At 62.5% G+C, this 55,506-nt stretch carries 53 protein-coding genes and 1 pseudogene (2 of these 54 cut by a window edge); 28 read left to right on the forward strand and 26 right to left on the reverse strand.

Features of this window, described 5'->3' with window-relative positions:
* Positions 1-27 carry the 3' end of a DMT family transporter gene (locus QQL85_RS09515; RefSeq protein WP_284355632.1) on the forward strand. The gene continues 852 nt to the left of window position 1, outside the view, so the window shows 27 of its 879 coding nt (coding positions 853-879); its start codon lies beyond the left edge, outside the window; the stop codon is at positions 25-27.
* Positions 28-35: 8 nt separating this feature from the next.
* Here QQL85_RS09515 and QQL85_RS09520 read toward each other — a convergent pair whose 3' ends face one another.
* A complete protein-coding gene (locus QQL85_RS09520) occupies positions 36-938 on the reverse strand; it encodes a LysR family transcriptional regulator (protein ID WP_284355631.1) in 903 nt (300 codons plus the stop codon).
* Positions 939-1,323: 385 nt separating this feature from the next.
* On the opposite strand from QQL85_RS09520, the gene katG reads away from it, so the two are divergent.
* The 3 genes from katG to QQL85_RS09535 all read left to right on the forward strand — a co-directional run bounded on the left by katG (position 1,324) and on the right by QQL85_RS09535 (position 6,447).
* Positions 1,324-3,579, forward strand: a complete 2,256-nt coding sequence (katG, locus tag QQL85_RS09525; RefSeq protein WP_284355630.1) for a catalase/peroxidase HPI — start codon at positions 1,324-1,326, stop codon at positions 3,577-3,579.
* A 159-nt stretch (positions 3,580-3,738) separates the two neighbouring features.
* Entirely contained in the window at positions 3,739-4,950 is a 1,212-nt protein-coding gene (locus tag QQL85_RS09530; protein ID WP_284355629.1) for a M24 family metallopeptidase, read from the forward strand.
* A 162-nt stretch (positions 4,951-5,112) separates the two neighbouring features.
* Positions 5,113-6,447: an MFS transporter gene (locus tag QQL85_RS09535; protein ID WP_284355628.1), complete on the forward strand. Its 1,335-nt coding sequence runs from the start codon at positions 5,113-5,115 to the stop codon at positions 6,445-6,447.
* 68 nt (positions 6,448-6,515) lie between these two features.
* Here QQL85_RS09535 and QQL85_RS09540 read toward each other — a convergent pair whose 3' ends face one another.
* Positions 6,516-7,523, reverse strand: a complete 1,008-nt coding sequence (locus QQL85_RS09540; RefSeq protein ID WP_284355627.1) for a GlxA family transcriptional regulator — start codon at positions 7,521-7,523, stop codon at positions 6,516-6,518.
* A gap of 181 nt (positions 7,524-7,704) precedes the next feature.
* Here QQL85_RS09540 and pssA point away from each other — a divergent pair, with 181 nt between their 5' ends.
* Positions 7,705-9,033: a CDP-diacylglycerol--serine O-phosphatidyltransferase gene (pssA, locus tag QQL85_RS09545; RefSeq protein WP_284355626.1), complete on the forward strand. Its 1,329-nt coding sequence runs from the start codon at positions 7,705-7,707 to the stop codon at positions 9,031-9,033.
* A 55-nt stretch (positions 9,034-9,088) separates the two neighbouring features.
* Here pssA and QQL85_RS09550 read toward each other — a convergent pair whose 3' ends face one another.
* Positions 9,089-10,054 (reverse strand): DMT family transporter, encoded by a 966-nt coding sequence (locus QQL85_RS09550; RefSeq protein ID WP_284355625.1) that lies wholly within the window; start codon positions 10,052-10,054, stop codon positions 9,089-9,091.
* Positions 10,055-10,154: 100 nt separating this feature from the next.
* Between QQL85_RS09550 and QQL85_RS09555 the strand changes: the two genes are divergently transcribed.
* Both QQL85_RS09555 and QQL85_RS09560 read left to right on the forward strand, forming a co-directional pair.
* On the forward strand, positions 10,155-11,063 hold the full coding sequence (locus QQL85_RS09555; RefSeq protein WP_284355624.1) for a LysR substrate-binding domain-containing protein: 909 nt from the start codon (positions 10,155-10,157) through the stop codon (positions 11,061-11,063).
* 186 nt (positions 11,064-11,249) lie between these two features.
* Complete coding sequence (locus QQL85_RS09560) at positions 11,250-12,395, forward strand: GGDEF domain-containing protein (protein WP_284355623.1); 1,146 nt, start codon at positions 11,250-11,252, stop codon at positions 12,393-12,395.
* A 144-nt stretch (positions 12,396-12,539) separates the two neighbouring features.
* On the opposite strand, the gene ppnN is transcribed toward QQL85_RS09560, so the two are convergent.
* On the reverse strand, positions 12,540-13,913 hold the full coding sequence (gene ppnN, locus QQL85_RS09565; RefSeq protein ID WP_284355622.1) for a nucleotide 5'-monophosphate nucleosidase PpnN: 1,374 nt from the start codon (positions 13,911-13,913) through the stop codon (positions 12,540-12,542).
* 136 nt (positions 13,914-14,049) lie between these two features.
* Positions 14,050-15,111, reverse strand: a complete 1,062-nt coding sequence (locus QQL85_RS09570; protein ID WP_284355621.1) for a YeiH family protein — start codon at positions 15,109-15,111, stop codon at positions 14,050-14,052.
* A 111-nt stretch (positions 15,112-15,222) separates the two neighbouring features.
* Between QQL85_RS09570 and QQL85_RS09575 the strand changes: the two genes are divergently transcribed.
* Positions 15,223-16,110, forward strand: coding sequence for a LysR family transcriptional regulator (locus QQL85_RS09575; RefSeq protein WP_284355620.1), 888 nt, complete (start codon positions 15,223-15,225; stop codon positions 16,108-16,110).
* A 119-nt stretch (positions 16,111-16,229) separates the two neighbouring features.
* On the opposite strand, the pseudogene QQL85_RS09580 reads toward QQL85_RS09575, so the two are convergent.
* Positions 16,230-16,370, reverse strand: a pseudogene (locus QQL85_RS09580) (nicotinate phosphoribosyltransferase); the annotation flags it as partial.
* Positions 16,371-16,569: 199 nt separating this feature from the next.
* On the opposite strand from QQL85_RS09580, the gene QQL85_RS09585 reads away from it, so the two are divergent.
* Positions 16,570-17,562, forward strand: a complete 993-nt coding sequence (locus QQL85_RS09585) for an RHS repeat-associated core domain-containing protein (RefSeq protein ID WP_284355619.1) — start codon at positions 16,570-16,572, stop codon at positions 17,560-17,562.
* A gap of 133 nt (positions 17,563-17,695) precedes the next feature.
* Here QQL85_RS09585 and QQL85_RS09590 read toward each other — a convergent pair whose 3' ends face one another.
* Positions 17,696-18,625, reverse strand: coding sequence for a DMT family transporter (locus QQL85_RS09590; protein WP_284355618.1), 930 nt, complete (start codon positions 18,623-18,625; stop codon positions 17,696-17,698).
* 294 nt (positions 18,626-18,919) lie between these two features.
* On the reverse strand, positions 18,920-19,513 hold the full coding sequence (locus QQL85_RS09595) for a helix-turn-helix domain-containing protein (protein WP_284355617.1): 594 nt from the start codon (positions 19,511-19,513) through the stop codon (positions 18,920-18,922).
* 347 nt (positions 19,514-19,860) lie between these two features.
* Here QQL85_RS09595 and glnT point away from each other — a divergent pair, with 347 nt between their 5' ends.
* The 5 genes from glnT (at position 19,861) to QQL85_RS09620 (ending at position 25,570) form a co-directional block, all read left to right on the forward strand.
* Positions 19,861-21,195 (forward strand): type III glutamate--ammonia ligase, encoded by a 1,335-nt coding sequence (glnT, locus tag QQL85_RS09600; protein ID WP_284355616.1) that lies wholly within the window; start codon positions 19,861-19,863, stop codon positions 21,193-21,195.
* A 67-nt stretch (positions 21,196-21,262) separates the two neighbouring features.
* Positions 21,263-22,168 (forward strand): class II glutamine amidotransferase, encoded by a 906-nt coding sequence (locus QQL85_RS09605; RefSeq protein ID WP_284355615.1) that lies wholly within the window; start codon positions 21,263-21,265, stop codon positions 22,166-22,168.
* Between the two features lie 27 nt (positions 22,169-22,195).
* Positions 22,196-22,870, forward strand: a complete 675-nt coding sequence (locus QQL85_RS09610; protein ID WP_284355614.1) for a protein glxC — start codon at positions 22,196-22,198, stop codon at positions 22,868-22,870.
* 15 nt (positions 22,871-22,885) lie between these two features.
* Positions 22,886-24,211, forward strand: coding sequence for an FMN-binding glutamate synthase family protein (locus QQL85_RS09615; protein WP_016715698.1), 1,326 nt, complete (start codon positions 22,886-22,888; stop codon positions 24,209-24,211).
* A 57-nt stretch (positions 24,212-24,268) separates the two neighbouring features.
* On the forward strand, positions 24,269-25,570 hold the full coding sequence (locus QQL85_RS09620) for an ammonium transporter (RefSeq protein ID WP_284355613.1): 1,302 nt from the start codon (positions 24,269-24,271) through the stop codon (positions 25,568-25,570).
* A 56-nt stretch (positions 25,571-25,626) separates the two neighbouring features.
* Here QQL85_RS09620 and QQL85_RS09625 read toward each other — a convergent pair whose 3' ends face one another.
* Positions 25,627-27,039: a purine-cytosine permease family protein gene (locus QQL85_RS09625; protein ID WP_284355612.1), complete on the reverse strand. Its 1,413-nt coding sequence runs from the start codon at positions 27,037-27,039 to the stop codon at positions 25,627-25,629.
* Between the two features lie 352 nt (positions 27,040-27,391).
* A complete protein-coding gene (locus QQL85_RS09630) occupies positions 27,392-27,844 on the reverse strand; it encodes an Lrp/AsnC family transcriptional regulator (RefSeq protein WP_284355611.1) in 453 nt (150 codons plus the stop codon).
* Positions 27,845-27,956: 112 nt separating this feature from the next.
* Between QQL85_RS09630 and QQL85_RS09635 the strand changes: the two genes are divergently transcribed.
* Together QQL85_RS09635 and QQL85_RS09640 are read left to right on the forward strand one after the other, a co-directional pair.
* Positions 27,957-28,571 carry a LysE family translocator gene (locus QQL85_RS09635; RefSeq protein WP_284355610.1) on the forward strand — a complete coding sequence of 205 codons (615 nt, stop codon included), beginning with the start codon at positions 27,957-27,959 and terminating at the stop codon, positions 28,569-28,571.
* 66 nt (positions 28,572-28,637) lie between these two features.
* Complete coding sequence (locus QQL85_RS09640; RefSeq protein ID WP_284355609.1) at positions 28,638-29,270, forward strand: LysE family translocator; 633 nt, start codon at positions 28,638-28,640, stop codon at positions 29,268-29,270.
* Between the two features lie 106 nt (positions 29,271-29,376).
* On the opposite strand, the gene QQL85_RS09645 is transcribed toward QQL85_RS09640, so the two are convergent.
* From QQL85_RS09645 to QQL85_RS09685, 9 genes are all read right to left on the reverse strand, one after another.
* Positions 29,377-29,940, reverse strand: a complete 564-nt coding sequence (locus QQL85_RS09645) for an NUDIX hydrolase (RefSeq protein WP_284355608.1) — start codon at positions 29,938-29,940, stop codon at positions 29,377-29,379.
* Between the two features lie 2 nt (positions 29,941-29,942).
* Complete coding sequence (locus QQL85_RS09650) at positions 29,943-30,695, reverse strand: GntR family transcriptional regulator (protein WP_003256074.1); 753 nt, start codon at positions 30,693-30,695, stop codon at positions 29,943-29,945.
* Between the two features lie 88 nt (positions 30,696-30,783).
* Positions 30,784-31,173, reverse strand: a complete 390-nt coding sequence (locus QQL85_RS09655; RefSeq protein ID WP_016499260.1) for a carboxymuconolactone decarboxylase family protein — start codon at positions 31,171-31,173, stop codon at positions 30,784-30,786.
* A 110-nt stretch (positions 31,174-31,283) separates the two neighbouring features.
* Complete coding sequence (locus tag QQL85_RS09660; protein WP_284355607.1) at positions 31,284-31,769, reverse strand: flavin reductase family protein; 486 nt, start codon at positions 31,767-31,769, stop codon at positions 31,284-31,286.
* 12 nt (positions 31,770-31,781) lie between these two features.
* Positions 31,782-33,263 (reverse strand): aldehyde dehydrogenase, encoded by a 1,482-nt coding sequence (locus QQL85_RS09665; protein ID WP_284355606.1) that lies wholly within the window; start codon positions 33,261-33,263, stop codon positions 31,782-31,784.
* Positions 33,260-34,093, reverse strand: coding sequence for an alpha/beta fold hydrolase (locus tag QQL85_RS09670; RefSeq protein ID WP_284355605.1), 834 nt, complete (start codon positions 34,091-34,093; stop codon positions 33,260-33,262). Before QQL85_RS09670 ends, QQL85_RS09665 begins: the two co-directional genes overlap by 4 nt.
* Positions 34,094-34,161: 68 nt before the next feature.
* The gene (locus QQL85_RS09675) at positions 34,162-34,758 is read right to left on the reverse strand and encodes an amino acid synthesis family protein (protein ID WP_003256068.1); all 597 of its coding nucleotides are present in this window, start codon (positions 34,756-34,758) and stop codon (positions 34,162-34,164) included.
* Positions 34,759-34,981: 223 nt separating this feature from the next.
* A complete protein-coding gene (locus tag QQL85_RS09680) occupies positions 34,982-36,022 on the reverse strand; it encodes an LLM class flavin-dependent oxidoreductase (protein WP_284355604.1) in 1,041 nt (346 codons plus the stop codon).
* Between the two features lie 75 nt (positions 36,023-36,097).
* The gene (locus QQL85_RS09685; RefSeq protein WP_060497080.1) at positions 36,098-36,583 is read right to left on the reverse strand and encodes a flavin reductase family protein; all 486 of its coding nucleotides are present in this window, start codon (positions 36,581-36,583) and stop codon (positions 36,098-36,100) included.
* 317 nt (positions 36,584-36,900) lie between these two features.
* Here QQL85_RS09685 and QQL85_RS09690 point away from each other — a divergent pair, with 317 nt between their 5' ends.
* Positions 36,901-38,307, forward strand: coding sequence for a purine-cytosine permease family protein (locus tag QQL85_RS09690; RefSeq protein ID WP_284355603.1), 1,407 nt, complete (start codon positions 36,901-36,903; stop codon positions 38,305-38,307).
* Positions 38,308-38,359: 52 nt separating this feature from the next.
* On the opposite strand, the gene QQL85_RS09695 is transcribed toward QQL85_RS09690, so the two are convergent.
* Positions 38,360-39,985: a methyl-accepting chemotaxis protein gene (locus QQL85_RS09695; protein WP_284355602.1), complete on the reverse strand. Its 1,626-nt coding sequence runs from the start codon at positions 39,983-39,985 to the stop codon at positions 38,360-38,362.
* A 232-nt stretch (positions 39,986-40,217) separates the two neighbouring features.
* Positions 40,218-41,414 (reverse strand): NAD(P)/FAD-dependent oxidoreductase, encoded by a 1,197-nt coding sequence (locus QQL85_RS09700; protein WP_284355601.1) that lies wholly within the window; start codon positions 41,412-41,414, stop codon positions 40,218-40,220.
* 257 nt (positions 41,415-41,671) lie between these two features.
* Here QQL85_RS09700 and QQL85_RS09705 point away from each other — a divergent pair, with 257 nt between their 5' ends.
* Positions 41,672-42,211, forward strand: coding sequence for an RrF2 family transcriptional regulator (locus QQL85_RS09705; RefSeq protein ID WP_060497076.1), 540 nt, complete (start codon positions 41,672-41,674; stop codon positions 42,209-42,211).
* Between the two features lie 18 nt (positions 42,212-42,229).
* Here the strand turns inward: QQL85_RS09705 and QQL85_RS09710 are convergent, their stop codons facing one another.
* Positions 42,230-43,141: an AraC family transcriptional regulator gene (locus QQL85_RS09710; RefSeq protein WP_284355600.1), complete on the reverse strand. Its 912-nt coding sequence runs from the start codon at positions 43,139-43,141 to the stop codon at positions 42,230-42,232.
* A gap of 102 nt (positions 43,142-43,243) precedes the next feature.
* Between QQL85_RS09710 and QQL85_RS09715 the strand changes: the two genes are divergently transcribed.
* The 5 genes from QQL85_RS09715 to QQL85_RS09735 all read left to right on the forward strand — a co-directional run bounded on the left by QQL85_RS09715 (position 43,244) and on the right by QQL85_RS09735 (position 47,732).
* A complete protein-coding gene (locus tag QQL85_RS09715; RefSeq protein WP_284355599.1) occupies positions 43,244-43,804 on the forward strand; it encodes a carboxymuconolactone decarboxylase family protein in 561 nt (186 codons plus the stop codon).
* Between the two features lie 98 nt (positions 43,805-43,902).
* Positions 43,903-44,967, forward strand: a complete 1,065-nt coding sequence (locus QQL85_RS09720; RefSeq protein ID WP_284355598.1) for an acyl-CoA dehydrogenase family protein — start codon at positions 43,903-43,905, stop codon at positions 44,965-44,967.
* A complete protein-coding gene (locus QQL85_RS09725; protein WP_284355597.1) occupies positions 44,964-45,785 on the forward strand; it encodes an ABC transporter ATP-binding protein in 822 nt (273 codons plus the stop codon). The genes QQL85_RS09720 and QQL85_RS09725 overlap by 4 nt, the downstream gene beginning before the upstream one ends.
* Positions 45,772-46,977: an ABC transporter substrate-binding protein gene (locus tag QQL85_RS09730; protein WP_284355596.1), complete on the forward strand. Its 1,206-nt coding sequence runs from the start codon at positions 45,772-45,774 to the stop codon at positions 46,975-46,977. Before QQL85_RS09725 ends, QQL85_RS09730 begins: the two co-directional genes overlap by 14 nt.
* On the forward strand, positions 46,977-47,732 hold the full coding sequence (locus tag QQL85_RS09735; protein WP_284355595.1) for an ABC transporter permease: 756 nt from the start codon (positions 46,977-46,979) through the stop codon (positions 47,730-47,732). Before QQL85_RS09730 ends, QQL85_RS09735 begins: the two co-directional genes overlap by 1 nt.
* Positions 47,733-47,781: 49 nt before the next feature.
* Here the strand turns inward: QQL85_RS09735 and QQL85_RS09740 are convergent, their stop codons facing one another.
* Together QQL85_RS09740 and argC are read right to left on the reverse strand one after the other, a co-directional pair.
* Positions 47,782-48,468 (reverse strand): GNAT family N-acetyltransferase, encoded by a 687-nt coding sequence (locus QQL85_RS09740; protein WP_284355594.1) that lies wholly within the window; start codon positions 48,466-48,468, stop codon positions 47,782-47,784.
* A gap of 79 nt (positions 48,469-48,547) precedes the next feature.
* Positions 48,548-49,489 (reverse strand): N-acetyl-gamma-glutamyl-phosphate reductase, encoded by a 942-nt coding sequence (gene argC / locus QQL85_RS09745; RefSeq protein ID WP_284355593.1) that lies wholly within the window; start codon positions 49,487-49,489, stop codon positions 48,548-48,550.
* 116 nt (positions 49,490-49,605) lie between these two features.
* Between argC and QQL85_RS09750 the strand changes: the two genes are divergently transcribed.
* Both QQL85_RS09750 and QQL85_RS09755 read left to right on the forward strand, forming a co-directional pair.
* Positions 49,606-50,487, forward strand: coding sequence for a LysR family transcriptional regulator (locus QQL85_RS09750; protein WP_284355592.1), 882 nt, complete (start codon positions 49,606-49,608; stop codon positions 50,485-50,487).
* 146 nt (positions 50,488-50,633) lie between these two features.
* On the forward strand, positions 50,634-50,906 hold the full coding sequence (locus QQL85_RS09755; protein ID WP_284355591.1) for a hypothetical protein: 273 nt from the start codon (positions 50,634-50,636) through the stop codon (positions 50,904-50,906).
* Positions 50,907-50,971: 65 nt separating this feature from the next.
* Here QQL85_RS09755 and QQL85_RS09760 read toward each other — a convergent pair whose 3' ends face one another.
* A complete protein-coding gene (locus QQL85_RS09760) occupies positions 50,972-51,622 on the reverse strand; it encodes a TIGR04211 family SH3 domain-containing protein (RefSeq protein WP_284355590.1) in 651 nt (216 codons plus the stop codon).
* 270 nt (positions 51,623-51,892) lie between these two features.
* Between QQL85_RS09760 and QQL85_RS09765 the strand changes: the two genes are divergently transcribed.
* From QQL85_RS09765 to dddP, 3 genes are all read left to right on the forward strand, one after another.
* Positions 51,893-53,236 carry an OprD family porin gene (locus QQL85_RS09765; protein ID WP_284355589.1) on the forward strand — a complete coding sequence of 448 codons (1,344 nt, stop codon included), beginning with the start codon at positions 51,893-51,895 and terminating at the stop codon, positions 53,234-53,236.
* A 130-nt stretch (positions 53,237-53,366) separates the two neighbouring features.
* Positions 53,367-53,846, forward strand: coding sequence for a VOC family protein (locus tag QQL85_RS09770; protein ID WP_284355588.1), 480 nt, complete (start codon positions 53,367-53,369; stop codon positions 53,844-53,846).
* A 158-nt stretch (positions 53,847-54,004) separates the two neighbouring features.
* On the forward strand, positions 54,005-55,351 hold the full coding sequence (gene dddP, locus QQL85_RS09775; protein WP_284355587.1) for a dimethylsulfonioproprionate lyase DddP: 1,347 nt from the start codon (positions 54,005-54,007) through the stop codon (positions 55,349-55,351).
* Between the two features lie 40 nt (positions 55,352-55,391).
* On the opposite strand, the gene QQL85_RS09780 is transcribed toward dddP, so the two are convergent.
* A protein-coding gene (locus tag QQL85_RS09780) for an efflux transporter outer membrane subunit (protein ID WP_284355586.1) crosses the window boundary here: on the reverse strand, positions 55,392-55,506 show its 3' end. The gene runs 1,265 nt beyond the window's last position; only the last 115 of its 1,380 coding nucleotides appear in the window; its start codon lies beyond the right edge, outside the window; the stop codon is at positions 55,392-55,394.

The following is a 55,506-nucleotide window of genomic DNA, read 5'->3' on the forward strand; positions in this document are numbered from 1 at the left end:
GCAGCGTGGATGCAGCGCAAGAAGTGAGTCTTCAGCTACCCGGCCATGAACTGCAGAATGCGCTCGCGTAGCCAGCGCTCGGCGGGGTCGTTGTCCTGGGCGCCGCTCCATACCATCGACAGCTCGGCCTCGGTGATATCGAATGGCGCCGGGTCGGCGCGCAGGCTGCCGTCGTCGGCCAGGGCGCAGGCGGCGTAGTCCGGAACCGTGGCGATCATTTCGGTGTTGCGCAGCAGGGCGCGCAGGCTGCCGAACTGCGGCACCGCCAGCACCACTTTGCGGCAACGGCCGATGCGTGCCAGGTCCAGGTCGATGTTGCCGCTCATGTCGCCGGAGAACGACACCATCACATGCGGGCGGGCGCAGTATTCGTCGAGGGTCAGCGGGCCGGGGCGGTCGTCGGCGCGCAGTACCCGCACGCCGATGTCGCGCAGCTTGCGGCGCTTGGCGGTGGCCGGCAGGTCGGTGGTGTAGCTCACGCCGACCGAGATTTCGCCGCTGGCCAGCAGACCGGGCATCAGCAGGAAGTTGGCCCGCCGCACCACCACACTGATATCCGGGGCCTCTTCGCGCAGGGCCTGTAGCAGGGCCGGGAACAGGCCGAACTCGGCATCGTCCGATAACCCCAGGCGGAACACATTGCAGCTGCTGGCTGGGTCGAACGCGCGGGCGCGGCTGATGGCGGCGGAAATCACGTCCATCGCTGGCGCCAGTTCGGCGAAGATCTGCATGGCCCTTGGCGTGGGTTCCATGGCCCGGCCGCTGCGGATCAGCAGCGGGTCGTCGAACAGCTCGCGCAAGCGGGCGAGGGCGGCGCTGACGGTGGACTGGGTGATGAACAGCTTTTCACCCACGCGGGTCAGGTTGCGTTCGATCATCAGGGCTTCGAACAGCACCAGCAGGTTCATGTCGACGCGGCGCAGGTCGTTGCGGTTCATGAGGGCTCGGGTTCCGGAGTAGAGAGGTTGGCGGTGTATTGAAGCATGTGGACAGCCGGGTTGCCTTGTATGGATGTGCCGGCCTTCTCACGGGCAAGCCCGCTCTCGCAGGTGCACAGGAAGACCTGACAGAGCCAGCCTATCAAGCGCCAACAGCCACTCTATTAGAACTCTGCCCAAGCTCGGCTAGTCTTTCCCCTGGCCCCGCGAGTTCCGCGAGCGGGCGGCCTGTCAGCACCTGTGTGCAAGACCGTGCCAACCTGCCGTGACAGCCTCGCAAGCCCCGTGTAGACCTGATGAGGGGTAGCACGAGCCCACACGCTCGGCTGAAAGAACACCTGGCATAGACCGGAAATCTGGATAACCGACCCAAAGGTACCCGCAGATGTCGAACGAATCGAAATGCCCGTTCCATCAAACCGCAGGTGGCGGCACCACCAACCGTGACTGGTGGCCTGACCAGCTCAACCTTCGAATTCTTCACCAGCATTCGTCCAAGTCCAGCCCCGACCCGGACTTTGACTATGCCAAGGCGTTCAAGAGCCTCGACTTCCAGGCCTTGAAAAAAGACCTGACCGCCTTGATGACCGACTCCCAGGACTGGTGGCCTGCCGACTTTGGCCACTACGGCCCGCTGTTCATCCGCATGGCCTGGCACAGCGCCGGTACCTACCGCATTGGCGATGGCCGGGGTGGTGCCGGCTCTGGTCAGCAGCGTTTCGCCCCACTCAACAGCTGGCCGGACAACGTCAGCCTGGACAAGGCCCGGCGCCTGCTGTGGCCGATCAAGCAAAAGTACGGCAACAAGATTTCCTGGGCAGACCTGATCGTGCTCACCGGCAACGTTGCCCTTGAGTCCATGGGCTTCAAGACCTTCGGCTTCTCGGGCGGGCGCGCCGATGTGTGGGAGCCGGATGAAGATGTGTACTGGGGTTCGGAAAAGGTCTGGCTGGGCGGTGATACCCGCTACGGCAAGGAACAGCTCAAGGCCCAGCCGCCCGGCCAGGGTGACCTGGTGGCCGAACCAGCCAAGCATGGCGAAGAACAGAATCGCGACCTGTCAGCCGAACGCAACCTGGAAAACCCGCTGGCCGCCGTGCAGATGGGCCTGATCTACGTCAACCCGGAAGGGCCGGAGGGCAACCCCGACCCGGTGGCCTCGGGCAGGGACATCCGCGAAACCTTTGGCCGCATGGCCATGAACGATGAAGAGACCGTGGCGCTGATCGCTGGCGGCCACGCCTTCGGCAAGACCCACGGCGCCGGCCCCGCCGACAACGTCGGCCCCGAGCCGGAAGCGGCTGGGCTGGAGCTGCAGGGCCTGGGCTGGGCCAACAAGTTCGGCACTGGCAAGGGGGGGGATACCATCACCAGCGGCCTGGAAGTGATCTGGACCTCGACGCCCACGAAGTGGAGCAACGAGTACCTCAACAACCTGTTCAACTTCGAGTGGGAACTGACCAAGAGCCCGGCGGGCGCGCACCAATGGCGGCCGAAAGAAGGCAAAGGCGCGGGAACGGTGCCGGACGCCCACGACCCGAGTAAAAAGCATGCACCGTCCATGTTGACCTCTGACCTGGCCCTGCGCTTCGACCCGATCTATGAGCCGATCGCCCGCCGCTTCAAAGACAACCCGGACCAGTTGGCAGATGCCTTTGCCCGTGCCTGGTACAAGCTGATCCACCGCGACATGGGCCCGCTGTCGCGCTACCTGGGCCCGGAAATGCCCAACGAAGAGCTGTTGTGGCAAGACCCGTTGCCCAAAGCCGACCCCTCCACGATCAGTGAGCAAGAGATTGCTGCCCTCAAAGCCAAGGTGCTGGCTTCGGGCTTGAGCGTAGGCGAACTGGTCTCCACTGCCTGGGCATCCGCCTCGACCTTCCGTGGCTCCGACAAGCGCGGTGGTGCCAACGGCGCCCGCTTGCGCCTGGCACCGCAGAAAGGCTGGGCTGCAAACCAGGGGGCTGACAAGGTGCTGGCGGTACTGGAAAAGATCCAGGGCGAGTTCAACAACGGCGGCAAAAAGCTGTCCCTGGCCGACCTGATCGTGCTGGCCGGTACCGCAGCCGTTGAGAAAGTTGCCAAGGATGCCGGTTACACAGGCAGCGTAGGGTTCCGCCCGGGCCGTGTCGATGCGTCCCAGGCGCAGACCGATGTCGAGTCGTTCGCCGTGCTGGAGCCGTTAGCCGATGGCTTCCGCAACTTCACCAAGGCCCATTACAGCGTCAAGGCCGAGAAGCTGTTGCTGGACAAGGCCCAGTTGCTCACCCTGACCGCGCCGGAGCTGACCGTGCTGATCGGTGGCCTGCGTGTGCTGGGGGCCAACCATGGCGGCAGCCAACAGGGCGTGTTCACCGACAAGCCCGGCACCTTGAGCAATGACTTCTTCCGCAACCTGCTGGACATGGGCGTGGAATGGAAGCCGACCTCGGCGGACAACGAAACCTTCGAAGGTCGCGACCGCAAGACCGGGCAGGTGAAGTGGACCGGTACCCGGGTTGACCTGGTGTTTGGTTCGCATGCCCAGTTGCGGGCGTTGAGCGAGGTGTATGGCAGCAGTGATGGTGGCGACACGTTTGTGCGGGACTTTGTGGCCGCTTGGCAGAAGGTCATGGAGCTGGATCGTTTTGATTTGAAATAGCAACGCCGTGAACGGGGCTGCCAAGCAGCCCCCATTGGCAGGGGTGATCCCGCCAATTCCAGGTCGGATAGATACAAAAGCGTCCTCGTCGGTTCTGTTGCAATGCTTCTCAGGCGGCAAGCCTGAACAGCGTGCTCACAACGACAAGGAACCCCGACCATGCAAATGCCCAAGACCCTGAAAATCCGCAACGGCGACAAGGTGCAGCCAACCTTCTCGGCCCAGGAATATGCGGCCCGCCATGCCCGTCTGCGGGCCTACATGGCCGATCAGGACATCGAGGCGGCGATCTTCACGTCCTACCATAACGTCAACTACTACAGCGATTTCCTCTACTGCTCGTTCGGCCGCCCTTATGCACTGGTGATCACCCAGGACAAGGTCGTCTCGATCAGCGCCAACATCGATGGCGGGCAACCTTGGCGGCGCACGGTCGGCACTGACAACATCGTCTACACCGACTGGCAACGTGACAACTACTTTGTCGCCATCCAGCAGGCGCTGCCGCTGGCTTCGCGCATCGGCGTGGAGCACGACCACCTCAACCTGCAGAACCACGGCAAACTCGCCGCCTGCTACCCCAAGGCCGAGCTGGTGGACATCGGCGCCCCGTGCATGCGCATGCGCATGATCAAGTCCGCCGAGGAGCAGGCGCTGATCCGTCACGGCGCGCAGGTGGCCGATATCGGCGGTGCGGCGGTGGTCGAGGCACTGCGCGATCAGGTGCCGGAATATGAAGTGGCGTTGCATGCTACCCAGGCGATGGTCCGCGAGATCGCCAGGCGCTTCCCCGATGCCGAGCTGATGGACACCTGGACCTGGTTCCAGTCCGGTCTCAACACCGATGGCGCACACAACCCGGTCACCAGCCGCCGTGTTGGCAAGGGTGAAATCCTCAGCCTCAACTGCTTCCCGATGATCGCTGGCTACTACACCGCACTGGAGCGCACACTGTTCCTGGACCACTGCCCGGATGAGTACCTGCGCCTGTGGCAGGCCAACGTCGAGGTGCATGAGGCAGGGCTGAAGCTGGTACGCCCAGGCATGCGCTGCAGCGACATCGCGCGTGAACTGAACGAAATTTTCCTGCGCCACGACCTGCTGCAGTACCGCACGTTCGGGTATGGCCATTCGTTCGGCACTTTGAGCCACTACTACGGCCGCGAAGCGGGGCTGGAACTGCGAGAAGACATCGACACGGTGCTGGAGCCGGGGATGGTGGTGTCGATCGAGCCGATGATCATGCTGCCGGAAGGGCGACCGGGGGCGGGCGGGTATCGTGAGCATGACATTCTGATCGTCAAGGACAACGGTGCCGAGAACATCACCAAGTTCCCGTATGGGCCGGAGCACAACATCATTCGCAAGTAAGCATCGGCGTCGCCTGCTGCGCGGGCAAGCCCGCTCCTACAGGGATTTCACTGCTCTTGTAGGCGCGGGCTTGCGCGTGAAGAGGCCAGCCCAGACAACAAAAATATCACTGTATGACCACCAGACCCTGCCTCCAATTAAAAGAACCAGAGGGTACCCGTCATGTCCAGCACCACCCTTGACCCATCCGCTGTCGCCGGCCCTGCGCACAATGCCGAACGCCAGGCCCTGCGCAAGGCCGCCCGGGCCAGCTTCATGGGCAACTTCGTCGAGTGGTTCGACTACGCCGCCTATGGCTACCTGGCCACCATCATCGCCGCCACTTTCTTCCCGCAGACCGACAAGACCACCGGCCTGCTGGCAACGTTTGCAGTCTTCGCCCTGTCATTCCTGGTGCGCCCGTTAGGTGGCATCGTGTGGGGGCACTTTGGTGACCGCCATGGCCGGCGCAACGCACTGTCTTGGTCGATCCTGATCATGTCGGTGTCTACCTTCTGCATCGGCCTGTTGCCAGGCTATGCACAAATCGGCCTGTGGGCGCCGGCCCTGCTGTTGCTGATCCGTCTGGTGCAGGGCTTTTCCGCCTCGGGCGAATATGCCGGTGCTGCGGCGTTCCTGGCCGAATACGCACCGCCCGGCCGGCGCGGCTTCTACACCAGCATCGTGCCGGCCAGCACGGCAGCGGGTTTGCTGTTTGGTGCGGCGTTCGTGGCGGTACTGCATGAACTGCTCAGCAGTGAAGCGCTGCATGACTGGGGCTGGCGCCTGCCGTTCCTGCTGGCGGCGCCGTTCGGCTTGGTGGGGCGCTATATCCGCATGAGCTTGCAAGACACCCCCAAGTTTATGGAGATGGAGCAACGCCTGGAAAACAAAGCCTGCATGGCCTCGACGCCACTGCGCGAGCTGCTGGGCCAGCACCGCCGCAGCCTGGCCATCGGCATGGGCGTTACCTGCCTGAACGCCGTGGCGTTCTACCTGCTGCTCAGCTACATGCCGACCTACCTGTCCACTGAAATGGGCATGAGCGAGCGGGATTCGTTCATTGCCTCGACGGTGTCACTGGCCACCTACATCGGGCTGATTTTCCTGATGGGGCGGCTGTCCGATCAGTTTGGCCGCAAGACCATGTTGGTGGTGGCTTCGCTGTTGTTCCTGGGATTGACCGTGCCGTTGTTCCGCCTGCTTGATGGGCAGCCGCTGGTGGTGATTCTGGCGATCCAGATTTGCTTCGGGGCGATACTGGCGATGAATGACGGCACCTTGCCGTGCCTGCTGGCGGAAATTTTCCCGACCCGGGTGCGCTTCAGTGGCTTTGCCCTGAGCTTCAACCTGGCCAATGCACTGTTTGGTGGCACGGCGCCGTTCATTGCCACCTGGCTGATACAGGTGACGGGCAGCAAGCTGGCGCCGGCGGGGTATTTGCTGGCGGCGGCACTGGTGGCGCTGGTGGCCATGCTGATGTGCCGGGAGACCGCGCACTCGGCCCTGGAGGATTGATCAGCCTGTACCGGCCTCTTCGCGGGCTTGCCCGCGAAGAGGCCGGTAAAACCAATGCAAAGGTTGAATCAATGCAAAGAGGCTTGCCGCCGCTCCCCTAATGGCGACAAACCGAAGAACCGGCTGTAACTTTTGGAGAAATGCGCCGGCGAACTAAACCCACACGCCAATGCCACCTCACGCACCTGCACATCACTGCGCAGCAGCAGCTCCCGCGCCCGCGACAGCCGCAGCTCCAGGTAGTACTGGCTGGGCGTTCGCTGCAGGTACTTGTGGAACAGTCGCTCCAACTGGCGCACAGTCACCTCGTTGAGGCTGGCCAGTTCCTCCAGCCCCAGCGGTTCCTCCAGGTTGGCTTCCATGATCGCCACCACCTGGCTCAGCTTGGGCTGGGCGCTGCCCAGCAGGGTGCGCAGCGGAACCCGCTGGCGCTCGCGCTCGCCACGTACCCGGTCGCACAGCAACAGCTCGGCCGCCTTGGCCGCGATGTCCTGGCCGCCGGGTTCGCGGGCTACCAGTTGCAGCATCATGTCCATGGCCGCCACGCCGCCCGAACAGGTGTAACGGTCGCGGTCCAGTTCGAACAGCTGGCTGGAAATGACAATGCCGGGGAAGTGTGCCTGCAATGTCGGCAGGTCTTCCCAATGGATCGTGCAGCGGTAGCCTTTGAGCAGCTCGGCCTTTGCCAGCAGGTAGCTGCCGGTGCAGATGCCACCCAAAGGCAGGTGCTGGCGGGCCAGCTTGCGCAACCAGTCGATCAGCGGGCGGTTGCTACGGCCACGGTCGATCGGGTTGGCGCCGACCACCAGCAGCGCGTCCAGCCCAGGGGCGTTGGCGATGCTGTAGTCGGGCAGTACCCGCATGCCGTTACTGGCGGTCACCGGCGCATCGTCTGCGGCGATCAGCACGCTGCGAAACAGTGGTTTGCGCGCGGCCAGGTTGGCCATGCGCAAGGTCTCCACCGCCGACGCCAGGCCGATGGTGGTGAAATTGGGCAAAATCAGAAAGCCGAAGGTCTTTACGGAACAACCCTTTACAATAGACGGCGATGGGTTTGCAGAAGCGGGGTGGACCATTGCGCTGTTCCTGTGCAAGCTGAGGCATAGTTCATCAGGGGCAGTGAGAAAATACAGCCTCGCGCGGTTCTTGTTGTTATAGGTCGTTGCCGGGTTGATCTTACACCCCGGGCACCACGGCCAGGAATGGCCCCGCCGGCTGGCAGGGCCGACAGTGATTGCACAGAGAAGGTGATCGTTCGTGAACCCCGAATCCATGCTGGCGGCATTGCCAGGCTACGCCATGTCGCCCGAGTCGATCCAGGTGCTGCCCGATGCCAAGGCCTACCGCGCTTGCCTGTTGGAGCGCATCCGCGCCGCAACCCGGCGCATCGTCATCGTCGCTCTGTACCTGCAGGAAGACGAGGCCGGCCAGGAAGTGCTGGATGCCTTGTACCAGGCCAAGGCCGAGCGGCCAGGCCTGGAAATCACCATCGTGGTCGACTGGTTCCGTGCCCGCCGTGGCCTGCTCGGGGCCGGGCGCCAGCCGGGTAACGCCGCCTGGTACCAGGCCCAGCGCCAACTGCATGGGCTGGACATCGCCATACACGGGGTGCCGGTGCAAACCCGCGAGTTGTTCGGCGTATTGCACCTGAAGGGCAGCATCATCGACGACTGCGTGATCTACACCGGCGCCAGCCTGAACAACGTGTACCTGCACCGCTTCGACCGTTACCGTCTGGACCGCTATCACCTGTTCCAGTCGCCAGCCCTGGCCGACGCCATGGTAGATCTGGTACGGCGCCTGTTGCACCACACGGCCACGCCGCGCCTTGATTTGCCGGCACCACCCGCCACGCGTAGTCTGCGTGGCGATATCCGGCGTTTACGCGCGCGGTTGCGGCGCATGACCTACGAGGCACCGGCCAGTGTGGCAGGGCAGGGGCTGCGGGTGATACCGCTGTTGGGCGTAGGCCGTGGCAACCCTCTGAACCGGGCGCTGTGCGCCATGTTGGCGGCAGCGCGTACGCAACTTATCATCAGCACGCCGTATTTCAACCCGCCACGCGTGATGATGCGCGAGCTTGACCACGCGCTGGAGCGGGGTGTGCACGTTGAGCTGATCGTCGGTGACCGCACGGCCAACGACTTCTATATCGCCCCGGGTGAGCCGTTCAGTGCCAGTGGCGCCTTGCCTTATCTATATGAAGACAACCTGCGGGCCTTCGCCCGACGCCGCCATGCCGCGATTGCCAGTGGCCAGTTGCAGGTGCGGATCTGGAACGATCCCGGGCATACCTTCCATGCCAAGGGCGTGTGGGTCGACCAGCGCTTTTCGCTGCTGACCGGCAACAACCTGAACCCGCGCGGGTTCAACCTGGACCTGGAAAACGGCTTGCTGATCGATGACCCGCAAGGGCAATGGCTGGCGCCACGCGAAGCGGAGCTGACCGAGCTGCGCCGGCATGCGCCGAAGATTGGCTCGGCAGAGGCGCTGGGGGTGAAGGCCGAACACCCCAAGGAAGTGCGCAAGCTGCTGCGGCGGTTGCGTTTTAGCCGGTTGGAGCCGTTGATCAAGCGGGTGCTCTGATGATTTGCCGGGTGCGCTTTTTGTAGGAGCGGCCTTGTGTCGCGATGGGCTGCTCCTACAGGGACCGCGCTGGTCCGGTCACTGTGGCCACCTCGGCTTTCTTCTTGCTTTGCGGCTTGAGCCGCGACACGGCAAACAGCACCACCGCCAGCCCGACGACCTGATAAAGCGAAATCGCTTCACTCAGTATCGCCCACGACGCCAGCACCGTCAGCACCGGCCCCAGGTTGCCCACCGCCGCCGTATGGGTAGGCCCCAGCCGTTGGATTGCCAGCGCCACCCAGTAGATCGGCAACACTGTGGAAAACACCGCCATCAATCCGGCATTGGCCCACACCGCGCCCGGCAATTGCCACAACTGCCCGACCGGTGCCACCAGCAGGTAATGCGCCAGTACCATCAGCGAGGATGCAGTGCCACACAGCCCGGCCAGGCGCATCGAACTCATGCGCTTGAGCATCATTCCGGTGCCGGCGTAAAACAGCGCGTAGGTCACTGCACTGGCAAACACCCAAAGCGAACCCAGCACCACTTGTTGGCCAACCCCGGCAACGCTGACGTCATGGACAAAGGCGATGCCCAGCCCCAGGTAGCACAGGCCCATGGCTGACAAGGTGCGCAGGCTTGGCCGTTCACGCAGGGCGATGGCCTGGAACACCAGCACCAATGTCGGGTAGGTAAACAGGATCAGCCGCTCCAGCCCGGCGCTGATGTACTGCAGGCCATAGAAGTCGAACAGGCTGGCGAGGTAATAGCCCAGCAGCCCGAGCAAGGCCACACGTAACCCGTCACCCAGGTTGAGTGGCGCACTGCCCTGAGTGCGGCTGGCCCATACCAGCCAGGCGAACAGCGGCAGCGACAGCCCCATGCGCAATGCCAGCAGGCTGATGGCGTCCACCGGGCCTGCCGCGTAGGCAAGTTTGACGAAAATGGCCTTGAAGCTGAAGCCCAGTGCCGCCAGCACGGCGTAGAGGGCGCCGCTTTGCAACTGGCGCTGGATCAGGCTGCGTAATGCGTTCATGAAGTGCTCGCGGCAGAGAATGTCAGGGTTATTCTGAACAGAAGGCGGCCGAGCTAGAATCGCTTTTTATCGAACAGTGTGTTCGTTTTTGGAGAAAGCCATGCCGTTCGACTTGACAGATCTGCGCCTGCTGCTGGCCATCGCTGCCGTGGGCAGTTTGAGCAAGGCCGCTGCTACTTTCCCGGTGGCGGTGTCGGCGGCCAGTAATCGCCTTCGCCTGCTTGAAGAGCGCTGCGGTGTGTCGCTGTTCACCCGAAATGCGGGTGGCATGCAGTTGACGCCGTCGGGGCGGCTGGTACTCGAAGGCGCCCGCAGCGTGCTCGCTGAGGCGCAGAAGCTGCAGGGCACTTTGAAGGAGCTGGCCGGTGAGCGCCGCATCACGCTGCGCCTGGCGGCCTCCACCGTGACCAACAGCACCTTGTTGCCTGCGGTATTGGGGCCGTTTCTGGCGGACTACCCGGAAGTCGACCTGCAACTGGTGGAGCACAAGAGTGTGGACGTGCTGCGCGTGGTTATCGCCGACGAGTGCGAGATCGGGGTGTATGACGGCATCCTGAACAGCGAAGGGGTGGTGTCACTGCCGTTTCGCACCGAGCGCCTGGTGATGCTGGTGCCCGCCGGTCACCCGCTGGCCGGGCGTGAACAGTTGCGCCTGGTCGACGCCTTGGGTTTTGCGTTCATCTGCCTGCCGGGTGAGCGGCCGATGCAACGCTTTGTCGAAGAAATGGCCATGAAGCTGGCCATGCCCCTGAAGGTACGGGTTCGTGCACCGAGTTTCGAAGCGATCGCCCAGTTGGTAGCGCAGCATGCAGGCGTGGCCATGCTGCCCGAAACAGCAGCCGTTCGCGCCGAGCAAGAGCTGCCTGTGCGTCGGGTAGCCTTGGCCGAAAGCTGGGCCACCCTCGAGCTTCGCTTGTGTTTCCGTGACTGGGAACGCCTGAGCTCCCACGGGCGGCAATTGGTCAGTTTTCTCTCTGGGCTTGAAGCGGGCGAGAGTACTGCGATTTGAGTGGTGTGTGCGGTAGCTTGATGCCAATATGATATTACTCGGGCACGGCCATCGACAGGGGCTGGGCTATCATGTGCAGGCAACCGTGCAAGGCCCCTCTGAAAAGTCATCACGAGCGCATACAATCGGGCCTTTTCTTCGTTAACCAGATAGGCCAATGCGTATATGACGCTAGATCCACCCACGATGCTGACCATCTCGGTCGCCCTGGCAGCGGCGGCTGCGTTGTACCTGGCGATTGAATGGCGCAGCGTCCGCGAAACCTCGCTGCTGTTCTGGAGTGCAGGTTTTGCCACTATTACTGTCGGTTGTGTGCTGGCCTTGTTGCGAGGCATCGGCTTGCTGTTCATCGGCATCTGGTTCGCCAATGGTTTGCTGGTGGTGGCGCACTGGTTTTTCCTGATGGGCGTGTTGCGTTTTACCCAAGACCGTTTGTCGCGGGCCTGGTTATTGGTGGTGGTCGTGTGGTTTGCCTTGCTGTTGCTGCCCGTCGGGCCGCAGTGGTCGAAGGTGATGCTGATGGCCAACTCGTTGTTGGTGGCCGCATTGACGCTGAAGGCCAGTTTCCTGTTGCGCCCGCACGGCAAGTCGCTGAGCGTTGGGGCGGTGCAACTGCGCTATGTGTTGCTGATTCACGGGCTGTTCTATGTGGCCAAGGCGGTGATTGCAATCATGCCGGGTACGTTGATTGATCTGGCCACCTTTGGCGGGATGATCATTCAGATATCCCTGGTCGAGGGGGCGATGGCGATCATGCTGATTGCCCTGTCGATGACGGGTACGGTGCGTTATCGGCGCGAGGAGCGGATTGCCCGGCTGGCAGCGCGTGACCCCTTGACCGCACTGTATAACCGGCGCGCGCTGGAAGTTCGCGCCGGGCATTTCTTCAAGGAAGTGAGCCCGACCCAGCCCGGGGCCTTGTTGCTGATCGACATTGACAACTTCAAGCTGGTCAACGACCTGCATGGCCATATCGCGGGTGATCGCTTGCTGATTGCCCTGAGCGAAATCATTCGAGCGGTGCTGCCCGAGCGCTCGCTGGCAGCGCGGTTGGGGGGTGATGAGTTTGTCATCCTGCTGTGCGGGGCGAGCAGTGAGCGGGTCCTGGAGTTGGGCGGGCGGCTGCGTGAGCAGTTCCAGCAGTATGCCGGCAAGACCGTGCCTACGCCGCAGGCGGTCACCTTGAGCATCGGTGCCAACCTGTTCGACCAGCCACCCGCGAGCCTGGCGGCGTTGATCGAGCAGGGGGATGTGGCGTTGTATCAGTCCAAGCGCAGTGGGCGTGACAGTATTCGGTTTGTAGAGCGGCCGATGGCAGACCTTAGCCAATAGGCTATTGCGGCTGCTGCGCAGCCCATCGCCGGCAAGCCAGCTCCCACAGGGACCGGGCAATGCTCCAAGTCTGCGCGGTCCCTGTGGGAGCTGGCTTGCCGGCGATGGGCCGCACAGCGGCCCTAATGGCTTGAAGATTGAGTGTCAGGTCACCACCTGGTAGCACGGCACATACGCCGCGCCGCCGGGCAGCTTCATCCGGTGCTGGTCGACGAAGGCCTGCAACAGCCGGCCCAGAGGGTCCAGCACGGCGCTGTCGCCATGAATCTGGTACGGCCCGTGCTCCTCGATCAGGCGGATACCTTTGTCCTTCACGTTACCCGCGACAATGCCGGAGAACGCGCGGCGCAGGTTGGCAGCCAGTTCATGGGGGGGCAGCTCGCGGCGCAGGTCCAGCTCGGCCATGGCTTGGTGAGTCGGGTCGAACGGGCGCTGGAAGCTCTCCTCGATCTTCAGCAGCCAGTTGAAGTGGAAGGCGTCGTTGCGCTCGCGGCGGAATTGCTTCACTGCCTTGAGCCCTTCGACCATGTGGCGGGCAACTTCCGCCGGGTCGTCGATGATGATTTCGTACAAGCGGTGCGCTGCCTCGCCCAGGGTGGCGCCGACGAAGGCGTGCAACTGTTGCAGGTAAGGTTCGGCGCTGCGTGGGCCGGTGAGCACCACCGGGAACGGCAGGTCGTGGTTGTCCGGGTGCATGAGGATGCCCAGCAGGTACAGGAACTCCTCTGCCGTGCCGGCGCCGCCCGGGAAGATGATGATGCCGTGACCGACACGCACGAAGGCTTCCAGGCGTTTCTCGATGTCCGGCAGGATCACCAGTTCATTGACGATAGGGTTGGGGGCTTCGGCGGCGATGATGCCCGGTTCGGTCAGGCCCAGGTAGCGGCTGCCATGCATACGCTGCTTGGCATGGGCGATGGTGGCGCCCTTCATCGGGCCTTTCATCACGCCCGGGCCGCAACCGGTGCACACGTCCAGCTTGCGCAGGCCCAGCTCGTGGCCGACTTTCTTGGTGTACTGGTATTCCTCGGTGCTGATCGAGTGGCCGCCCCAGCACACCACCATCTTCGGCTCCACGCCCGGGCGCAGGGTGCGGGCGTTGCGCAGCAGGTGGAAGACGTAGTCGGTGATGCCCTGGGAGCTTTCCAGGTCGATGCGCTGGCTGGCCAGCTCGCTTTCGGTGTAGACGATATCGCGCAGGGCGCTGAACAGCATTTCACGCGTGCTGGCGATCATTTCGCCATCGACGAAGGCGTCGGCCGGGGCATTCAGCAGCTCCAGGCGTACACCGCGGTCTTGTTGGTGGATCTTGACCTCGAAGTCCTTGTAGGCCTCAAGGATGGTCTTGGCATTGTCGACATGGGCGCCGGTGTTGAGGATGGCCAGGGCGCACTGGCGGAACAGGGTGTAAAGACTACCGGTACCGACTTCACTCAGTTGCTGCACTTCACGTTGTGACAGCGTTTCCAGGCTGCCTTTGGGGCTGACGGATGCATTGATGACATTGCGTTGAGGCATCTAAGTCTTTCCTGTGCGGGTAAAACATCCTTCTTTGACAACACCATACCGAGAAATGTGGACGGCAACGAGGGGGGTGGTGAAAAAGCTTTGGACCGAGTTGGCGTGTTTGTGGGCAAGCCAACTCGGTCTCGGATCATCCCAACAGCTTCTGCACGCCGAAGGTAATCGCCAAACCACCCCCGAGCAGCCACAGGTTGAGAATCGCCCCGGTGGCCAGCGCCCGTGGTCCGGCCTGGCGGATCTGGCTGAGCCGGGTCTCCATGCCCAGCGCAGTCATGGCCATGGTCAGGGCAAAGGTGTCCAGGCTGTTGACCGCCTGGGTCACGCTACCCGGCAGCACCTGCAGCGAGTTCACCAGCACCAGCGCAAGGAAGCCGAAGGCGAACCAAGGCATGGTGATGCGCCCGTTGCCCTGCGCCTGGCCGGTTTTGCGCGAGCGGCTGATCCACAGGCCTACCACCAGCAGCACCGGCACCAGCAGCATCACTCGGGTCATCTTGACGATGGTGGCGATATGGGTGGCTTCAGGGCTTACGTTACTGGCTGCGCCAACCACCTGGGCCACCTCGTGGATAGTGCCGCCCAAGAACAGCCCGGCGCCCAGGGTGTCCAGGTGCAGCCAGCCGGCGTTGATGGCCAGCGGGTAGAGGAACATCGACAAGGTGCCGAACAGCACCACGCTGCCGACTGCCATGGCGCTTTTGTGCGGGGCACTGCGCAGGGCCGATTCGAAGGCCAGCACCGCAGCGGCGCCGCAGATGGCGCTACCGGCGGCTGTCAGCAAGGCGGTATCGCGGTCCAGCTTGAGCAGCTTCATGCCACACCACAGGCCGATCAACAGGGTGCTGGACACCACCAGCAACGACACGATGAGCCCCGACCAGCCGACTTCGGCGATTTCCTGCAGGCTCACGCGCAGACCAAAGAAGGCCACGGCGATGCGTAAAAGGCCGCGAGCAGAAAAGTTGATGCCTGCCGCCCAGCTAGCCGGTACGCCGTCACGTAGCGCGTTGCCATACAGGGCACCCGCGACGATACCGACGATCAGCGGGCTGATGCCCAGGTTGGCAATGGCAGGCAAGGCGGCCAGCTGGGTGACTGCGAGCGCGAACAGCGCGACGAACAGAATGCCATTGAGCCGCCCTCGGGTAGAGAGGGTAGGTGCAAAAGCAGGGTTGGACGGAACCGTGGCCATGTGAGTCCTCCGGAAAGGTGTTTCGACAGGGCCTACGTTAATCTGGTTATAAGCTTATAAAAAATCGTAATTTGGGATGGCAAATATCCGAATAGCTGATATTTTTCATTCATGACCCCAGAACAGCTGATAACGTTCGCCACCGTTGCCGAGCATGGCAACATCAGCCATGCCGCCCAGGCCCTGCACCTCTCGCAGCCGGCGGTGTCCGGCCAGCTCAAGCTGTTGCAGGAGGCGTTTGGCGAGCCGCTTTATCAACGTGCCGGCCGTGGTGTGCGGTTGACGGCGGCCGGCGAGCAACTGCTGGCCCATGCCGAGCGTCTGCGCGAAACCTTTCGTCAAGCCCAGGCGCTGCGCGAGGCCATGCGCGGGCTGGAGCGCGGGACCTTGCGCATCGGTGCCAGCACCACGCCGGCCAGCTATCTGCTGCCTTACTTGATCGCTGACTTTCACGCGCGTTATCCGGACGTGCTGGTCTCCACTTCACATGGCAACACGGCGGAGATCGTCGCGGCCCTGGACGCGGTCGACATTGCTCTGATCGAAGGCCCTCCCGGGCAGGAACTGCCGTTGGGCACGGAAGTGACGGCGTGGCGTGAGGACGAAATCGTGGCCATCGTGCCATGTGGCCACCCCTTGGCTGACAGTGACCAGCAGACGCTGGCGTCGCTGGGGGCCTACCCGTTGGTGCTGCGCGAGAGCGGCTCGGGCGTGCGGCAGATCGTCGAGCGAGCGTTTGCCCGGGATGGTGTGGCGATGCGCGTGGCGCTGGAGATTGCCGGGGTGGAAGGGGTGAAGGAGGCGGTGCGGGCGGGGATGGGGGTTGGCTTTGTGTCGGCGATGTCCATTCGTCATGAAGATGGGGCGCTGCACCGGCTGCAGGTTGCGCCGCAGGCGCTGGTGCGGCGGTTTTCCATTCTGGTGCCGCATGCGGCAACGCCGTCTCGGGCGGCCTCGCGGTTTCTTGAGTTGTGTGTTGGTATGCAAGGGGTTGGTTGACTGTGCTGGCCTCTTCGCGGCGCAAGACCGCTCCTACAGGAGTTACGCAGTATTCAATGGTTTTGTTGTACCTGTTGCTAGAGCGGCCTTGTGCCGCGCAGAGGCCGGTGCAGGCACTTTCAATTCAACTGAAAGACATGCTTCAGATAGGCAATAAAATTCTCGTCCCGGCACTGCGTCTTGCCCGGGATATCGCTCGTCAGCCGGGTACCAATGCCAAAGCTCACATTGAGCTGCCTGCCTGATAGCCGGAGAATATCCGGCTATTTCAGACCATCCTTAGGTTCGCCGCAGCAGTTGCGTCAATACACGCCACAGGGGGAGCGGCGTTCATGTTTGATCGAAGTCTGCTGCCTGAGGGAGGGTGGAAGGAGGACAAGTCAACTGTTAAAAATGCTAGTTTTCCAATGCCAAAATTCTGCCTAGTATGATTTTAAAGAATTGCAGGAATGGTACTGTATGGTCGATAAAATTTCTAGATCCACAAAGTATCTGTTCTATTCGAGCAATAAAGCTCTAGTTTCTCAGGTGGGTGGGGGCGACGTTCGACTGTTGTACGGCGGTAATCAGCTTGTAGCCCAGAAACAAGCGTCAGTGACGTTACTTCAAACGGTAAAACCCAATACGGTGATTGCCACTCGGGGGCGTGAGCACACTGGTGCTCACACTTTTACAGCCTACGGTTTTTCACCTCTCGACACCCCTCATGCAATTGTTTCGTTCGTTGGCGAGTGGCGCGACCCCGTCTACGGAATTTACTGCTTAGGTCAAGGTTATCGCTGGTACAGTACGATTATCCAACGGTTCGTGAGTCCTGATACATTAAGTCCTTTTGGTGCCGGCTCGCTCAATGCCTATGCATACTGTGAGTGTGATCCTGTAAACTTTCACGATCCAAGCGGTCGCATGAAAAGGGGGTTTACACCACTTTTCGGTACGCCGCCGAAGCAACGTTCACTGAAGCGTGCTCTTGAATCGGCGGGTCTCCCAAGTGAAGTAAAGCCGTTAGTCAAGGCGATGCTCACACATGACGCGTGGGGTAAACATTCATTTTGGGCGACTGGTGACGGTAGGCGCAAGAGAAAATACACAATTGAACACTACAATTCCCAGGCTTATCAGGAGCTGGGAAACGAAACATATTTTCACCTTGGTCAGAAGGCATACAATATCGAAATTTCCGGGGGTATTAGCGCAATCCGACCTAAATCTCTTAATTTTGGTAGGCCTGATGGGCTGTCTGTTAGTTGGAATGAGAAGGTGGGTTTAGAACCTTACTACGACGCTGGTTTTAAATGGATTGGTGATGAAAAGCATAATCCAGCTGGGATACTCATCGGCCCTCAGGGAGCGGTAAGCTCCGGTCTGCGTTCGAGGAAATCACCGGACCAACAGCAACCGATGGTTGCTAATATACGAAAGCATGGCCAAAACAAGCGAAAATATGATTGACGGCGCTGGTTTTTCTCGTGGCTGCGGATATGACCCTCAACATTTTGCACTACACAAGGCTGCGGCTTCCTCATAACATTGATTAAGCCGCAGCCGCCCACCCAATAACTTTCTTCGCGAGTAAGACCGCTCTTTAATGCGCGCAGCGGCTGGTATCCCCTTGCTCCGCAGGTGCCCTGCGCGCCGCCGCCAGAATGGTCGCCAGCACAATCAACGCAGCCCCCGCGGCCATGCGCAGGCTCGGCTGGTCACCAAACAGCCACCACGCGCCGATGATCGCGTACACCGGTTCCAGCGCGATGATCATGCCGGCAGTACGAGCCTCCAGGCCTTCCAGGCTCTTGACGAACAAGAATTGCGACAGCCCGGTGCAGAACACACCCAGCAATGCCAGGTTGACCCAGTCACTGCCCGCCAGGCTGGTGCTGCCCAGGTGGGTGAAGGCAAACGGCGCCACCAATGCAGCCACCACCACGTTCTGCCAGAAGGCCACCTGCATGGCGTTCATGCTTGACCCGTTGCGGCGGTTGGCCACTGTCAGCAGGGCGAACGCGAGGCCCGAACCGAGGCCCCAGAGCAGGCCGATGGTGCCTTTGTCGAGCAGGTCGAAGGTTGGCACTACCAGTACCAGGCCGGCCGTGACCATCAGCAACAGCAAACCTTGCACAGTACCGATGCGTTGGCCGAACACGCCGCGCTCGATCATGGCGATGAACGCCGGGAAGCTGGCAAAGCCCAAGGTGGCCACGGCCACGCCACCCACTTTCACAGCAATGAAGAAGGTGACCCAGTGGGTAGCCAGCAGGGCACCGGTCAGGCCCAATACCGGTAGGTTACGCAGGGTCAGCGCATCAAGCAGGCGGGTGCCTTTGAGCCCGGCGACAAAGCCCAGGGCAATGAAGGCAAACGTGGCGCGGCCGAAGGTGATGATGCTGGCGTCGGCCTCGATCAAGTGACCAAGGATGCCGGTCAGGCCGAACAGCACAGCGGCGATGTGGGCAACGAGCAGGGCATTACGGTGGCCGGTGGCAGCACCGGCTACGCGGATTGAAGTCGCGATCATGGCAGTCAAGTCTTCACAATGTGGCGCGCGCAAACACTCCCGGCTGGCGCGGCACGGGTCTCTAATACTGGGAGTTTTATCGTTATGAGCCCGGACGAACTGCCCGGTGCAAAAAGGCGCCACAGCGTTGGAATTGTGAAGCGAGGCTGTTTTACTCGCGAATACCACACCGAACAGCCCACGGCGCGGGGCTGGTCGATGGGTGTATTATCTTTGTATACAGGGTTCTCAGCCGATCGCGGGCGACGTGTGCTTGTCTGATCGCGACATTGGTTATTGCCTTCTTGCGCCGCGTCACTCCTGTGCGTAGTTCATGATCGACAGCAGCCGAATCGGCACCTGCACCAGTTGTTCCGGGCCGTGCGGGGTTTCGCCGTCGAAGGTGAGGCTGTCGCCGGCGTGCATGTGATAGAGCTGATTGCCGTGGCGGTACACCAGCTCACCCTCCAGCAAATGGAGGAACTCGGTACCCGGGTGGGCGAAGGTCGGAAACTCTTCGCTGGCGTCGTCCATGCTCACCATGTACGCCTCGAAGTTCTTTTTCGGCCCCCTGGCGTGATTGAGCAAGTGGTAGGTGTGGCCCTTCTCGGTGCCGCGGCGTACCACCTCCAGCCCTTCGCCAGCCTTCACCAGCAAGGCATTGCCGTCGGGCTGGTCATATTGGCTGAACAGCTTGGCCATCGGCATGCCCAGCACATCGCACAGGCGGCTGAGGGTGTCGAGGCTGGTGGACACCTGTGCGTTCTCGATCTTGCTCAGCATGCCTTGGCTGATGCCGGCGATGCGTGCCACATCGGCGAGCTTGAGGGACTGGGCCTGGCGCTGGCGCTTGATCTGCAGGCCTAGATATTGCTCCAGGCGAAGGCGCGGTTCGGTTTCGGTCGACATCGAATGTCCTGCACGGTTTCAGTTCAAGAATAAAGATTTCGCACTGGGAAAGTGCGAAATGCAGCCGCGTTGGCCGCTTCTTTCCTCAGATGAAAACAAGTTTCCCATAAATAGAAGAGAAAAACCTGCCCGGGTTTTGTCTTGGCTGTGCCGGCCTCTTCGCGGGCAAGCCCGCTCCTACACGGGCCTGCGCTGCTCTTTGTAGGCGCGGGCTTGCCCGCGAAGAGGCCAGATCAGGCAGCACAGAAACAGCGTGCTGAACAAACTTGGCAAGCGCATTGCATTCCTGAGAGGAAAGTAAGTTTCCTTTGCGGAATCATTACCCCTTGCCCAGGAGTGTTCAACCCATGTTGCCAGCAGAAACCCAGCGCACCCTCGACCAGCACGGCATCAAGTATGTGCTGGCGCAGTTCGTCGATATCCACGGCTCGGCGAAGACCAAATCGGTGCCGGTCTCGGGCCTGAAAATGGTGGCCGAGGAGGGCGCCGGTTTTGCCGGGTTCGCCATCTGTGGTATGGGCATGGAGCCGCACGGCCCGGACTTTATGGCCCGCGGTGACCTTTCCACCCTGATTCCGGTGCCCTGGCAGCCAGGTTATGGCCGGGTAGTGTGCGTGGGCCATGTCAACGGCCAGCCGTGGCCTTACGACAGCCGCTATGTGCTGCAACAACAGGTGCAGCGCCTGGCCGACAAGGGCTGGACCTTGAACACCGGCCTGGAGCCGGAATTCAGCCTGTTCCGCCGCGACGAAGGCGGCAAGCTGCAACTGGTGGATGCCTCCGACAACCTCGACAAGCCGTGCTACGACTACAAGGGCCTGTCGCGCTCGCGGTTGTTTCTTGAGCGCCTGACCGAGGCATTGCAACCGGTAGGCTTCGACATCTACCAGATCGACCATGAAGACGCCAACGGCCAGTTCGAGATCAACTACACCTACAGCGACGCCATGGAGTCGGCCGACCGCTTCACCTTCTTCCGCATGGCTGCCGGTGAAATCGCCAACGACTTAGGGATGATCTGTTCGTTCATGCCCAAGCCCGACCCCAAGCGCGCCGGCAATGGCATGCACTTCCACCTGTCGCTGGCCAGCAGCACCCACAAGAACCTGTTCCACGACGCGTCCGACAGCAGCGGCATGGGCCTGTCGAAGCTGGCCTACCACTTTGCCGCAGGGCTCATGGCCCATGGCCCGGCGCTGTGTGCCTTTGCTGCGCCGACGGTCAACTCCTACAAACGCCTGGTGGTGGGGCGTTCCTTGTCGGGTTCGACGTGGGCCCCGGCCTTCGTGGCCTGGGGTGCCAACAACCGCTCGGCGATGGTGCGCATCCCTTATGGCCGCCTGGAGTTCCGCCTGCCGGACGCCGGTTGCAACCCGTACCTGGTTACCGCCGCGATCATCGCCGCCGGCCTCGATGGCATCGACCGCCAGCTTGAGCCTGGCGAGATGTGCAACGAGAACCTCTACACCCTCAGCCTTGAAGAAATAGCCGCACGCGGTATCAAGACCTTGCCGCAATCGCTCAAGGAAGCCGCCGACGCGCTTGAAGCCGACCCGCTGTTCCGCGAGGTGCTGGGCGCCGAGATCGTCGACGAGTTCATCAAGCTCAAGCGCATGGAATGGGTGGAGTATTGCCGCCACGTCTCCGACTGGGAAATCCAGCGCTACACCGAATTCTTCTGACCGCCCCCCAATCCCCTGGGCGGCCAGCACGAAAACGGCTGCCCACTGCCTAGTAAGGAGCATCACCATGTGTGGAATCGTAGGTCTTTACCTGAAAAAGCCCGAGCTGGAAGCCCAGCTTGGCAAGCTCTTCGAACCCATGCTCGAAGCCATGACCGACCGTGGCCCGGACAGCGCAGGCTTTGCCATCTATGGCGACGAAGTGGCCGATGGCTGGGTCAAGCTGACCCTGCAGGCCACGGATATCAACTACCCCTGGGCCACCCTGATGGGCCAGCTGGAAGGGCGCCTGGGGTGCTCGCTGGACTGGTTCCAGAACGCCAGCGCCGCAGTGGTCAAAGTACATACCAGCGAGGCGGCTGCCCGCCAGGCGCTGAGCGAACTGGCACCGGACGTGCGCATCATGAGCGCCGGGCAGAGCATCGAAATCCTCAAGGGTATGGGCCTGCCGGCGGAAATTTCCAGCCGTTTCGGCCTGGCCGGCATGAAGGGCAGCCACATCATTGGCCATACCCGCATGGCCACCGAAAGTGCCGTGACCATGGAAGGCAGCCACCCGTTTTCCACCGGTGCCGACCTGTGCCTGGTGCACAACGGCTCGCTGTCCAACCACTTCCGCCTGCGCCAGGAACTGAAACGTGAAGGCATCAGCTTCGAGACCGACAACGACACCGAAGTGGCCGCCGGTTACCTGACCTGGCGTTTGCAGCAAGGCGACACCCTGGCACAGGCCCTGGATGGCGCGCTGGAAGACCTGGACGGCTTCTTCACTTTCGCCATCGGCACGCGCAACGGTTTTGCCGTGATCCGCGACCCGATTGCCTGCAAGCCGGCAGTGCTGGCCGAGACCGAAGACTATGTGGCCATGGCCTCGGAATACCAGGCGCTGGCCAGCCTGCCAGGTATTGAGCACGCCAAGGTCTGGGAACCGGCACCGGCCACCCTGTACGTCTGGGAACGCGAAAGCGCCTGACCTGTCACCGAACCTCTGGAGAACTTTATGAAAACGATCGACCTTTCCAGCACTTCGGTGCGTGTGCTCAACCAGTCCCTGCACGGCGAGGTACAGGACCATGAATGGCGAGTGACCCACCCTGACGGCAAGCACAACCTGGCCGTGGGCATCAACGCCGCTGTGGCAGTGGATATCGAAGGCCATGCCGGTTACTACTGCGCCGGCATGAACCAGCAGGCCAGCGTGACCGTGCACGGCAACGTCGGTGTGGGGGTTGCCGAGAACATGATGTCTGGCTCGGTGCGGGTCAAGGGCAGCGCCTCCCAGGCCGCTGGTGCCACCGCCCATGGCGGGCTGCTGGTAATCGAAGGTGACGCTGGTGCCCGTTGCGGTATTTCCATGAAGGGTGTGGACATCGTGGTAGGCGGGAGCATCGGCCACATGAGTTGCTTCATGGGCCAGGCCGGGCGCCTGGTGGTGTGTGGCGATGCCGGCGATGCGTTGGGCGACTCGCTGTACGAGGTGCAGATCTACGTCAAAGGCTCGGTGCAGTCGCTGGGTTCGGACTGTATCGAAAAAGAGATGCGCGCCGAACACCTGCAAGACCTGCAGGAACTGCTGAACAAGGCAGGCCTGGACCACAAGGCCGCTGATTTCAAACGCTACGGCTCGGCCCGTCAGCTGTACAACTTCAAAGTCGACAACGCCAGCGCGTACTGATCCAGGAGCATTCCCATGAGCGAGCAATTTCCCCCGGTACTGCGTGAATCGGCCACCTTCGATCGCCTGACCATCCAGGAAATCCAGCGTGCCGCTGAAACCGGCATCTACGACATTCGTGGCGGCGGCACCAAGCGCCGCGTGCCGCACTTCGACGACCTGCTGCTGCTAGGGGCCAGCGTGTCGCGCTACCCGCTGGAAGGCTACCGCGAGAAGTGCGGTACCGACGTGGTGCTGGGTAACCGGTTTGCGAAAAAGCCGATCCACCTGAAAATCCCGGTCACCATCGCCGGCATGAGCTTCGGTGCGCTGTCGGCCAACGCCAAAGAGGCGCTGGGCCGTGGCGCTACCATTGCCGGCACCAGTACCACCACTGGCGACGGTGGCATGACCCCGGAGGAACGCGGGCAGTCTCAGCACCTGGTGTACCAGTACCTGCCATCGCGTTATGGCATGAACCCGGATGACCTGCGCAAGGCTGATGCTATCGAGATCGTCCTCGGCCAAGGCGCCAAGCCGGGCGGTGGCGGCATGTTGTTAGGTATGAAGGTGACCGAGCGGGTGGCCGGCATGCGTACCTTGCCGATCGGCGTCGATCAGCGCAGTGCCTGCCGCCATCCGGACTGGACCGGGCCGGACGACTTGGCGATCAAGATTGCCGAAATCCGTGAGATCACTGACTGGGAAAAACCCATCTATGTGAAAATCGGCGCCAGCCGCCCGTACTACGACGTCAAGCTGGCGGTGAAAGCCGGTGCTGATGTGATCGTGCTCGACGGCATGCAGGGGGGGACTGCTGCGACGCAAGAAGTGTTCATCGAGCACGTCGGCATCCCGATTCTGCCGGCCATCCCGCAGGCGGTACAGGCGCTTCAGGAAATGGGCATGCACCGCAAAGTGCAGCTGATTGTCTCGGGTGGCATCCGCAACGGTGCCGACGTGGCCAAGGCCATGGCACTGGGCGCCGATGCGGTGGCCATTGGTACGGCGGCGCTGATCGCCTTGGGTGACAACCACCCGCGACTGGACAGCGAGTTGAAGAAGATTGGCTCGGCGGCCGGCTTCTATGACGACTGGCAGAACGGTCGCGACCCGGCCGGCATCACCACCCAGGACCCGGAACTGGCCAAGCGCCTCAACCCGGAAGAGGCCGGGCGTCGGTTGGCCAATTACCTGCGTGTGCTGGTGCTGGAGGCACAGACCATGGCGCGGGCATGTGGCAAGTCGCACCTGCACAACCTTGACCCGGAGGACCTGGTGGCGTTGACCGTGGAAGCGGCGGCGATGGCCCGGGTACCGCTGGCCGGCACTGCCTGGGTGCCGGGCCAGGCGCAGTACTGATCCATCCCGACACCGCCGGCTGCCAGCCGGCGGTTTTCATTGCACAGGAGTGATTCCATGAAGCTTGCCCTTGCTGTTGTGCTGTTCGCGTTGACTCCGCTGGCCTACGCCGCCGAACCCTCCCTGGACACCGGCAACACCGCCTGGATGATCTGCGCCGCGATGTTCGTGCTGATGATGTGCATCCCGGGCCTGGCGCTGTTCTACGGTGGCATGGTGCGGGCCAAGAACTTCCTCTCGGTGTTCACCCAGCTGTTCGCGGTGGCCGGCGTGATCGGCATCCTTTGGGTGCTGTTTGGCTACAGCCTGGTGGTCGATACCACCGGCATGGTCGAGGGCCAGCTCACCTTCAACAGTTTCATTGGCGGGCTGGACAAGGCACTGATGCTGGATATTGGCCATGACAGCCTGGTCGGCTCCATTCCCGAAGGCGTGTTTGCAGTTTTCCAACTGACGTTCGCCATCATCACCCCAGCGCTGATTGCTGGTGGTTTTGCCGAGCGCATGAAGTTCAGTGCTTCGTTGCTGTTCATGGCTGCGTGGTTCGTGCTGGTGTACGCGCCGATCGCCCATATGGTGTGGGGCGGGCCGGGGGCACTGATGGTCAACTGGGGCGTGCTGGACTTCGCGGGCGGCACGGCGGTGCATATCAACTCAGGCGTAGCTGCCTTGGCGGCGGCGTTGATGCTGGGCAAGCGCAAGGGCTACCCGCAGGTGGCCATGCCGCCGCACAACCTGGGCTTTACCCTGGTAGGTGCGGGGTTGTTGTGGGTGGGCTGGTTCGGCTTCAACGTGGGATCGGGGCTTGCGGCCAACGAGGGCGCAGGGGTAGTGATGCTGGCGACCATGGTGGCGGCCTGCGCGGGGATTGTCGGTTGGTTGCTGACCGAGAAGGTGATGCATGGTCGACCGACTGCCTTGGGTGCTGCGTCAGGGGCATTGGCCGGCTTGGTGGGGATCACACCGGCCTGCGCGTTCGTCGGGCCGCTGGGTGCGCTGGTAATCGGCTTGTTGACCGGGGCCATCTGCTTCTTTGCCGTGACCCGGCTCAAGCAGGCGTTGGGGTATGACGACAGCCTCGATGTATTCGGGCTGCATGGCGTCGGCGGGATGGTCGGAGCGATCTTGACCGGAGTATTCGCCGCGCCGGCATTGGGTGGTTATGTGGAGGGTATATCGCCGATCGGGCAGGCTCTGGTGCAGCTCAAGGGGGTGGCGTTCACCTTTGTGTACTGCTTCGTGGTGAGCTGGGCGATTCTTGGGGTGATCAAGCTGACTGTCGGGCTGCGGGCCAGTCGGGACGAGGAAGAACAGGGGCTGGACTTGGCGGAGCACAATGAGCGGGCTTACAACCTCTGACTCCTGTACCGGCCTCTTCGCGGGACAAGCCCGCGAAGAGGCCGGTACAGGTTGAATCAGTGCCCCATGGCCAACTTGGCACTCGTCTGCCGACGACGGTAGGCACTGTCACGGCTGGCCAGCCACCCGTACAGCGGCGAGGTAATTGCCAACCCTACCAGCCACGACAGGTCAGCCCCGTTGATGTGCTCGGAAATCGGCCCGACATACAGCGGCGTGTTCATGAACGGGATCTGCACCACAATGCCCACCGCATAGGCGATCAACGCTTGCGGGTTGTAACGGCCGTAGATACCACCATCGACCTGGAAGATCGACTGGATGTCATAGTCCCCCTTGTGAATCGCATAGAAGTCGATCAGGTTGATCGCCGTCCACGGTACGAGCACCACCAGCAGCACCAGCACCATGTCGACGAAGTGGCCGATGAAGTCTGCCGAGGCGAACACTGCCACCACGCAACAGGCCGACAGCACGATCAGCGAAAGCACCGCGCGGCTCTTGGCGGTAGGGATCCAGCGGTAGGCGAAGGTTTGCACCAGGGTGATGATCGACAGCACCGCACCATACAGGTTGAGGGCGTTGTGGCTGATCACGCTGAGCAGGAACAGCACTAGCATGATCGGGCCCAGGGTGCCGGTGGCCAGCTTGACTGCCTCCATGGTGTCCATGCCGGCTGGAATCGCCAGCACGGCCACGGCACCGAAGATGAACGACAGGCTCGAACCCAGGGCCGAGCCCAGGTAAGTGGTCCAGAAGGTCGAGCTGACTTTGACGTCGGACGGCAGGTAGCGCGAGTAGTCCGATACATAGGGTGCAAAGGCGATTTGCCACAGCGCCGCCAGCGACACGGTGGCCAGCCAGCCGGCCAGGTTGAAGCCGCCGCGGGTCAGGAAGTCGTCGCTTTGCACATGGGTGAAGATGTAGCCGAAGCCGACCACGATGCCGATGCCCAGCACCCAGGTGCCGATGCGGTTGAGCACATGGATAAAGCGGTAGCCGATGATGCCGATGATGCCCGAGCCCAGCGCACCGATGACGATGCCCACCGGTACCGGCACGGCGTCCACCACGCCATGCAGCGACTTGCCGGCGAGTACGATGTTGGATGCGAAGAAACCGATGTACATGACGCCGGCGATCACCACCACCAGCAGCGCGCCGAGGGTACCGAACTGCGCGCGGCTCTGGATCATCTGCGGAATGCCCATTTGAGGGCCCTGGGCCGAGTGCAGCGCCATCAGTACACCACCGACCAGGTGGCCGACCAGGATGGCGATGATGCCCCATACCAGGTTCAGGTGAAACAACTGCACGCCCAGCGCGCCGGTGACGATGGGCAGCGGCGCGATGTTGCCGCCGAACCACAGTGTGAACAGATCCCTTACCTTTCCATGGCGGTCTTGCGGGGGCACATAGCCGATCGTGTGTTTCTCTATGAGGGGTGCCGAATTGGCTGCACTGGTCATGACTGACTCCAAGGCAAGGTAGGGCATCGGGAACTGCCCGGGGGCGTGCCGGCGAAGGGCGACGCGTTCTTGTTGGAGCGATGATGCGGGGCGCGGGGATAACGAGAAATTAGTAAATATGTACCCACAAACCTTAAAAAAACTAAGGCTGACAAAAACTTAAGCGGGGGACGGTAGCAAGGAGGGTGCCAGCGGGCGGGAGGGCTTGTAGTAGAGGGGGTTGTGGTTTGGCGGGTCGTTTGTGGTGGACTGTGCTGGTGCGCCATGCGCGTTTTCAGGGCAGAAGAAAAGGTGGTTTGTGCCAGCCTCTTCGCGGGCTTGCCCGCGAAGAGGCCAGAACAGGAGAAAACAGCTACATCGGCAACGACCGATCCTGAATCACCTCTTTCATCACCAGGGTCGAACTCAACCGCTTCACATTGGGAATGCTGGTCAGCTTCTCGTCATACAGCTTCTGGAAAGCCGGCAAGTCCTTGGCCACCACATGCAACAGGTAGTCCGGATCACCGAACAGCCGCTGCGCTTCGACGATCTGTGGGATCTCGGCCAGTGCCGCCTCAAAGTCTGCCACCGGCTGGCGGGTGACCTCGCGCAGGGTCACGAATACCAGCGCGGCAAAGTTCAGCCCCACAGCGCTCGGCGCCAGGCGGGCGTGATAGCCCAGAATTGCCCCGGACGCTTCCAGTGCCTTCAGGCGCCGATGGCAGGGCGACAGGCTGAGCCCCACGCGGTCGGCCAACTCGGTCACCGACAGGCGACCGTCTTTTTGCAGCTCGGCAAGGATTTTTCGATCAGTCCTGTCCATTGAGAAGAATCTTCCATTTCATGAATGCAGAGAGGGAATATACGAAAGAAAATCCCCGGGCGGAATCCGTAATCTTTCGAGATCTCAAGGCAGTGGAAAAAGGAAGATTCAAGTGGCTATCAGTGTTCTGACGGCATTCTGGGCCGTGTCGATGCTGTTCGTGATTACCCCGGGGGCAGATTGGGCCTATGCCATTTCGGCGGGCATGCGCGGGCGCTGGGTGATGCCGGCGGTGGCGGGCATGCTGTCGGGGCATTTCCTGGCGACGCTGGTGGTGGCGGCCGGGGTTGGCAGCCTCCTGGCAGGTCACCCGCTGGCGCTGACCTTGCTGACCTTGGCGGGGTGCAGCTACCTGCTGTGGCTGGGCGGCAACCTGTTGCTGAGCCCGGCGTTGCCTGAGGCAGGGCAGGGGGGTGTGGGGGAGTCGGGCTCGCGCTGGGCGTTCAAGGGGTTTTGCGTCAGCGGGTTGAACCCGAAAGTGTTCCTGCTGTTCCTGGCCCTGTTACCGCAGTTCACCGACCCGCAGTCAAGCTGGCCGGTGCCGTTGCAGATCCTGCTGCTGGGCCTGGTACACCTGTGTAGCTCGCTGGTGATCTATTCGTTGGTCGGCTATGGCGCCAAAGCGGTGCTGAGCACCCGGCCGGGGGCGGCCAGGCTGGTAGGGAGAGTGTCGGGGGTAGCGATGATCACGGTGGCCTTGGGCTTGATAGCGGGACAGATCAACTGAGTTCACCGGTTTCGAAGGGCTTCAGATAAACTCGCAACATTCCACAGCACAACCAGGACGTGCCCCATGCCCGAAACCACCCAACTGTTAACGTTTGCCCTGATCTGCCTGGGCATGGTCCTGACCCCCGGGCCGAACATGATCTACCTGATTTCCCGCTCGATCTGCCAGGGGCGCAAGGCCGGCTTGATTTCCCTTGGCGGTGTAGCGCTGGGTTTCGTCATCTACATGTTCTGCGCGGCACTGGGCATCACCGCCCTGGTGATGGCTGTACCGTTTGCCTACGATGCGCTGCGCATCGGTGGCGCGCTGTACCTGCTGTACCTGGCCTGGCAAGCGCTGCGTCCGGGCGGTCGCTCACCATTCCAGGTAAAGGACCTGCCGGCGGACAGCCCACGCCGGCTGTTTACCATGGGCTTTGCCACCAGCCTGCTGAATCCCAAGATCGCGGTCATGTACCTGTCGCTGATGCCGCAGTTCATCGAACCCGGCCACGGCAGTGTGCTGGTGCAGTCACTGGTGCTGGGCTCGACGCAGATCGCCGTCAGCGTATCGGTCAACGCATTGATCGCGATCATGGCCGGCTCCATTGCGGTGTTCCTGGCCGGCCGACCGCTGTGGCAACAGGTTCAACGCTGGTTGATGGGCACTGTGCTGGCGGGCCTGGCCGTGCGCATGCTGGCTGAAGGGCGTCGCTGAGCCATCAGGTGCGCCGTTGGTTCAGCGGCCTTCCTACCACACGTCGCGGAAGGGAATACCCAGTGCCAACGGCTTGCGCCCGAGAAGCTGGGTGAAGGCATCATTGCTAGCGCATGAAGTGCACCTTGCCAGTGTCATCATTGCCCATGTAAATGCCGTAAACCCCTGCCTGCCGCTCAAGGATGTAGCGCTCCAGTATCTGCCGGATCGCCGGGTAATAGATCTCGTCCCACGGAATCTCGTCAGGTTCGAAGAACTTGTAGGCCAGTGTCTCCGGCCCATACTGCCCGGTTTCTTCAGTGGCGATGGCGCGGAAGATGATGTACACCTCGCTGATCCTGGGCACGCTGAAGATCGAGTAGGGCGAAACGATATCGGCGCGCACGCCGCTTTCTTCCCACACCTCGCGCAGTGCCGCCTGCTCAGTGGTTTCACCAGCCTCCATGAACCCGGCCGGCAAGGTCCAGGTGCCTGGGCGCGGCGGAATGGCGCGCTGGCACAGCAGGTACTTGCCATCGCGCTCGATGATGCAGCCGGCGATGATCTTCGGGTTGACGTAGTGGATATAGCCGCAGCCGGTACAGTGCAAGCGTTCGTGGGTATCGCCAGTGGGAACGCCCCGGGCCAGTTCCGTGGTGCAGTGCGGGCAGTAGCGCGGGGCGTTGGGCATGATCAGCGGCCTATGCGGGGTTCCTTCAGGGCCAGGGGCTCGACAATGTCGCGCACCTTGGCGTTGTCATCCTGCTTCTGGCGCAGGTAGTCCAGGGCCACCTTGGCGGCGGCGCGGACGTGGTCGACCGAGGCCTGGTGGGCCACCAGCGGGTCGCCGCCCTTGATTGCCTCGACGATCTTTTCCATTTCACGGTTGCTGGCGCCACGGCGGTTTTCCTGCGACACCGAGGTGGCACGCAGGTAGCTGATGCGTGCCTGCAACTGGCGTAGCTGCTGGGCCGCCACCTGGTTGCCGGAACCTTCCAGCAGCACGTCGTAGAAGCCTTGTACCGAGTCCAGCACCTGCTGCAGCTCGCCCTCTTCGAGGGCTTCGCGGTTGACCTCCAGCGCACGCTCCAGGGCGCGGATGTCCTTGGCCTTGGCGTTGAGGGTGAACAACTGCACGATCAGCCCTTCGAGCACGCAACGCAGCTCGTAGATGTCGCGGGCGTCTTCCAGGGTGATGATCGCCACGCGCGGGCCTTTGGCGTCGGCGAATTCCACCAGGCCTTCGGACTCCAGGTGGCGCAACGCTTCACGCACCGACGTGCGGCTGACGCCGAGGCGGTCGCAGAGGTCGCGCTCTACCAGGCGGTCGCCTGGCAGCAGGTGGAAGTTCATGATCGCGGCGCGCAGCTTGTCGAGCACGATTTCGCGTAGGGTAACGGGGTTGCGGTTGACCTTGAAGCTGTCGTCGAGTGGCTGGCGTTTCATCAGGTGCGCTCTTTATGAGGCTGTTGCGCCAACATCGCGGAACGCCTCGAACCGAGGCTTTCCATGCAGTGGTTCGAACAGCCCGTTGTTAACGGGTTGACTCCGCATCGGCTTCGGCAAACGCTTCACGGGCCAGGCGGAAGCTGTCCACCGCCGCGGGTACGCCGCAATAAATGCCGACCTGGAGCAGAATTTCGCGAATCTGTTCACGGCTCAGGCCATTGCGCAGTGCGCCGCGAATGTGCAGCTTGAGCTCGTGGGGCCGGTTGAGCGCGGAAATCATGGCCAAGTTTATCATGCTGCGCTCTTTGAGCGACAAGCCTTCGCGGCCCCAGACGTGGCCCCAGCAGTATTCGGTGACCAGTTCCTGCAATGGCTTGGTGAACTCGTCGGCGTTCTGGATCGAGCGGTTGACATAGTCTTCGCCCAGCACCTGGGTGCGGATCTGCAAGCCTTTCTCGTACTTTTCGTTGCTCATGTGCAGTACTCCGGAATAAAACAGGGGCCGCAACCGAGGGTGAGACGATTAGCGCAGCCCCTAAAAAGGGGTGAAACGGGGGCCGCTGTGCGGCCCCGGCGATGCCAAGGTCAGCCCAAGGGCGGCAGGGCGCCCAGCTTGCCTTTGTGGTACACCATCGGCGTTACCGGCTGCTCCGGCAGCACCAGGTTTTTCACTGCGCCCACGATGATCGCGTGGTCCCCGCCGTCATACTCGCGCCACAGTTCGCACTCGATGATCGCCGTAGCCTTGGCCAGCAGCGGGTTACCCAGCTCGCTCAGGTGCCAGTCGATGCCTTTGGCCTTGTCCTTGCCCTTGCCGGCGAAGGCATAGGCTTCGGCAGTTTGCTCGGCGGACAACAGGTGAATCGCGAACTGCTTGCTGTCCCGCAGGATCGGGTAGGTGTCGGAGGCGTAGTTGGGGCAGAACAGCACCAGCGCCGGGTCGATCGACAGCGCACTGAAGGCGCTGGCGGTGATGCCGACGATGGCGCCGTCGGCGTCCAGGGTGGTGACTACCGTGACACCGGACGGGAAGGAGCCCATCACGTCTTTGTAGATGCCGGGTTCGATCATCTCGTGTTCCTCCTAGCGCATCACGAACGGGTCGGGCATCGGCGCGGTGGACAGGTTGATCCACACGGTCTTCAGCTCGGTATAGGCCAGCACCGAATCGATGCCGCTCTCACGGCCGTAGCCGCTGTTCTTGAAACCACCGATCGGCGCCATGGCCGACACGGCGCGGTAGGTGTTGACCCAGATGATCCCGGAACGCACATCGCGGGCCAGGCGGTGGGCGCGGCCCAGGTCGCGGGTCCAGATGCCGGCGGCCAGGCCGAACTGCGAGTCGTTGGCGATTTCCAGGGCTTCTTCCTCGGTTTTGAAGCGGATCACCGCAGCAACCGGGCCGAACACTTCTTCCTGCATGATGGTCATCGAGTTACTGTCGCACTCGAACAGGGTCGGCTCGTAGAACCAGCCGTCACCCTCGACCTCGGCACGCTTGCCACCCATGTGCAGCTTGGCGCCTTCGGCCTTGGCTGCAGCGACCAGGCCTTCAACCACCGCCAGTTGTTGCGCGGTGGCCATCGGGCCCATTTCGCTGGCGTCGTCCTGCGGGTTACCGATGCGAATACGCTTGGCACGGGCAATCAGGCGCTCGACGAATTCGTCGAAGATCTCGTCCTGCACCAGCAGGCGCGAACCGGCCACGCAGCTTTGCCCGGAGGCGGCATAGATGCCAGCCACTGCGCCGTTGATGGCGCTGTCTAGGTCGGCGTCGGCAAAGATGATGTTCGGCGACTTGCCGCCCAGCTCCAGCGACAGCTTGGCGAAGTTTTCGGCACTGCTGCGCACCACATGGCGAGCGGTGGCGGCGCCGCCGGTGAAGGCGATCTTGCGCACCAGCGGATGGCGGGTCAGCGCCGCGCCGGTGGTCGGACCGTAACCGGTAACCACGTTGACTACGCCAGCGGGGAAGCCGGCTTCAAGGGCCAGACGGGCCAGTTCGAGGATGGTCGCCGAGGCGTGCTCGGACGGCTTGAGCACGATGGTGTTGCCGGCGGCCAGGGCCGGGGCCAGCTTGATCGCGGTGAGGTACAGTGGGCTGTTCCACGGAATGATGCCTGCTACCACGCCGATCGGCTCGTGCAGGGTGTAGGCGAACAGATCGGGCTTGTCCAGCGGCAGGGTGCCGCCTTCGATCTTGTCAGCCAGGCCCGCAGTGTAGTGGAAGAACTCTGGCAGATAGCCAACCTGGCCGCGGGTTTCGCGGATCAGCTTGCCGTTGTCGCGGCTTTCCAGCTGGGCCAGGTGCTCCTTGTTTTCAGCAATCAGGTCGCCCAGGCGACGCAGCAGCTTACCGCGTGCAGTGGCGGTGATGCTGCGCCATTCCTTGCTTTCGAAGGCACGCTGGGCGGCCTGCACGGCTAGCTCGACATCGGTTTCATCAGCGTCGGGCAGCTGCGCCCAGGCCTGGGCGGTGGCCGGGTTGAGGCTGTCGAAGGTCTTGCCGCTTTGGGCATCGCGCCATTGGCCGTCGATGCACATCTGGAAACGAACGAGGGTCATGCAACAATCCCCTTGGCGGATTCGGTGAGGGTGCGGGCTTGCGCGAGGAAGTCCAGCAGCATCTTGTTGACTTCACGCGGTGCTTCTACCGGCATCATATGCCGTTGCTCGGCGAGGACCACACTGTGCGCACCAGGAATGCTGGCGGCGAGCTGGCGGGTCATGGCCGGGGTAGAGCCCGAGTCGAGTTCGCCGGTGGCGATCAGCGTCGGTACCTGGATGCTGCCCAGGTCGTTGGCGCGGTACATGTCCTGGGTGGCGAACAGCGAATACGTTGTGTGGTAGCCCTGCGGGTCGTTGCTCGCCAGCACTTGGCGAATGGCGGCGACCTGCGCCGGGTTGGCAGCCTTGTATTCACGGCTGAACCAGCGGTCGAGGGCAGCATCGACGTTGGCGTCGGGGCCCAGCTCCGCCGCCTGGGCAGCGCGGGCGATAACGCCGGCACTCTGCTCGGGGGTGCGGTTGAACACGCTGTTGAGCACGACCAGTGCAGCCAGGCGCTGAGGGTAGTTCAGGGCAAATGCACGGGCAACCAGGCCGCCCATGGAGAAGCCGATCACGGTCGCTTGTTGAATTTGCAGGTGGTCGAGCAGCTCGGCGAGTTGGGCGGCGTAGCCTTCCAGGCCGATGTCGGCAGCCGGCAGGGCGCTTTGGCCGTGGCCGAGCATGTCGTAGGCGATGACGCGGTAGTCGTTGGCCAGGCCAACGATCTGACCGCCCCACATTTCCTTGTTCAGGCCCACGCCGTGGATCAGCACCACGGGTTGGCCCTGGCCGACGGACAGGTAGCTGGTGCCGGCAGGTGTACGTTCAGCGACAGGCTGAATCATGGAGGGCGCTCCTTGAAGGTCGGGCGCGGCGGGTAAGCACGCCACGCCCCGGCCCGTCTTGGTTGTTGTTATTGAGCGTTGGCTTTTTCGGCAGCCAGTTCTTCCAGGTCGATGTAGCGGTTGCCGATGCGCGGGTGCAGGCGGCCGCCGTCGGCAGCGCCCAGGACCACGACGATTTCATCGGCACGGGGGGCGTCTTCGATCTGCATTTCCAGGGTGATGTAGTGCGAACGCAGGCCTTCGTCGTCCTTCTGCATCATCGGGATCTGGATCGAGGTGCCCGGGCCGCCGCGCTTGTTGGTGAAGCTCAGGTAGCTCTTGGCCTGTACCGCTTCACGGTAGTGGTTGCCGAAGCGCAGGGTGTGGATCACGGCCGAGGCATGTTCGATTTCGCCATCGGCGCCGACCACCGCAGCCTTGCCGTAGGCTTCGATCTTGTCGGCACCGCCGATGGCGGCAGTGAGGCGCTCGACCATCAGTGCACCGAGCTCCGAGCAGTTGGCGCGGATTTCCGGCTTCAGATCTTCAACAAAACCGCGACCGGCCCATGGGTTCTTGATCACGACGGCCAGGCCGACCATGGTCACCGGCTTGTCGGTGGCCTTGCCGCCTTCGATGCGGGTCTCTTCGGAGTAGGTGACGATCTTGCGGATTTCGAAACTCATGGGTGGCTCCTGGTGAGGGTTATCAGCTCTTGTTGTCTGATGGTATACCATAATATTTGTTGCGCAAGAGGGGGCTGGAAATTTCTCTTGCGAGGGGACGAAAGGTGGGCTGATGCCTTGAATCTTGTGGCGTCTGTACTGGCCTCATAAAAAAGCCCGCTCACGCGGGCCACAGGGGCCCACGGGAGCGGGCGCGTCCCGCAATGATTCAGGCAATGGGAATTCAGGCGAACGCCGGTACCACTTCCTTGATGAACAGCTCCAGCGACTTCTTCTTCTCGGCATGGGGCAGGCTGTTGTCGCACCAGAAGCTGAACTCGTCGACACCGAGCGCCTGGTAGTACTTGATGCGCGCAATGATCTCTTCCGGGGTACCGATCATGGTGTTCTTGCGGATGTTATCCAGCTCGAACGCCGGCACTTCGGCGAACTTCGACTCCGGGCTTGGCTCCAGGAAACCGTTGACCGGGGTGGTCTTGTTGCCGAACCAGGCGTCGAAGGTGCGGTAGAAGCGCGAGATGGCTTGGGCGCCGACCTTCCAGCCTTCCGGCTCGGCCGGGCTGTGCACATGGGTGTGGCGCAGCACCATCAGTTGCGGACGCGGCACGTCGGGGTTGTTGTCCAGGGCGGCCTGGAACTTGTTCTTCAGGTCCAGCACCTCTTCGTCACCCTTCATCAGTGGGGTAACCATGACGTTGCAGCCGTTGGCCACGGCGAAGTTGTGCGAGTCCGGGTCGCGGGCGGCGATCCACATCGGCGGGGTGGCATTGAACGGCTTCGGTACGCTGGTGGACGTGGGGAACTTGTACACTTCGCCGTCATGGGCGTAGTCGCCTTCCCACAGCTTGCGCACCACCGGCACCATCTCGCGCAGCGCCTTGCCGCCGTCGGTGGCCGGCATGCCGTTGGCCATGCGGTCGAATTCGAACTGGTAGGCGCCACGGGCCAGGCCCACTTCCATGCGGCCGTTGCTGATGACATCGAGCAGGGCGCATTCGCCGGCGACGCGGATCGGATTCCAGAATGGCGCGATGATGGTGCCAGCACCCAGGCGGATCTTATCGGTGCGCGCGGCCAGGTAGGCCAGCAGCGGCATCGGGCTTGGCGAAATGGTGTATTCCATGGCGTGGTGTTCGCCAATCCACACGGTGCTGAAACCGCCGTTTTCGGCCATCAGGGTCAGTTCGGTCAGGTCTTCGAACAGCTGGCGGTGGCTGACCTGTTCATCCCAACGTTCCATGTGCACGAACAACGAAAATTTCATGGGGCATTCCTCAACGCTTGAAAGGGGCTGGCGCCAGGCAGGAGAGGCGCCAGGGGGCTCGATTCAGAATAGGCTTCAGGCAAAGGCCGGCAGGCTGGCCATCTTGCCGCGGCAGTACACCATCGGCCGTGGCGCTTCTGCAGGGACGATCAGGTTGTGCACCTTGCCGACCATGATGGCGTGGTCGCCACCTTCATACTCACGCCACAGTTCGCACTCGATAACGGCGGTGGCACCGGCCAGGATCGGGTTGCCCAGTTCGCTCAGGGTCCACTCGATGCCGCTGGCCTTGTCCTTGCCCTTTTTGGCGAATGCATAGGCTTCGGCCTGCTGTTCACCGGAGAGCAGGTGAATGGCGAAGCGCTTCTGCTTGATCAGCACCGGGTAGGAGTCGGAGGTGTAGTTGGGGCAGAACAGCACCAGCGGCGGGTCCATCGACAGGGAGGAGAAAGCGCTGGCGGTCAGGCCGACAACCGAGCCGTCGTCATCCAGGGTGGTGATGACGGTAACGCCGGACGGGAAGGAGCCCAGGACGTGCTTGTAGACGGTTGCGTCGATCATCTCGTGTACCTCTAAAAGGCTGCGGTGGTCCGCGGTTTTTATCGTTGATGTGTCTGATGGTATACCGTAATACCTATTTTGCAAGTGGAATTTTCAAGGCTGATTTTTCACGATGGACGGCTCAAAGCCACATAAATAGCGGCTTTGAGCGGTGAGGCGGTTTGTCGCAGGGGCTTCGCGAGCAGATCAGTGGACGTTTTTTCGTGCGGATCAGTGTTGTCAAAAGCTTGGAATACCATAATATGGTCCGCAGCTGAGAGGCCGCCCTGGATGCGGTTTCCTTACAAAGATAAAAACGACCTTTCGAGCTGAATCCTATGTCCCAACCGTCATCGCAACACCAGTTTGTCGAGAATCACACGGTCGATTACGTTCCACCTGCCGAGCGCCACGGGAAGGCGCGCGACCTGTTCACCCTCTGGTTCAGTACCAACATTGCGCCACTGCCCATCGTCACCGGCGCCATGGTGGTCCAGGTGTTTCATCTCAATCTGTTATGGGGGCTGATCGCCATCGTGCTGGGCCATCTGGTCGGGGGCGTGGTCATCGCCCTGGCCTCTGCGCAGGGACCGCAGCTGGGCATTCCACAGATGGTGCAAAGCCGTGGCCAGTTCGGTCGCTACGGCGCCTTGCTGATCGTGTTCTTCACTGCGCTGATCTACGTCGGCTTCTTCATTTCCAACATCGTCCTGGCGGGCAAGACCATTCACGGGATTGCCCCGAGCATGCCGATGCCGGGCGCGATCGTGATCGGCGCGTTGAGCGCCACTGCCATTGGTGTGATCGGCTATCGCTTCATCCATATCCTCAACCGTATCGGTACCTGGGTGATGGGGTCGGCGCTGCTGGCCGGCTTCATCATGATGTTCGCCCAGGCGCTGCCGGCCGACTTCTTCAGCCGTGGCGCGTTCAACCTGTCGGGCTTCATTGCGACCGTGTCGCTGGGCACCATCTGGCAGATCAGCTTCTCGCCATACACCTCCGACTACTCGCGTTACCTGCCGCGTGAGGTGGGCATCGCCAAGCCGTTCTGGGCCACCTACTTTGGCGCTACCCTGGGCACCATCCTGTGCTTCAGCTTTGGTGCGGTGGCGGTGCTGTGCGTGCCGGAAGGCACCGACGCCATGGATGCGGTGAAACAGGCCACCGGCTGGCTGGGCCCGATCCTGATGGTGCTGTTCCTGCTCAACATCATCAGCCACAACGCCCTCAACCTGTATGGCGCGGTGTTGTCGATCGTCACCGCGATCCAGACCTTCATGGCCGAATGGACGCCGAGCATCAAGGTGCGGGTGATCCTGGCATCGGTGATTCTGGTGGGTTGCGGGATGGTCGCACTGAATGCCTCGGCGGACTTCATCGGTCACTTCATCGGCCTGATCCTGGCGCTGCTGCTGGTGCTGGTGCCGTGGGCTTCGATCAACTTGATCGACTTCTATCTGATCAAGAAAGGCCAGTACGACATTGCTTCGATCTTCAGTGCTGACGGCGGCATCTATGGCCGTTTCAACCACCACGCGATCATTGCCTATGCCTGCGGCATTCTGGTGCAGTTGCCGTTCGCCAACACGTCGTTGTATGTGGGGCCGTATTCCAACATTGTCGAAGGGGCGGACTTGTCCTGGCTGTTCGGCCTGATTGTGACGGTGCCGCTGTATTATTGCCTGGCGACGCGGGGCAAGGCTGCCGAGAAGGCGGGGCGGGTTGTGAGTGTCAACGACTGATAGAGCGTCGTTGCTGTAACGGGGGCCGCAACGCGGCCCCAGCTATTTCAGATCAAACCTTGAACTGCGCCACCATGCCATTCAGGTCCACCGCCAACCGCGACAGATCCTGCGCCGCCGCACTGGTCTGGTTTGCCCCCGCCGACGTCTGCATCGCCAGGTCGCGAATGTTCACCAGATTACGGTCCACCTCCCGCGCCACCTGCGCCTGCTCTTCCGAAGCACTGGCAATCACCAGGTTGCGCTGGTTGATCGACGCGATCGCCTCGGCAATCACTTCCAGCGCCTGACCAGCACCTTGCGCCACATCCAGCGTGCTGGTGGCACGCCCCTGGCTGCTGTGCATCGCCGTCACCGCCCGCTCGGTTCCATTCTGGATACCCGCGATCATCTGTTCGATCTCCGCTGTCGATTGCTGGGTGCGGTGGGCGAGGGCGCGCACTTCGTCCGCCACCACGGCAAAGCCACGGCCCGCCTCGCCGGCGCGAGCAGCTTCGATGGCGGCGTTCAGCGCCAGCAGGTTGGTTTGCCCTGCGATCGCACCAATCACATCCAGCACGCGGCTGATCTCGTTGGCATTGCTGGCCAGTTGCTCGATTTCGGCCGAGGTGCCCGTTACGTCAGCCACCAGATGCTGAATGGATGCCAACGCCTGATTGACCCGGTCGCGGCCATCGCGGGTGGTCTGGTCGGCGCCTTTGGAAGCATCTGCAGTGCTGACCGCATTGTTCGCCACCTCTTCGACGGCGGCGGTCATCTGGTTGACGGCGGTGGCCGCCTGGTCGATTTCCGCGCTCTGCTGGTGCAGGCCGCGGCTGGTGTCTTCGGTGACGGTGTGCAGTTCTTCCGAGGCTGAGGCCAGTTGGTCGGACGACGCGGCGATCTTGCGCAGGGTGTCGCGCAGGCTCTCCTGCATCCGGCTCAGGGCGCGCAACAGCGAGGCGGGCTCGTCGCGGCCGGTCACGCGGATTTCCCGGGTGAGGTCGCCGGTGGCGACACGCTCGGCGACAGCCACGGCATCGGCCAGCGGCACCACGATGCTGCGGGTAAGCACGGTGGCAATGGCGGCCAGGGCAAGCATGATTAGCAGCAACGAAAGAATGATGGCCGTGAACGCTTCGTCGGCGACATCGCTGCTGCGCTGGGAGGCATCTTCGGCACCTTTGCTGTTATAGGCGATCAGCGCGGTCATGGCCTTCATCATGGTATCAGCGCGCTGTGTCAGCGGGCCGCTGATCTGCTGCTTGGCTTCGTCCATGCGGCCTGCGGCAATGTCTTGCAGCACTTGCAGTTGCAGGTTGAGGTACTGTTGGTGTGCTTCATTGAAGGTGCTGAACAGGGCGCGGTCGTCGGCCGCGATGATGGTGTCGGCGTAGTCCTTCACCCCATCCTTGAGTTCGGTGTTGATGCCTTCGAGCATCTGCAGGTTGCGCGTGCGCTCGGCGGGGTTGTCGTCCAGGGCGGCGCGAAGGGTGACGGCGCGGGCGCGCCCGAGGTTGCTGCTGATGTCCCCCAGGGCTGCCACGGCGGGCATCCAGGTGACCCGGATTTCGTCGGTGGCCTTGTCCATCTGGCGGGTTTCGTAGAGTGCGATAAGGCCCATGAACAGGACCAGGATGCCCAACAGGGCAAATACGCTGGCAGCGCGAATGCCGATCTTCATATTCCGTAACTGCATGGAATGCTCCTTGACGGTGGCGTGCAGGCGTCAGGAGCTTGGTCGTAAAGCCGGGTCACCGGTAGGGCGCCAGGCTCTTGATGCGCTGCGGATTAGTAGGTTTGCCTCACCCTCTTGAATACTTTTTTGATTTGAATGATGCCATATGGCCATTATTGTTGAACAGTCCAACAATGTAACGGCATGACTGACAAAACCGTCGATTATTGACGGTTTTGTCAGGATCTTGCTGTTAAACGATCGCAATCATTGGGTCGGCAGCGGCCAGGGCTGCGGCACGATCAGCTGCTGGCGGGTAGATCCACACCGAGTTGATCTGGCGCTTGAGGTCTTTGCCTTCCTGGCCTTGCAGCTTCAGTTCGCGTTCCCAACCCTCGCTGTATGCTGCGCCCCATTCACCCAGGTCGAGGCAGGTTACATACTTGGGCTGGCGGTACACCACCGGTGCCACGCCAAGCAGATCGGCCATGGCATTGTTGCCACTGTGGCGGCCCATCGGGATCGCGTGCTGGCAGGTCATCAGGGCGTGGTTGCCGATTTCATCGACGGCCGCCCAGGCGGTATCACCGGTGGCATAGATGTGCTGCTGGCCCACCACCTTCAGGTGGTCGTCGACCTTGAGTCGGCCGAAGTTGTCACGCTCGCCGGCAACCTGCGCGGTCAACGGGCTGGCCTTGACGCCGACGGTCCAGATCACGGTGTTGCTGGCGATGTATTCGCCGTTGTCGAGGGTGACGCCGCCTGCATCCACAGCCACCACCGAGGTATCGGTCAGCCATTCGACGCCAGCGTGCTGCGATGCTGCGACGATCGACGGTTTGATGCCTGCACCCAGTGCCGCGCCAATGCTGGCACCACGGTCAACCAGCAGTACCCTGACATCGTCACCCAGGATGGCGCGCAGTCGGCTGGGCATTTCGGTGGCGGTTTCGATGCCGGTGAAACCACCGCCACAGACCACCACGGTGTTGCGGGCAGGCGAAGCGGGCAGGGTGGCCAGACCGGTCAGATGCTGCTCCAGGCGAACGGCCGACTCCATCTGGTCGACATCGAACGTGTGCTCGGCCAGGCCCGGGACTGCTGGGCGCGCTACCCGGCTGCCGGCGGCGAGGATAAGGCGGTCGTAGGCGATTTGCTGGCGCTGGCCGTGGCTGTCGATGTAGCTGACGCTGCGTGCATCGGCATCGATGGCCTCGGCATTGCCGGTAATGAAGCGCACGCCCACGGCGTCGAACAGTTCACCCACAGGGGCCTTCAGGGTATGCGCGTTGGCTTCGTAGAAACGCGGGCGAATGTGCAGTTCCGCTTGCGGGGCGAGCACGCTGATGCTCAGGTCGTCGCGCTGGGCCTGGTCAAGCAGGCGAGCCGCGCTCAGGGCGCTCCAGACACCGGCAAAGCCGGCACCAATGATGAGGATGTTCGATTTCATGTAGGTGCTCCGCAGGGTTCGAAGAGGGCTTCGAGGGTAGGTGGATACCGCTCGAATAACTACGACTGTATTGATCGTAGTTATTCCCTGCAAGTCTTTTTCCGAGCACGCCGGTGTCTCGTGCCGCCTAAAAAGCGCTCAGCAGGCCGTATTTACGGGTTTAGAGGTAGGGGTCGGACCGACAGGCGGCAACTGTCTGCTTTGCCCATCCAATGTAATCGGCGTATTATTTGCGACAAGATTGGTCGGAGATTGATATGTCGCTCTACAGTGCTGGCGTCGAATACGGTATCCATTGCCTGCTGTTCCTGGTGGACGAGCGTGGTGATTCGCGCGAGTCCAGCGTGCGCGACCTCGCAGAGTTGCAGGGGGTGCCCCAGGAGTATCTGGCCAAGGTCTTCACCAAGCTGGCCCGTGCCGGGTTGGTGGCGGCTACCGAGGGCGTACGCGGCGGTTTCCGGCTGGCGCGGCCGTCGGACGAAATCACGGTACTGGATATCGTCAATGCCATCGACGGGCCGAAGAAGATTTTCGACTGCCGCGAGGTGCGTGAGCGTTGCAGCCTGTTCGACGGCTCGCCACCTGGCTGGGCGACCGAGGGGACCTGTGCGATCCATGCGGTGATGCTGGGGGCGCAGAAACGCATGGAGGAAGCGTTGGCCCAGCAGACCATTCTTGATCTGGCGCGGCGGTTCGGGCGCAAGGCGCCGGCCGAGTTCGGGCAGCAGGTGAATAGCTGGATGGGAGAGCGGCGCGAAGGTAAAGGTGGCGGGGATATACCTGTCAGCCAAGTATGAAGCTGTTGCAGCTACAGATCAGCGCCCTTCGTGCTGCCGTCGATAAGCGCCTGGCTGCACCCCCACCGCCTTGGCAAACGCCCGGGTAAACGCCGCCACCGACTGATACCCCACCTGCGCGCCTACTTGCTCCACGGTATTCCCCGCCCGCAGCAGCTGGCTGGCATGGCGCATGCGCAGCGCCAGCAGTACCTGCCCCGGCGATTGCCCGGCCAGCTCATTGAACCGTTTGAAAAACGCCGACCGCGACAACCCCGCGCAGGCGGCCATGCTCTCCAGTGTCCAGGCCTGCCCCGGTTGCTCGATCAACTGCTCCAGCAAACCGGCAAACGCCGGCTGGCGGGCGAGGGCGACCAGCCCGCCCAGAGACTGCCCGGCATTTACCTGCTGGCGCAGCACATACAGGAACAACAGGTGCGTCAGCCGCTCCAGCAACGCCTGCGAAGGGCCTGCGGCACGCCGGCATTCTTCCAGAATCAGCTCGAACAGCGCCCGCGCCGCACTGCCGGCGGGGTCTTCGGCGCGCAGCAAGATCCAGTCAGCCAGGCCCTCGACAATCAGCGAAGACAGGCCGGATTGAAAGTGGAAGAAGCCGCAGACCAGCCCAACGCCGTCGCTGGCCTCACTGTCCAGGGCCTGCATGGCCTGGCGCGGTTGGGCACAGGCGTCGACCGGGTCCTGGTCGCTGGACAAGCGATAGGCCAGGTCGCGCAGCAGGAATACCGCATCGCCCTTTTCCAGGCGCACCGGTTTCGGCTGGCCATCGATGTGCAGCCAGCAATGCCCTTGCACCACCAGATGGAAGCTGGCGCGTCCCAGGCCCTGGGTGCTGGCGTGCCAGCCACTGCAATAGCGGCCGACATGAAACAGGCTGGCATCGAGCTCCAGGCCCTCTAATAACCAATCGACAAGGTGGCTGGACGAAATCATCTAATACAAAGACTCAGGAGCAAGGAAAGGCGACTGATGAATATGGAGGGTAATTCTTATAACCAACAGACTGTGGTGACACCCATCAAAGGAGACCACTGCATGTCCTCGCGCATTACTTTACACACCCTGCAGAGCGCCCCGGAAGCAGCCCGTCCATTTCTTGAGAATGCCCAGAAAAACTCAGGCTTCATCCCCAACCTGTTGGGCGTGCTAGCCAACGCGCCGGCGGCGCTGGAAACCTATGTGACCGTTTCGGCGCTCAACGGCAAGTCCGAATTGAGCCTGGCTGAACGCGAAGTGGTACAGCTGATTGCCGCCACCCAGCATGGCTGCGACTTCTGCGTGGCCGGCCACACTGCCGTGGCGCTGAACAAGGCCAAGCTGCCACAGGAGGTGGTCGATGCCCTGCGAGCCCGTGGCGAGCTGCCCGATGCCCGTTACGAAACCCTGGCCGCATTCGCCCGCGAAGTGATCGCCACGCGTGGCAATGTCAGCGAAGCGACCTACCAGACTTTCCGTGAAGCCGGCTTCAGCGAAGGCAACGCACTGGAAGTGATTCTCGGGGTCAGCCTCGCAACCCTCTGCAACTTTGCTAATGTTTTCGCCCAGACGCCGCTCAACGACGAGCTTGGCAAATACCGCTGGCAGCCTTCTGCCTGACTGCATGAAATAGCGGCCCTGTTGCGGTCGTTGTAGGAGCGGCCTCGTGCCGCGAACGGGCCGCCAGCCGGCCCCGGCGTTCCAAAAGGAGCAAGACCATGCAAGATTGCGCATTTCGACACTGGCTGGATGCCAATGCCGAGGCCATTGACCGGGGCCTGTGCGAACCGCAACAGGTGCTGGCTCAGATCGCCGAATCACAGCTACTGCGCATGGGTGTCGACCCGGCGCTGGGCGGCACGGGCGGGCAGGTGACCGACGCGGTAGAGGCCATCGCCGCCATTGCCAGCCGCTCGTTGGCCGCAGCTTTCGTCTGCTGGGGCCAGCGTGCCTTCATCGAATACCTGTTGCACAGCCCCAACCAGCTGTTGCGCGAGCGCTTGCTGCCGCGCCTTTTGACTGGCGAACTGGCCGGTGCCACCGGGCTGTCCAACGCCATGAAGTTCCTCTCAGGCATCGAAGCGCTGCAGGTGCGTGGCCGCCCGGCAGCCGATGGCTGGCACCTGGAGGGGCGCCTGCACTGGGTGACCAACCTGCGCAAGAGCGGTTTTGTGGTGGCGGCGGCCATCGAAGACGAATCCGGCGGTACGCCGTTCGTGTTGGCCATTCCCTCCGACGCGCAGGGCCTGGCGCGCTCCGATGACTTGCAATTGATGGGCTTGCAGTCGAGTAACACAGCGGCGTTGGCGTTTCACCAGGTGCAGCTGGCGCGTGATTGGCTGCTGCATGAAAACGCCCGTGAGTTCCTGCCCCGGGTGCGTCCGGCATTCCTTGCGCTGCAGTGCGGCATGGCCATCGGCCTCGCGCGGCGGGCGCTGGAAGAAGTGCAGGCACACCTGCATGGGCGTGCCTCGTTCCTTGATGAGGCACGCCAGGTGCTCAGCGAGCGCCTGGAAAACACCGTCAACGAGCTCAAACAGGGCCTTCTCGATGGCCGCTTCCAGCAGCAGCCGGCGGCGTTGTTCAAGCTGCGTATCACCCTGGCTGAAAGTGCCGCCGACGCTGTGCAACTGGAGCTTCAGGCCAGCGGCGGCAAGGCGTACCTCAGCGAATATGGCGAAGGTTTTGCCCGCCGCTGGCGCGAATCGGCCTTCGTGCCGATCGTCACGCCCAGCCTGGTGCAATTGCGCGCCGAACTGCAACGCCAGGCGGGCGCCGCATGAGCTCAGTGTTGCTCGAAGCCCGCGATATCAGCCTGGGTTACCCGCGCGAGGGTGGCTGGCAGCAGGTGCTGGCGCAGTTCGACTTGCAGCTGGCGCCGGGCGAAGTGGTGAGCATTCTTGGGCCCAGCGGCGTCGGCAAGTCCAGCCTGCTGCGGGTGCTGGCCGGCCTGCAGCAGCCGCGTAAGGGCAGCGTGAGCCTGCACGGCCAGCCTTTGCAGGGGCCGCACCCGCGCCTGGCGGTGGCCTTTCAGGACCCGAGCCTGCTGCCCTGGTTAAGCCTGGAAAAGAACGTCGCCTTCGGCCTGGATTTCGCTCGCCAGCCCAGGTTGGCCGTTGCCGAGCGGCGCGCGCGCATCGACCATGCAATTGCCGCCGTGGGGCTGGCCCACGCCCGTGGCCAGTACCCGGCGCAGTTGTCCGGCGGCATGGCCCAGCGCACGGCCTTGGCCCGCTGTCTGGTCCGCCAGCCCGAAGTGCTGTTGCTGGACGAACCGTTCGGCGCGCTGGATGAAGTGACCCGGGCCGACATGCAGCAACTGCTGCTGCAACTGATCGCCACCCACAACACGGCGGCGGTGCTGATCACCCACGATATCGACGAAGCCCTGCTGTTGTCCGATCGGGTTCTGCTACTGGGCAACCACCCAGCGCACATCCTCGGCCAGTGGCACATTGACCTGCCGCAACCGCGCGCGCAGCGGGTTGAAGAACTGGGCGCCTTGCGCATCGAAATCCTGAAAACCCTTCGGCGGGCAAGCCGCACAGTCGAACCTACCTCAAACCCGTTGCCCTCGGAGGTTGTCCATGTGCATGGATGATTGCTGTTCCTCTTCTTCGCGTCGCGATTTCCTCAAGCTCGGTGCCATGCTCACGGCTGCGGGTGCGCTGCCATTGCTGTCGAGCCTGCAGGCGCGTGCTGCCGCCGAGCCGGATGCTCCGGTGCGCATTGGCTATCTCCCGATCACCGACGCCACGCCATTGCTGGTGGCGCACAATAATGGTCTGTTCGAGGCCGAAGGCATCAAGGCCGAGCGCCCGGTGCTGCTGCGCAGCTGGGCGCAGGTGATAGAGGCGTTCATTTCAGGCCAGGTCAACGTCATTCACCTGCTGTCGCCGATGACGGTGTGGGCGCGCTACGGCAGCAAGGTGCCAGCCAAGGTGGTGGCCTGGAACCATGTGGGCGGTTCGGGCCTGACCGTGGCCCCGGACATCTCCGACATGAAACAGCTCGGCGGCAAAACCGTGGCCATCCCGTTCTGGTACTCGATCCATAACGTGGTGCTGCAGCAGATGCTCAACGACAACGGCCTGACGCCGGTGTCGAAGCCGGCCAACGCGCAACTGGCTGCCACCGAAGTCAACCTGCTGGTGCTGCCGCCCTCCGACATGCCGCCGGCGCTGGCCAGCAAGCGTATCGCCGGCTATATCGTCGCCGAGCCGTTCAACGCCTTGGCCGAGAACCTCAAGGTGGGCCGCGTGCAGCGCTTTACCGGCGATGTATGGCGCAACCACGCGTGCTGCGTGGTGTTCATGCATGAGCACGACCTGAACAACCGCCCGGAATGGTCGCAGAAGGTGGTCAACGCCATCGTCAAGGCCCAGCACTGGACCCGTGACCATCGCGCCGAAGCCGCCGCCTTGCTGTCCAAGGCCGGCCCCAACAAGTACACCCCGCACGAGCCAGCGGTGCTGGCCAAGGTACTCGCACCGGCCGCCGAGGACCGTGCCGGCTACATTGCCAGTGGTGCCATCCGCCATCAGCAGTGGGACGAAAAGCGCATCGACTTCCAGCCGTATCCGTTCCCCAGTTACACCGAAGCATTGGTGAAGCGCCTGAAAACCACCCTGATCGAAGGCGACAACGCGTTCCTTGCCGGGCTTGACCCGGCGCAGACCGCTCGCGACCTGGTCGACGACCGCTTCGTGCGCAATGCGATCGCTGCGGTCGGTGGGCCGTCGGTGTTCGGTATTGCTGACAACTTCGAGCGTAGCGAGGAGTTCGCGGTCTGATGCGTATGTATGTCGTACATGCCGGCCTAGGCCTGGCCGGGTTGTTGGGTTTGTTGCTGTTGTGGTGGGCCGGTGTTGCCGTGTTCGGCCAGGCTGATGGCCTGTCGGCGCGCTTTTCACCGGCAGCAACCCTGGCCAGCCTGATCGAGCTGCTGGCGCAGGGCGAGGTCTACGGGCACATCTGGGTCAGCCTCAAGCGCATTCTGGTCGGGCTGCTGCTGGCGCTGCTTATTGGGGTGCCGCTGGGTTTGCTGGTGGGCAGCTATCGGCACCTGGAGGCGGCAACCACGCCGGCGTTCCAGTTCTTGCGCATGATCTCGCCGCTGTCGTGGATGCCAGTGGTGGTGATGTTGATGGGCGTGGGTGACCAGCCGATCTACTTCCTGCTGGCGTTCGCCGCGTTGTGGCCGATTTTGCTGAACACGGCGGCAGGGGTGCGGCATCTGGACCCACGCTGGCTGCAACTGAGCCGCAGCTTGAGCGCCACGCGCTGGGAAACTTTGTGCAAGGTGATCGTGCCTGGGGTGATCGGCCATGTGCTGACCGGCGTACGTCTGGCCATTGGCATTCTGTGGATTGTGCTGGTGCCGTGCGAAATGCTCGGGGTGAGTGCGGGGTTGGGGTATTTCATCCTCGATACCCGCGACCGATTGGCGTATTCCGAGCTGATGGCTATGGTGCTGCTGATTGGTGTGCTGGGGTTTGTGCTGGATGCCTTGGCGCGTGCGCTGCATCGGCGATGGGTGCATGGCTGAAGGGCCAGTGAGGCCTCCTCGCGGGCTTGTCCGCGAAGAGGCCTTCGGATCAATGCACAGTCTTGCGCTGCCGCACACACTCCTGGGCTTGAACGGTCAATTCATCCAGCCGCTCATCCCGCATCTGCTCCGCTTCGATCATTGCATCTTCACCCTGCTGGTTTAGCAGGTAGGTGTGAATCTGCATCACTTCAGCCGTCTGGTAAATCGGCGCAATGTCCAACCGCCCGATCAACGCACCACTGGCCAGCCCGGTACTGCTCATCAGCACCTGCGGCCCACTGGCAGCCACCACTTGCATGCCCATCGCTTCAAACCAAGGCACCTGATTGGCAAAGGCATTCAGTTCCACGCAGGCATGGCGTGCCTGCAGGTCACCCAGCAGGGCACGGGCGATGCCTTGGCGGCGGTGGCTGTCACGCACGGCAAGAAATGCCAATGAGCATGCCTGCTCATCGTCCTCGGCCGGCAGTGACAGGGCAAAGCCCAGCAACTGGTCCGGTGCTTCGGCATCCAGTGCCAGGGTCAGTGCCACGGCCAGGCCGCGGGTGCCATCCAGCGCTTGCAGGTACTGGTGCACTTCCATGCCGACGCCGTACTGGTACAGCGGGTACAGCGGATTGTCGGCGGTGATGGCGACATTGCTCAGGTCACCGACATTGTGGATTACCAGCTCGCGGATCTGGTTCTGGAAAGATTCGGGCGGCACGCTGTCGAGGCGGCTCAGGATGAACATCGGGGACGGGCTCCGGCGGGTGGGTATACAGCCCGCGCCAGGCAGGCGTGGGCTGCACAGTTTAACCGGTTTTGCCGTATCAGCCTTGTACCTGTATTGCACCGAGCATCAGGTCGAGGTTTTGCACTGCCGCACCAGAGGCCCCTTTGCCCAGGTTGTCGAACACTGCTGTGAGCAAAACCTGGCCATGATCGGGGTTGGCATACAGCGCCAGGCGCAGGTCGTTGCTGTCGTTCAACGCCTCGGGGTCAAGGTTGGCGGCTGCGCCTTGCTGATGCAGCGGCATCACCTGCACATGGCGGGCGCCCTGGTAGTGCTGCTCCAGGCAGGCCTGCAGCTGTTCGGCGCTGACCTGGCCGGGCAGCAGGCGCAGTTGCAGCGGGATGCTCATCACGATGCCCTGGCGGTAGGCACCGTAGCCGGGCATGAACACCGGCCGTGCCGACAGCCCGGCATGCTGCTGGATTTCGGGTACATGCTTGTGCGCCAGTTCCAGCCCATACAGTTGCAGGGCCGGGGCCTTGCCGGTACCGGGTTGTTCGTGACGCTCGACCGCCGCGCGGCCACCGCCGGAGTAACCGGAAATGGCATGGATACCCAGCGGGTAGTCGGCTGCCAGCAACCCGGCCTTGACCAGCGGGCGCAGCAGGGCGATGGCCCCGGTGGGGTAGCAGCCTGGGTTGCTGACGCGCTTGCTTTGGGCGATACGTTCGGCTTGCTGGTCGTCGAGCTCCGGCAGGCCATAGACCCAACCTGGGGTGGTGCGGTGCGCAGAGCTGGCGTCGATCACCCGCACATGCGGGTTATGGATGGCCGCCACGGCCTCACGGGCCGCGTCGTCCGGCAGGCACAGCAGGGCGATGTCGGCGCTGTTGATTGCCTCTCGGCGGCGCTGCGGGTCTTTGCGTTCGGCTTCGGGCAGGGTGAGCAGGCGCAGGTCGGTGCGGCCCTGCAGGCGAGCATGGATCTGCAGGCCGGTGGTGCCTTGGTCGCCGTCGATGAAAACAACAGGGGTGTGCATGGTCAGGGTCCGGTAGGGTTGGGATGACCTATGCTCGCCTGTGGCTGAACTAAAGGAAATTTGAATATCATGATGCTGATGTTCATGTTTGATGAATGAAAAGGTCAGCACAGACTATGCGTGAAATCAGCCTCGACCGCCTGCGCACCCTGGTGGTCATCAGTGACGTGGGCTCCTTTGCCGAGGCCGCCCGCCAGCTCAACCTGGCACCGCCCACCATCAGCCTGCATGTGGCTGATCTGGAATCACGCATTGGCGCCCCGTTACTTAGCCGTACCCGCGGCCAGGTGCGTCCTACTGCCATCGGTGAAACGCTGCTGGCCCGTGCACGGCGGCTGCTGGCCGACGCCGACCTGGCGCTGGACGAAGTACGCCGCCAGGTCGAGGGGTTGACTGGCCGGGTACGCCTGGGTGCGTCCACCGGTGCCATTGCCCACTTGCTGCCACAGGCGCTTGCGCACCTGCGAGCGGCGCATCCGGGGATCGATGTGCAGGTGCAGGTGCTGACGTCCCAGGCATCACTGGCGCGTTTGCGTGAGGGCACGCTGGATATCGGCTTGGTGGCCCTGCCGCAGGTGGCCGGCAAGGGGCTGACAGTCACCCCCTGGCGGCGCGATCCTATCCTGGCCTATGTGCCGGCCGACTGGCAGCCGCCTGCCCAGGTCACGCCGGCCTGGCTGGCGCAGCGGGCATTGATCCTCAATGACAGCAGCACCCAGCTGTCGCGGGTGACAGGGGAGTGGTTCGCGGTAGCGGGGTTATACCCCGAGCCGCGGATCGAGCTGAACTACAACGATGCGATCAAGAGCCTGGTAGGCGCCGGGTACGGGGCGACGTTATTGCCGCAGGAGGGCGAGGCGGCCGAGCTGGACCGGCGCATTGCGCGCCGGCCATTGCGGCCAGGGTTGTGGCGGCAGCTGGGCATCGCCTGCCGGGAAGGGCAGGCGGAGCGGGCCACGCGGTATGTATTGCAGGCGTTGGAGCGGTTGCGCCAGTGAGGGCATATGGGGAGTATGCAGCCCCCTTTTACAGCGCCGACCACTGGGCTGAAGCGGTGCGATGCAGGCGTGGGCGGACTATGCTTTTTGCTGCGTCGAGCCGAATGGACCTCGACGAACCTTACGGTTTTCCAGGAGAACGCTCCATGAAATCCACGAAATGCATACCTCTGCTGGTGATTGCTTCCGTCCTCAGTTTTGCTGCGCACGCAGACCCTGCGGGCAACTGTGAGGCCAAGATCAAGGAACTTGAGGATTTCCACAAGGCCAGTGGCCAGGCGATGCATGGCGGCATGGCCCATGACTTCAAAGTCCACCTGCAAAATGCCAAGGATGCTCAGAGCAAGGGTGACTATACCCAGTGCCAGGCCTCGGCGGACCAAGCCAAGACTATCTATAACAAGGCGCGTAGCAAGTAAGTCCTCGCCGGCCTCTTCGCGGGCAAGTCGGATCGCGAAGAGGCCAGTGCAGGATGGCCCCACTGTCAGAACCAGCGATCGTTCTTCTTCCGACCCCGAGTCAGCGCCGGCAAGATCAACCCTGCCAGCAACCCCGCCCCGGCAATGCTGCCGCCGTACACCATGTAGCGCATCATGACCTGCTTGTTCTCGTCACCCAGGCGGGCTTGGGTATCGCGCAGGTCCGATTGGCTCTGGTCAAGCTGCTCGCTCAGCGCCTTGTTGCGTGCTTCCAGTTCGTCGTTCAGCTTCTTGCGTGAGTCGAGGGTCTCCTGCATGCCCTGCACGCGGCTCTTCCAGCTGTCGTCGATGGTCTTCAGCTGTCCGGTCAGTTCCGCGACCTGGGCATCGAGCTGCGGCAGGCGCTCGTTCTGCCCTGGCACGGCCTGCAGGTCGTTGCTGAGGATCCACACCAGGTCGCCGTTCTGCCCACGCACCTGGCTGTAATTGCCCTGGCTGCCGATCAGGGTCAGCTTCTGCCCGGACTTGAGGGTGCCGACGATGCGGTGGCCATCTGTCGGGCCGCTGCGCACATAGGTGCTCAGGCTGTCGCTGACCCAGCGTGCGTCGCTGGCAGGCTCTTCGGCGTGCACGGGTACGGCAAGCGCCACCAGAGCGGCAATCAGGCCGCCGCGCAGGGCAGGGAGGGCGGAAGCAGTTGGGCGGGAATCGGGCATGTTGGGTCTTCGCTGAAACAGGACAAAAGTAGGCCCGGTGACTGGGCCGATGAACCGGTCGGTGAGTTGACCGTCAGCGAAAGACCGTTTTTTTGTCAGCAGGTTCACTACCTGATGTCGGAAATGTCTGCAGGATGTTGCAGAACACGACCCAGAGCGCTTCCACGCCGATGACGCAATTGTAATGCGCCGATCACCTTGGCGTTATCTGCCGGCCGTCAATCTCGGGACGCCGACACAACTATAAAGATGACGTTCAAGGAGCATCGGATGACCTGCAGATCCCCCCTGAAACTGGCTGCGTGCCTGGCGCTATCCGGCGTCGGCAACTTGGCCTTGGCGGCGGACGACGCCGCAGAAGGCTTTATCGAAGGCAGCACGCTGAACGTGCTCAACCGAAACTTCTACTTCAACCGCGACAACCGCGATTCTGCGGCACCCACGCATAACCCGGACAAGGCACCTGACAACGGTTATTCCGAAGCTTGGGCCCACGCCGTCATCGCCCGTTTCGAATCGGGCTTCACCCAAGGCACTGTCGGTTTTGGCCTGGATGCGTTCGCCATGCTCGGGCTCAAACTGGACACCGGCGGCGGTCGCAACGGCGGGCGCAGTTCGTTCGATGTATTGCCGGTAGACCACGACGGCCAGGCCCGTGACGAGTACACCAAGGTTGGCGGCGCGGCCAAGCTTCGGCTGTTCGACACGGTTCTGAAGGTGGGCGATGTGTTCCCGGCCAACCCGGTAGTGGCTGCCGGCGATTCACGGCTGCTGCCGGAAAGCTTCCGTGGCGTGACCCTGGAAAACACCCGCATCAAGGACCTCACCCTGCAGGCCGGGCGCCTGCATGCCATGAGCCAGCCGGTATCCAGCGACCTGCGGGAAAACTTCGTGACGTTCTACGGCGGCCCGGTCGATTCGCCGTGGATCGCCTATGGCGGGGGTGACTACACGCTCAACGAACACGTCAGCGTCAGCCTGTTCAGCAGCCGGCTCAAGGATGTGTGGAACCAGTACTACGCCGGCACCAGCCTCAATTACCCGTTGAGCGATGAGCTGGCCCTGATTGGCGGCTTCAACTATTACAAGGCGGTTGATGAAGGGCAGCAGCGTCTGGGCGCCTTCGACAACGACATCTGGAGCGCCAAGTTGGGCGTGCGCTTCGGTGCCCACACCCTGGCGCTGACCCACCAGCGCAATAACGGTGACGATGACTTCGACTACCTGCGCCAGTCCGACTCGATCTTCCTCGACAACTCCATCCAGTACAGCGACTTCAACTCGCCCAAAGAGCGTTCGTGGATGCTGCGTTACGACCTGAACATGGCCGCCTACGGCATTCCCGGCCTGTCGTTCATGACGCGCTATGGCAAAGGCACCGATGCCGACTATTCCAATGCCAATGCCTTCTATATGCGCCGCGATGCCGACGGCAACCCGCTGACCGACCAGAAGCGCTGGGAGCGGGACATCGAGGTCAAGTATGTGGTGCAGACTGGCGCGGCCAAGGACCTGTCACTGCGTGTACGCCAGGCCACCACCCGGGCCACGGCCTTCGAGTCGGACCTGGACGAAGTGCGGCTGATCGTCGAGTACCCGTTGTCGATCCTGTGAATTCACCTGGGTAGCTTTACCGCTCCTTTGGTTTGGGTGGATGTTTTGGCGCTCCGTATGGGGCGCCTTTTTTTCAGGTTCAAGGTTGCGGCTAGACTCATGGGTTCACACCCTTTCATGGAGCAAGGCCATGACTGCCAAGAACACCATCTGCCTCTGGTACGACAACGATGCCGAGGAGGCTGCCAACTTCTACGCCAGCGTGTTCCCGGACAGCAAGGTGATCGCGCTGCACCAGGCGCCAAGTGATTACCCTTCGGGCAAGGAGGGCGATGTCATCACTGTCGAATTCACCGTCATGGGCATACCCTGCGTGGGGCTCAATGGCGGCAAGGCCTTCACGCATTGCGAGGCGTTCTCGTTCCAGGTCAGTACCGAAGACCAGGCCGAAACCGACCGCTTGTGGGATGCCATTGTCGGCAATGGCGGCGAGGCCAGCGTCTGCGGCTGGTGCAAGGATAAATGGGGGATTTCCTGGCAGATCACCCCCCGCATCCTGATCGAGGCCATCGGCCACCCCGACCGCGCGGCGGCCAAGCGGGCGTTCGAGGCCATGATGCAAATGGGCAAGATCGATGTGGCGAAAATAGCGGCTGCATTGAAGGGGTGATCCCTCACGCGCGGCTGGCCCTTTCATACGCTCCGGTTATCGGTTTGCCCCGGAAAATGTCGCTTATCGAGGCGTGCCGCTGTTCCTAAACTCAGGTGGCGGCCCCCGATTCGAACGCTGTTTTCCACACAACAATAACCGACGGATTACCGCCAGCCATGATGACCTCGCCATTCTCGATCCCCGCCCAAACCCGCCGCATCGACCCGTCCCGCCAGCGCGCCGCCGCGCTCAAGGCCGATGGCTCCGTGGATGACAATGACCGCACCGAAATCGGCCCTACGCCGATGGCCTTCGCCGAGTGGGCGGCACTGGGCCTTCAGGCGCCGCACTTGCCGACGATGCGCGAATTTCGCCTGCAACGCATTCGTGACCAGCTGGTGGCCCGCGACCTGGGCGGCATCCTGCTGTTTGACCCACTGAACATCCGCTACGCCACCGACACCACTAACATGCAGCTCTGGACCACCCACAACCCTGCACGCGCCTGCTTTGTCGCCGCCAGCGGCCATGTGGTGCTGTGGGACTTCCACGGCTGCGACCACTTGTCCGCGCACTTGCCGCTGGTCAGCGAACTGCGCAGTGGTGCATCGTTCTTCTACTTTGAAACCGGCGACCGCACCGACGAGCACGCCTGGCGCTTTTGCGCCCAGGTCGACGAACTGCTGCGCACCCATGCCGGCAACAACCGCCGCCTGGCCGTGGACCGTATCGAAGTGGCCGGACTGCGCGCCCTGGACGCTTTGGGAGTGCAGGTGCACAACGGCCAGGAAGTCACCGAGTTCGCCCGGCTGATCAAGGGGCCCGACGAAGTCCTGGCCATGCGCTGCGCGGTGGCCTCCTGCGAGGCCTCGGTTGCGGAAATGCATCAGGCCATGCGGGCGGGGGCTACCGAGAATGATGTCTGGGCGGCGCTGCACAGCGGCAATATTCGCCGGGGTGGTGAGTGGATCGAAACCCGCATCCTCAGTTCCGGGCCACGTACCAACCCCTGGTTCCAGGAGTCTGGCCCACGGGTGCTCAGCGATGGCGACCTGTTGTCGTTCGACACCGATCTGATTGGTGTGTATGGCTTTTGCGTAGACATGTCGCGCAGCTGGATCTGCGGTGGCCTGGAGCCCACGGCCGAGCAGAAGCGCCTGTATCGCATCGCTCACGAGCACATCCACTTCAATGCCGAGATGGTCAAGCCTGGGGTACGCTTTACCGAACTCACCCGCAACGGCCACCGCCTGCCCGAACGTTGCCGTGAGCAGCGGTACGGTGTGATGTTCCATGGCGTGGGGTTGTGCGACGAGTATCCGAGTATTCGTTATCCGGAGGACCTGGAGTCCTATGGCTACGAAGGTGAGCTGCAGCCGGGCATGGCCTTGTGTGTGGAGGCCTATGTCGGTGAAGTGGGTGGGCATGACGGCATCAAGCTGGAAAACCAGCTGCTGGTGACCGAGGACGGGTATGAGCTGTTGACCCAGTACCCGTTCGAGGAAAGCTTCCTGCGCGATTGACCGCGTTCAGGCACTTTGGGCCGCAAAGCGGCCCCAAAGCTCAACCCTGCCACCCACCTCCCAGCACCTTGTACAACGTCACCCGGTTCTGCTGCTCGGCCAGCTCCAGGCTGATCAGCGTCTGCTGCGCCGAGTACAGCGAGCGCTGCGCATCC

This window comes from Pseudomonas putida (assembly GCF_030159595.1).
Lineage (GTDB): Bacteria > Pseudomonadota > Gammaproteobacteria > Pseudomonadales > Pseudomonadaceae > Aquipseudomonas > Aquipseudomonas putida_AC.

Excerpts from the sequence above, each read along its gene's own strand:
- QQL85_RS09520 (WP_284355631.1), bottom strand. The coding sequence starts at position 938 with ATGAACCGCAACGACCTGCGCCGCGTCGACATGAACCTGCTGGTGCTG.
- katG (WP_284355630.1), top strand. The coding sequence starts at position 1,324 with ATGTCGAACGAATCGAAATGCCCGTTCCATCAAACCGCAGGTGGCGGC.
- QQL85_RS09530 (WP_284355629.1), top strand. The coding sequence starts at position 3,739 with ATGCAAATGCCCAAGACCCTGAAAATCCGCAACGGCGACAAGGTGCAG.
- QQL85_RS09535 (WP_284355628.1), top strand. The coding sequence starts at position 5,113 with ATGTCCAGCACCACCCTTGACCCATCCGCTGTCGCCGGCCCTGCGCAC.
- QQL85_RS09540 (WP_284355627.1), bottom strand. The coding sequence starts at position 7,523 with ATGGTCCACCCCGCTTCTGCAAACCCATCGCCGTCTATTGTAAAGGGT.
- QQL85_RS09550 (WP_284355625.1), bottom strand. The coding sequence starts at position 10,054 with ATGAACGCATTACGCAGCCTGATCCAGCGCCAGTTGCAAAGCGGCGCC.
- QQL85_RS09555 (WP_284355624.1), top strand. The coding sequence starts at position 10,155 with ATGCCGTTCGACTTGACAGATCTGCGCCTGCTGCTGGCCATCGCTGCC.
- QQL85_RS09560 (WP_284355623.1), top strand. The coding sequence starts at position 11,250 with ATGCTGACCATCTCGGTCGCCCTGGCAGCGGCGGCTGCGTTGTACCTG.
- ppnN (WP_284355622.1), bottom strand. The coding sequence starts at position 13,913 with ATGCCTCAACGCAATGTCATCAATGCATCCGTCAGCCCCAAAGGCAGC.
- QQL85_RS09570 (WP_284355621.1), bottom strand. The coding sequence starts at position 15,111 with ATGGCCACGGTTCCGTCCAACCCTGCTTTTGCACCTACCCTCTCTACC.
- QQL85_RS09575 (WP_284355620.1), top strand. The coding sequence starts at position 15,223 with ATGACCCCAGAACAGCTGATAACGTTCGCCACCGTTGCCGAGCATGGC.
- QQL85_RS09585 (WP_284355619.1), top strand. The coding sequence starts at position 16,570 with ATGGTCGATAAAATTTCTAGATCCACAAAGTATCTGTTCTATTCGAGC.
- QQL85_RS09590 (WP_284355618.1), bottom strand. The coding sequence starts at position 18,625 with ATGATCGCGACTTCAATCCGCGTAGCCGGTGCTGCCACCGGCCACCGT.
- QQL85_RS09595 (WP_284355617.1), bottom strand. The coding sequence starts at position 19,513 with ATGTCGACCGAAACCGAACCGCGCCTTCGCCTGGAGCAATATCTAGGC.
- glnT (WP_284355616.1), top strand. The coding sequence starts at position 19,861 with ATGTTGCCAGCAGAAACCCAGCGCACCCTCGACCAGCACGGCATCAAG.
- QQL85_RS09605 (WP_284355615.1), top strand. The coding sequence starts at position 21,263 with ATGTGTGGAATCGTAGGTCTTTACCTGAAAAAGCCCGAGCTGGAAGCC.
- QQL85_RS09610 (WP_284355614.1), top strand. The coding sequence starts at position 22,196 with ATGAAAACGATCGACCTTTCCAGCACTTCGGTGCGTGTGCTCAACCAG.
- QQL85_RS09615 (WP_016715698.1), top strand. The coding sequence starts at position 22,886 with ATGAGCGAGCAATTTCCCCCGGTACTGCGTGAATCGGCCACCTTCGAT.
- QQL85_RS09620 (WP_284355613.1), top strand. The coding sequence starts at position 24,269 with ATGAAGCTTGCCCTTGCTGTTGTGCTGTTCGCGTTGACTCCGCTGGCC.
- QQL85_RS09625 (WP_284355612.1), bottom strand. The coding sequence starts at position 27,039 with ATGACCAGTGCAGCCAATTCGGCACCCCTCATAGAGAAACACACGATC.
- QQL85_RS09630 (WP_284355611.1), bottom strand. The coding sequence starts at position 27,844 with ATGGACAGGACTGATCGAAAAATCCTTGCCGAGCTGCAAAAAGACGGT.
- QQL85_RS09640 (WP_284355609.1), top strand. The coding sequence starts at position 28,638 with ATGCCCGAAACCACCCAACTGTTAACGTTTGCCCTGATCTGCCTGGGC.
- QQL85_RS09645 (WP_284355608.1), bottom strand. The coding sequence starts at position 29,940 with ATGCCCAACGCCCCGCGCTACTGCCCGCACTGCACCACGGAACTGGCC.
- QQL85_RS09650 (WP_003256074.1), bottom strand. The coding sequence starts at position 30,695 with ATGAAACGCCAGCCACTCGACGACAGCTTCAAGGTCAACCGCAACCCC.
- QQL85_RS09655 (WP_016499260.1), bottom strand. The coding sequence starts at position 31,173 with ATGAGCAACGAAAAGTACGAGAAAGGCTTGCAGATCCGCACCCAGGTG.
- QQL85_RS09660 (WP_284355607.1), bottom strand. The coding sequence starts at position 31,769 with ATGATCGAACCCGGCATCTACAAAGACGTGATGGGCTCCTTCCCGTCC.
- QQL85_RS09665 (WP_284355606.1), bottom strand. The coding sequence starts at position 33,263 with ATGACCCTCGTTCGTTTCCAGATGTGCATCGACGGCCAATGGCGCGAT.
- QQL85_RS09670 (WP_284355605.1), bottom strand. The coding sequence starts at position 34,093 with ATGATTCAGCCTGTCGCTGAACGTACACCTGCCGGCACCAGCTACCTG.
- QQL85_RS09675 (WP_003256068.1), bottom strand. The coding sequence starts at position 34,758 with ATGAGTTTCGAAATCCGCAAGATCGTCACCTACTCCGAAGAGACCCGC.
- QQL85_RS09680 (WP_284355604.1), bottom strand. The coding sequence starts at position 36,022 with ATGAAATTTTCGTTGTTCGTGCACATGGAACGTTGGGATGAACAGGTC.
- QQL85_RS09685 (WP_060497080.1), bottom strand. The coding sequence starts at position 36,583 with ATGATCGACGCAACCGTCTACAAGCACGTCCTGGGCTCCTTCCCGTCC.
- QQL85_RS09690 (WP_284355603.1), top strand. The coding sequence starts at position 36,901 with ATGTCCCAACCGTCATCGCAACACCAGTTTGTCGAGAATCACACGGTC.
- QQL85_RS09695 (WP_284355602.1), bottom strand. The coding sequence starts at position 39,985 with ATGCAGTTACGGAATATGAAGATCGGCATTCGCGCTGCCAGCGTATTT.
- QQL85_RS09700 (WP_284355601.1), bottom strand. The coding sequence starts at position 41,414 with ATGAAATCGAACATCCTCATCATTGGTGCCGGCTTTGCCGGTGTCTGG.
- QQL85_RS09705 (WP_060497076.1), top strand. The coding sequence starts at position 41,672 with ATGTCGCTCTACAGTGCTGGCGTCGAATACGGTATCCATTGCCTGCTG.
- QQL85_RS09710 (WP_284355600.1), bottom strand. The coding sequence starts at position 43,141 with ATGATTTCGTCCAGCCACCTTGTCGATTGGTTATTAGAGGGCCTGGAG.
- QQL85_RS09715 (WP_284355599.1), top strand. The coding sequence starts at position 43,244 with ATGTCCTCGCGCATTACTTTACACACCCTGCAGAGCGCCCCGGAAGCA.
- QQL85_RS09720 (WP_284355598.1), top strand. The coding sequence starts at position 43,903 with ATGCAAGATTGCGCATTTCGACACTGGCTGGATGCCAATGCCGAGGCC.
- QQL85_RS09725 (WP_284355597.1), top strand. The coding sequence starts at position 44,964 with ATGAGCTCAGTGTTGCTCGAAGCCCGCGATATCAGCCTGGGTTACCCG.
- QQL85_RS09730 (WP_284355596.1), top strand. The coding sequence starts at position 45,772 with ATGTGCATGGATGATTGCTGTTCCTCTTCTTCGCGTCGCGATTTCCTC.
- QQL85_RS09735 (WP_284355595.1), top strand. The coding sequence starts at position 46,977 with ATGCGTATGTATGTCGTACATGCCGGCCTAGGCCTGGCCGGGTTGTTG.
- QQL85_RS09740 (WP_284355594.1), bottom strand. The coding sequence starts at position 48,468 with ATGTTCATCCTGAGCCGCCTCGACAGCGTGCCGCCCGAATCTTTCCAG.
- argC (WP_284355593.1), bottom strand. The coding sequence starts at position 49,489 with ATGCACACCCCTGTTGTTTTCATCGACGGCGACCAAGGCACCACCGGC.
- QQL85_RS09750 (WP_284355592.1), top strand. The coding sequence starts at position 49,606 with ATGCGTGAAATCAGCCTCGACCGCCTGCGCACCCTGGTGGTCATCAGT.
- QQL85_RS09755 (WP_284355591.1), top strand. The coding sequence starts at position 50,634 with ATGAAATCCACGAAATGCATACCTCTGCTGGTGATTGCTTCCGTCCTC.
- QQL85_RS09760 (WP_284355590.1), bottom strand. The coding sequence starts at position 51,622 with ATGCCCGATTCCCGCCCAACTGCTTCCGCCCTCCCTGCCCTGCGCGGC.
- QQL85_RS09765 (WP_284355589.1), top strand. The coding sequence starts at position 51,893 with ATGACCTGCAGATCCCCCCTGAAACTGGCTGCGTGCCTGGCGCTATCC.
- QQL85_RS09770 (WP_284355588.1), top strand. The coding sequence starts at position 53,367 with ATGACTGCCAAGAACACCATCTGCCTCTGGTACGACAACGATGCCGAG.
- dddP (WP_284355587.1), top strand. The coding sequence starts at position 54,005 with ATGATGACCTCGCCATTCTCGATCCCCGCCCAAACCCGCCGCATCGAC.